Raw genomic sequence first — 56,095 nt, 5'->3', positions numbered from 1 at the left:
TCTGCGTCGGCCATGTCGGCCCCGAGGCCGCGCATTGCGGCCCGATCGCCCTGATAAACACCGGCGACGTGATCACCATCGACGCGATCAAGGGCGAGCTGTCGGTCGATCTGTCCGATGACGAGCTGGCCCGCCGCAAGGCAGCGTGGCCCGGCCCACCCGAGACGCGCTACGCCTCGGGCGCGCTGTGGAAATACGCCCGGCTTGTCGGCGAGACCTACAAGGGCGCCGTCACCCATCCCGGCGCGCAGGCCGAGCGGCATGTCTACATGGACCTGTGACATGACACCGGCCCGAAGCGGCATCGCCCGTCGGGCCTTGGCCCTTGTCGCCTGCCTGCCATTGGCCGCCTGCCTCGAGCCGCCGCCAAGCGCGCCCGTGGCGCAAGAGGCCCTGCGCGCCGTATCCTTTTATGGCGGGACGATCACCGTGGCCGGCCCGCGCGGCTATTGCATCGACCGCTCCAGCATCAAGAGCGACGGGGGCGGGCGCTTCGCGATCCTCGCCAGTTGCGAAAGCCTGACGGGTCGGGCGGGTATCGCCGTGGACCCGGCGATGATGACGGTGGCGGTGCTGCCGCGCGCCGGTACCATCGCGCCGCCAGATGCGGCCGCGATGGCGGGCGTGCTCGGGGCGGATGCCGTGCGAAGTGTCGAGGAGCGCGACGACATCACCCTGGTGCAGGTCGCGGAAGGCGGCGAGGCCGTCCTGCCCGGCGGCGACCCGGTGCATTGGCGCGCGAGCATGGTAATCAACGGTCACATGCTGGGTCTCGCCGCCTATGGCCCGAAGGGCGGGGCGATCGCCGGCCCGCGCGGTCGCGAGGTTCTGGGAGAACTCGCCGCGGCGCTGCGCGCGGCGAGCGTGGCGTCCAACGGCAGCTGACGCGCAGGTTGCGCATGCGCCGGTCTTGCCCGACGCGGCGTTTCGACGGTAATGGCGTTTCCTCCGCGAGCCGTTCGGCTTTTCCGCGGCAGAAATCCGCGCCTGATCACGATTTGACAACGTTTCTGCGGTTCAATCACGAAGGACACGACAAGGGTGCGGTCAGAATGGATATCCTTCATGACGCACGGTACTGGCGCAGCTTGCGCACCTGTCGCAAGGCCCTGCGCGCCGTGACCCGTGGCAACACGGCACAGCCTGCGGCAGGGGCCGGCGGCCCGGCCCTGTGCCGCGCCCTGCCCCACGGCACCGACTGGGCCTGGCGCCCGGAGGTCTGGACCACGCCGCTGACAGAGCCCGCGACGACCTCGGTCGCGTCGCACTTCATGCTGGGCCGCGAGGTGACCGTCTTTCACGATTGTCCCCGGGCACAGATCGATCTGTGCCAGGCGCGCAACCCCGACCCCGCCGACCGCGCGGCGCTCGGGTTGCACATCGACGTGTCGGGATTCGACGGGTCGTTCCTGTCGCTGGTGCTGGATCTGCCGCGCCCGGCGCTGGCCGGTCTGACCCGGCAGCATCTCGTGCGGCTCGACGCGATCGTCGCGCCTGAAACACCGCTCAGGATCTTCGCGCGGCTGAACGTCCAACACGGTCCGAACACCGAGCAGATCACGCGCGAACTGCCGCTCGACGCGCCGGCCGCAGCGGTCGAGTTCGATCTCGCCTATTCGAAGCTCAACGAGAACCGGCTGCAGCGCGCGTGGATCGACCTGATCCTCGAAACCCCGCAGACGACCCAAGTGGCGCTGCGCGACATCATGTTCAGCCGTCGATTGCGGGCCAGCCTGTAAGCGGCGGCGCGACCGTGCCCGATCCGACGCCGATCCCGAGCCGGCGTTTCGGGCCGGGTGCGAAACGCCGCAAGGCATCAGGCGATCCGTTACGGTCACCGGCCTCGGCGGGCTGCCCCGAAAGATACTTGCGCGCGCGCGACTTCGCCGCGGGGCAAGTGGTTGCCAAGGTCTGGCAAGGGATTGAAATCATTCCTTCAAATCGATCCGAATAGTCACCCGTGCTCTTCCTTCGAGATCGCGGTCAGCGCCCGGTTATAGGCCTTCAGCGCATCGACATGGAACAGCGCGCCCAGCAGTTCGGGCGGCTGGTCGTCGCCTTTCAGCGTCACCACCGGGATGAACGGCACCAGCGTGCGCTCGAAGACCGGCATCGCGGCCTCCAGCGTGGTCGTGGCATCCAGGTAGATGCCCTGCTCGATCAGCGACCAGCAGCGATCGGCACCCGCGGCGCGCGCGTGGTCCGGCCCGCGCATCAGGTTGCGCACCTGGAACATCGCCAGCAGGTAATCCTGCGGCCCCGCGGCAAGCTGCACCCCGCGCCGCACAAGCTGCGACATGAAGAACGACCGCTGCACCAGCCGCGATCCCAGGGCGGTGGACATCGACACAGCCACCATCACCGCCAGCCCCGTCTGCCAGTCGCCGGTCAGTTCGAACACGATCAGCGTGGTCGAGACCGGCGCGCCGAGGACCGCGGCGGCGACCGCGCCCATCCCGGCCAGCGCGTACAGCGTCTGCGCCCCCGACACCTCGGGAAAGATCGCCGTTGCCGCATAGCCGAAGGTCAGCCCGGTCAGCGCCCCCACCATCAACGAGGGCGAGAACACCCCGCCGCCCATGCGCCCGCCGATGGTGATCGCCACCGCCGCCACCTTGATGACGGCATAGACCAGCGCCTCGTGCCACAGAAGCTGCCCGGTCAGCGCGGCCGACGTGGTCTCGTATCCCACGCCGATGACGTGCGGAAACCAGATCGCGATCGCCCCGAGCATCAGCCCCGCCGCCGCCGGTCGCAGCCAGCGCGGCAGGTGCAGCTGCATCTGGACATGCGCCGCCACGTCCTCGGCCAGGAAGATCCCCCGGCTCAGCGCCGCGCCCACCACGCCGCAAAGCAGCCCGAGGATCAGGAAGGCCGGCAGTTCGACATAGAAGGCAAGCGCGCTGGAGCGGTCGAGGACGAACTCGGTCACGTCACCGAATTCCAGCCGGTTGATGACCGTACCCGCCACGCTGGCGATCACGATGGGCGCGAAGGCGTGCACCGCGAAATGCCGCAGCACCACCTCCAGCGCGAAAAGCGCCCCGGCAATGGGCGCGTTGAACGACGCCGACACGGCCGCGGCCACCGCACAGCCCAGCAGGTCGCGCCCGGTGATGCCGTTGGCGTTGATCCGGTCGCTCACCCATGTCGAGATCACCCCGGCGAGATGCACCACCGGCCCCTCGCGCCCCGACGAGCCACCGGTGCCCAGCGTGATCAGCGACGCCGCGGCCGAGGCCAGACCCTCGCGGGTCTCGACGCGGCCCTTGTACATGGCGGCGCCCTCGATCACGTCGGCGACCGACCGGACGCGCCCGTCGGGGGTGAACCAGTGCAGGATCAGGCCCACCACCAGCCCCCCGGCCGCCGGCAGCAGCAGGATCCAGTACCACGGCAGCGTCTCGGCCAGGCTGTGGATGCGCGCGACATCCTCGGACCCGTAGGCAAGGTATTGCAGCTCGGCGATTCCCTTGCGGAAAAGCAGCGCGGCAAAACCCGCCGCGATCCCGATCAGCAGCGCGATCAGCCAGAACTGGAACTGGCTGGGACCGCGCAGACGCAGCACCGTCCAGCCATTGCGCAGCCCTTCGCCCGCACCGCGGCGCAATTCGCGCAAGAAGGAATTCGTCCGGGCCTGCATCACCCCACCTCTCGGTCGCCCGGCCCGCGCTTTCGCATCGCTGTCGCTTCGCCTAGTCTGTGCCCGTGCTCACGAAGGAACGACACGTCATGGACATCCGAAACGCATTCGCCGAACTTCAAACCTGTCTAGGCCAACGGGTTACGCGGTCCAAGTCCGATCTTGACCTGCACGCGCGCAGCGAATCGTATTTTGCCGACGCGTCCCCCGATGCCGTGGCCTATCCCGAGGATACCGCCGAGGTGGCCGAGATCGTGCGGATCTGCGCGCGCCACCGCGTGCCGGTGATCGGCTGGGGCACCGGCACCTCGCTGGAAGGGCAGGCGCAGGCGTTCTCGGGCGGCGTGGCGGTGGATTTCAGCCACATGGACCGCATCCTCGACATCGCGCCAGAGGACATGCTGGTCCGGGTGCAGCCCGGCGTCACGCGACAGGCGCTCAACGAGGCGCTGCGCGCCACGGGGTTGTTCTTTCCGGTCGATCCCGGCGCCAACGCCTCGCTTGGCGGGATGGCCGCGACGCGCGCCAGCGGCACCACAGCGGTGCGCTACGGCACGATGCGCCACAACGTGCTGGCGCTCGAGGTGGTCACGGCGACGGGCGAGGTGATCCGCACCGGCAGCGGCGCGCGCAAGTCGTCCTCGGGCTACGACCTGACCGGGCTCTTTGTCGGCGCCGAGGGCACGCTGGGACTGATGACCGAACTCACTCTGCGGCTTTACGGCCAGCCAGAGGCGATTTCGTCGGCCGTCTGCGCGTTCGAGACCGTGGACGCCGCCGTCGAGACGGTGATCGAGACCATCCAGTGCGGCCTGCCCATGGCCCGGATCGAACTGATGGATACCGAAAGCGTGCGCGCGGTGAACGCCTATTCGAAGATGGACCTGCCGGAAAAACCGCACCTTCTTCTGGAATTCCACGGCAGCGACAGTGGCGTGGCCGAGCAGGCGGAAGCCTTCGGCAGCATTGCCGCCGACCACGGCGGGTCGGCCTTCGACTGGGCCACCAGGACAGAGGCGCGCACGGCCCTCTGGACGATGCGCCACAATGCCTATTACGCGCTGCTGGCGCTGCGGCCCGGCGCGCGCGCCATCGTCACCGATATCTGCGTGCCGATCTCGAAACTCGCCGAGGCGATCGAGGACACCCGCGCCGATCTCGCCGAGGCGGGTGTGACGGGCCCGATCGTCGGCCATGTGGGCGACGGCAATTTCCACGCGACCCTGCTGGTCGACATGGATAACGCCGATGAGGTCGCCCGCGCCAAGGCCGCTGCCGCGCGCATGGTCGAGCGCAGCCTCCGCCTGGGCGGCACCTCGACCGGCGAACACGGCATCGGCGTGGGCAAGCGCGACTACATGCAATCCGAACATGGGGGTAGCTGGGCGATGATGGGGGCGATCAAGACGGCGCTTGATCCGGACAACATCATGAATCCCGGCAAGCTGGTCCCGCCGCGCAACTGAGGAGCGGGCCATGCCGTGTTGCGCCATGGGCACGGCCCCTCTATATCGCGGGGCATGTTGGACAAAGCCCATAACCGCCCCGATCTGCCCGCCGAGATCGCCCGCCGGCGCACCTTCGCGATCATCTCGCATCCCGATGCCGGCAAGACGACGCTGACCGAGAAATTCCTGCTTTACGGCGGGGCGATCCAGATGGCCGGACAGGTCCGCGCCAAGGGCGAGGCGCGGCGCACGCGATCCGATTACATGCAGATGGAAAAGGATCGCGGCATTTCCGTGTCGGCCTCGGCGATGTCGTTCGATTTCAAGGAGTTCCGCTTCAACCTCGTGGACACGCCGGGGCACTCGGACTTCTCCGAGGATACCTACCGCACGCTGACGGCGGTCGACGCCGCGGTGATGGTGATCGACGGCGCCAAGGGGGTGGAGAGCCAGACCCGCAAGCTCTTCGAGGTGTGCCGCCTGCGCGACCTGCCGATCCTGACCTTCTGCAACAAGATGGACCGCGAAAGCCGCGACACCTTCGACATCATCGACGAGATCCAGGAAAACCTCGCCATCGACGTGACCCCGGCCTCGTGGCCGATCGGCATGGGGCGCGATTTCGTGGGCTGCTACGACATGCTCCACAACCGGCTGGAACTGATGGACCGCGCCGACCGCAACAAGGTCGCCGAATCGATCCGCATCGACGGGCTGGACGACCCCAAGCTCGACGAACACGTGCCTGCCGATCTCGTCGCCAAGCTGCGCGAAGAGGTTGAGATGGCGCGCGAATTGCTGCCGGTGCTCGACCCGCAGGCGGTGCTCGAAGGGCACATGTCGCCGATCTGGTTCGGCTCGGCGATCAACTCCTTCGGGGTGCGCGAACTGATGGACGGGCTGGGAAGCTTCGGCCCCGTGCCGCAGGTGCAAAAGGCCACCCCGCGCGAGATCGCCCCCGAGGAGGACACCGTCGCCGGTTTCGTGTTCAAGGTGCAAGCCAACATGGACCCCAAGCACCGCGACCGCGTGGCCTTCGTGCGCCTCGCCTCGGGGCATTTCAAGCGTGGCATGAAGCTGACGCATGTGCGCTCGAAAAAGCAGATGACGGTCTCGGCGCCGGTGCTGTTCCTCGCCTCCGACCGGGAACTGGCCGAAGAAGCCTGGGCGGGCGACATCATCGGCATCCCCAACCACGGGCAGCTGCGCATCGGCGACACCCTGACCGAGGGCGAGTCGATCCGCGTCGCCGGCATCCCGTCCTTCGCACCCGAACTGCTGCAACAGGCCCGCGCGGGCGATCCGATGAAGGCCAAGCATCTTGAAAAGGCGCTGATGCAATTCGCCGAGGAAGGCGCTGCCAAGGTGTTCAAGCCCGCCTTCGGGTCGGGCTATATCGTCGGCGTCGTGGGTGCGCTGCAATTCGAGGTGCTGGCCAGCCGGATCGAACAGGAATACGGGCTGCCCGTGAGGTTCGAGGCGTCGCAATTCACCTCGGCGCGCTGGATCGCTGGCGACAAGCAGGCGATGGAGGCCTTCACCAACGCCAACAAGCAGCACATCGCCTACGATCACGACGGCGACGCGGTCTACCTGACGCGGATGCAGTGGGACATCGACCGCGTGGCCCGCGACCACCCCGACATCACCCTGACGGCGGTCAAGGAAATGATGGTGTAAGCGGCACCGTTGGAAAACCGCTCTGGCAGAATCGTATGGGTTCATGCTAAGTATTGCGGCATGAACACGCCGACACCCAATATAAGCGCCGCACAGCCGCTCATCCGCCAGCTTGACGAGGCGGCGGTCAACCGTATCGCCGCCGGCGAGGTGGTCGAGCGCCCGGCCTCGGCGGTCAAGGAATTGATGGAGAACGCGCTTGACGCCGACGCGCGCCGGGTCGAGGTGGCCTATGCGGATGGCGGCAAGACCCTGATCCGCGTGACCGACGATGGCTGCGGCATGGCGCCCGATCAATTGCCGCTGGCGCTCGCGCGGCACGCCACCTCGAAGATCGACGGCAGCGATTTGCTCAACATCCATTCCTTCGGCTTCCGCGGCGAGGCGCTACCATCTTTGGGGGCCGTGGGGCGGCTGCGCATCATCTCGCGTGCCGACGGCCATGACGCGGCCGAGATCGCCGTCACGGGCGGACAGATCGGCGCGGTGAAGCCCGCCGCGCTCAATGCCGGCACGGTGGTGGAACTGCGTGACCTCTTCCACGCCACGCCCGCGCGGCTGAAATTCATGCGCACCGACCGGGTCGAGACCCAGGCGATCGCCGACACCGTGAAACGCCTCGCCATGGCAGAACCCCGTGTCGGGTTCACCCTGCGCGACGTCTCGGATGGCGGCGAGGGCCGCGTGGCGTTCCGCGCAGAGGCCGAGACCGGCGATCTCTTCGACGCGCTGCACGGGCGGCTGCGGCGCATCCTCGGCGCGGACTTCGCCGATAACGCGCTGCGCATCGACGCCACCCGCGACGGGCTGCGGATGACCGGCTTTGCAGCGCTGCCGACCTATTCGCGCGGCTCGGCGGTGGCGCAATACCTTTTCGTGAAGGGCCGCCCGGTACGCGACCGGATGCTCTACGGCGCGCTGCGCGCCGCCTATCAGGACGTGCTGGCCCGCGACCGCCACCCGGCCGCGGCGCTTTTCGTCGACTGTGACCCCGTGCTGGTGGACGTCAACGTGCACCCCGCCAAGGCAGAGGTGCGGTTTCGCGATCCGGGCATCGCGCGCGGCCTCATCGTGTCGGGCCTGCGCCACGCATTGGCCGAGGCCGGGCACCGCGCCTCCTCGACCGTGGCCACGGCCGCCCTCGGCGCGTTCCGGACGGAACCCTCGGGCGGGCGCGTCTACCAGATGGACCGCCCCTCGGCGCAGGCCCGCAGCGCCGCCTACCAGGCGCAGGCGCCGGGGTTTTCGGACATGCCCCAGGCATGGAGCGCGCGGGTCGAGGACACCGCGCCAACGCCCGAGGATGCCGACGCCGCCGCCCTGCCGCTCGGCGCCGCGCGCGCGCAGATCCACGAGAACTACATCGTTGCCCAGACGGAAACCGGCCTGGTGATCGTCGATCAGCACGCCGCCCATGAACGGCTGGTCTACGAACGCCTGAAACGCCAGATGGCCGAGACCGGGATCGCCGCGCAGGCGCTGCTGATCCCCGAGATCGTCGAACTGTCCGAGACCGACTGCGCCCTGCTGCACGCCCACGCCGCCGACCTCGCCACGCTTGGGCTGAGCATCGAGCCCTTTGGCCCCGCCACCATCGCCGTGCGCGAGACCCCCGCGATCCTCGGCACGGTCAACGCCGCCGCCCTGCTGTGCGACATCCTCGACGAATTGCACGACGCGGGCGACAGCTTCACGGTCGAGGCCCGGATCGACGCGATCCTCAGCCGCGTGGCCTGTCATGGCTCGGTCCGCTCGGGCCGCCGGATGTCCGCCGACGAGATGAACGCCCTTCTGCGCGAGATGGAGCGCACGCCGCAATCGGGCCAGTGCAATCACGGCCGGCCGACCTATGTGGAACTGCCGCTTGCCGACATAGACCGCCTGTTCGGCCGCACATGATCCGGATCGGCGATCAGACTTATGCGCTCGACGAGCCCGCCACGCTGGCTGCCCTGATCGGCGGCGGCGTGCTGCTGCTGATTCTCGTGCTTCTGGTGGTCGCGGTGCGCGCCGCCACGCGGTCCGCTCGGATGACCGAGCCGCTGACCCGGCAGGTCGGCCAGCTTGGCCAGCGGGTGCAGGGTCTTTCGGACGGGCAGCAGCAGCTCGCCGGCGGGCTGACCCATGTCTCCGAGGCGCAATCGGCAGCGCAATCGCACATGCTGCAACTTATGGAAAAGCGCCTCAGCCAGGTGACCGAGCGGATGAACGAGAACCTGCAAGGTTCCGCGCGGCGTACAGCCCAAAGCCTTGGCGATCTGCAACAGCGGCTGCAGGCGATCGACAAGGCGCAGGACAACATCACCAAGCTGTCGGGCGATGTGCTGTCGCTGCAGGATATCCTCAGCAACAAGCAGACGCGTGGCGCGTTCGGCGAAATCCAGCTGCACGACATCGTGACCAAGGCGCTGCCCTCGGACAGCTATGCGCTGCAGGCAACGTTATCCAATGGCAAGCGTGCCGATTGCCTGATCCACCTGCCCAACCCGCCGGGCCCGATCTGCGTCGACAGCAAGTTCCCGCTGGAAGCCTACGAGGCGCTGCGCCGCGCCACCACCGACGCGGAACTGACCGAGGCCGCGCGGTTCCTGCGGACCTCTGTGCGCAAGCATATCAAGGATATCTCCGAGAAATACATCCTCGACGGCGAGACCGCCGATGGCGCGCTGATGTTTCTTCCGTCCGAGGCGGTCTATGCCGAATTGCACGCCAACTTCCCCGAGGTGGTGCGCGACGGGTTCGCGGCAAAGGTCTGGATCGTGTCGCCGACCACCTGCATGGCCACGCTCAACACCATGCGCGCGATCCTGAAGGATGCCCGCATGCGCGAACAGGCCGGCGCGATCCGCCGCGAACTGGGGCTGCTGTTTTCGGATGTGGACCGGCTGGGCACCCGCGTGGAAAATCTCGACCGGCATTTCAACCAGGCGTCCAAGGACATCTCCGACATCAAGATTTCCGCCGACAAGGCCGGACGCCGCGCCCGTCGTCTCGACAATTTCGATTTCGAGGAGCTGGCGCCGGAAACCGAACCTGCCCTCGCCTTGCAGGACGGCACTCACGGCACGGACTGATCGCCGATCTCTTGCCCCGCCCACACGCCGCGCCGGATCAGATCACGCCCTCGTCAGGCGCCTCCGCGGGCGCGGGGCCCCGCGCATTGCGCCGCACGGGTTGCACCGCGCCGCGCGCGCTCTCGTGCAGGCGCTCTGACGGATCCCGCCCCACGACACGGCGGCGGCGACGCAGCAACAGCTTGCCCCACCCCGCCCATGTGCCGATCGACGGCGCAGTGACGTCCTGCACGAACCCTGCGCGCCAGCCCTCGGGCAGCGGCAGCGCACAGGATTCGGCGCGCTCCAGCATCCAGACCAACGAGATGTTCGCCAGGGGCCGCGCCGCGTGCCGCCCGCAAAGCTGCCCCCCGACATCCGAATGACAGCCGCGGAACCAGACCTGTTCGACATGCCGGTCGAACTCCGGCGGGGATTCCCAAAGGATCGGGGTGTAGACGGTGCGCGTCTCGTCGAGGGCGAGCGCGTGAAAGCCGTGCCGCGTGGTGCGCCCCAGGTGAGGGTTGTGGAACGCGTGCGGATCGTGCCGGAACCGCCACAGCAGCGGGATGCGCAGCCCGAGCGCCTTGACCGTGTCCCAGATCCCGACCATTTCCACGTGGCACACGGCGTGGCAGTGCGCGCGCGAAAACGCCGCCGCGGCCCGGCTTTGCGGGTCCCCGCGGTAGTGGCGGAACGCCTGGCGGACGTTCCGCTCGGTCGCCATGTCGGCGCGCAACAGGCCGATCCGGTCGATCACCCCGGCAAGCGAGCGCACCGCGTAGGCCCCGCGCGAATAACCCATCAGGAAGATCCGGTCGCCGGGGCGGTAGCGGCTGGCAAGATAGCCATAGGCGCGCCGGATCTGCCGGTTGATCCCGCGCCCCGTGACGATGTCACCGGTGGCGCGCCAGTCCCGCCACTGGATCCCGGCCTCGTAATACAGCGACAGGTCCGGTCCGGCCCGCCTGCGCAAAAGCTTGTAGGTCAGCCCGGCATTGGTCTCGAACCCGTCGGCAAGGCTCGACATCGTGCCGTCGAGGATGAGCACATGCGCGACCGCCCCACGCCTGTGGGCAAAGACCGTTTGTGCCGCCCGCGATCCTGGAAAGATCCGGCCATGGACGGTCTTGATCCAGTCACGCCATGCCATGATTCACCGCCGCCTCCTGCAACTCTGTCCACGCTGTCAACGTAGGCAGAGTGTGCAGGCAAAGCATTGACGCCAGATAAAACTTCGCGTGATTTCGCGGTCAAAGCCGGGCGACCGTCACCACGTCGCGCAGGCCGTAGCCGTTGAACGCGGTGCTGACGCTGCGCGTATAGGCCCCCATGCCCGCGATCAGGATGTGATCGCCATCGGCCAGGTCGCCGGGCAGCGGCAGCGGGTCGGGCAGCCGGTCGATGCTGTCGCAGGTCGGCCCGTAGACGATGCGCGCGCGCGGCGCCCCGCTACGCTGCGTGCCGTCGGGGGCGATCACCGCGATCCGGTCGGGCGCGCCGATGTCGCGGATCTCGGTCAGGCCGCCATAGACCCCGTCATTGAGGAAGATCGCCCCGGTATCGCGCACCGCCTTGACGCGCAGCCCCAGGGTGAACGCCTCGGCGACCATCGCGCGCCCCGGCTCGCAGACAAGCTGCGGCGCGGCGGGCCCGAACTGCGTGGCCACCTCCGCGCGGATGCGCTCGAAGATCGCCGGCAGATCCGGCGCGGCCCCGGTGCGATGCGCGGCAAAGCCACCGCCGACGTTCAGCCGGTTCAGGCGCACGCCCGCCGCGCGTGCGATCTCGGCGGCGGCGGCGATGTAGCTTGCCCAGGCCTGCGGGTCGGCGCATTGCGTGCCGGGATGGAAGGCGATCGACGGGGTGAACCCGCAGGCCGCCACCGCGCGCAGCAGCTTCGCCGCGCTTCCGGGATCGGTGCCGAACTTGTCGCCGAAGTGATAGGCGGCCCCCGGAACCGGCAGCGCGAGGCGCACGCTGACCTCCGACGTTTGTGAAACTTTGCCGCTCAATTTGTACAACTCGGACAGGCAATCGACCGAGAAGGACCGCACGTCGAGGGCCGCCGCCGTCGCCACCTCGGCGGGCGACCGCACCGGGTTGTTGTAATGCAGCACCGCCTTCGGCGCCACGGCGCGCACCGCGCGCATTTCCTCGGGGCTGGCCACGTCGAACGCGCCGATCCCGGCCCGGACGAGGTTCGCAAGCACTTCCTCGCCCGGGTTGGCCTTGACCGCATAGGTCACAAGCCCCGGAAATCCTTCGATGAATTCACGCGCGGTCGCCTGCAGCCGCGCCGGGCTGAAATACAGAACCGGCGCGTCCGGGGCGTGACGCAGAAGATGGGCGCGGGGATCGGTCATCTCCGGGCGGTTGCGCATGTCTGATGGATCCTTCGCTCTGGAACGGCTTTCTTTTGTCCATTGATACATCAGAATTGCATCGATTCATCGCGTCATTCTGTCTATATTGGCAGTTGAACCGTGCCAAATGACGGGGTGGTCATGCAGATCGACGAAACGGATCGCGAACTGATCGCGCTTTTGCAGGACAACGCTCGGCTGCCGGTGGCCACCCTCGCGCGGCGTCTCGGGCTGGCGCGGACGACCGTGCAGGCGCGGCTCGACCGGCTGGAAAGCTCGGGCGTGATCCTCGGCTACGCCCCGAAACTGGGCCAGGTCGCCCGCCCCGCCCTGCGCGCCACCGCCCTTCTCAGCATCGAGCCGCGCGCCGGCCCCGCCGTGCTGGCCCGGCTGAAATCGCTGCCCGCGGTGCAGCGTGTGCACACCACGTCGGGACGGTTCGACCTGATCGTCACGATTGAGGCCGACACCACCGAGGCGCTGGACGAAACCCTCGACCGGATCGGCGAGGCGCGGGGCGTGAAGGGCTCGGAAAGCCTTATCCACCTGGCCACGAAGCTCGACCGTGGGGCGTGATCCAGTCCGTTGATTCCGAGAGGTTTTACCAAGAGGAAAAAGCCGCGCGATCCGGCATCCGGCTTTTTCGCGGGGCTTCGGCTTTTCCTTCGGGTGTACATTCGTTAAAGCAGCCCCAAATTCCCGTGATCTTGCAGGACCGTGACGCCATGACGATGGACAAGACATTCAACGCCGCCGAGGCCGAAGAGCGGCTCTACCGCGCCTGGGAAGAGGCCGGCGCGTTCGAGGCCGGGGCCAATGCAAGGGATGGCGCCGAAAGCTTCAGCATCATGATCCCGCCGCCCAACGTGACGGGATCGCTGCATATGGGGCATGCCTTCAACAACACGCTGCAGGATATCCTCGTCCGCTGGCACCGGATGCGCGGGCATGACACGCTCTGGCAGCCCGGGCAGGACCATGCGGGCATCGCCACGCAGATGGTCGTGGAACGCCAGCTCGCCGAAAAGGGCAAGCGCCGCACGGATTTCTCGCGCGAGGAGTTCCTGAAGAAAGTCTGGGCGTGGAAGACCCAGTCCGGCGGCACCATCATCAACCAGCTCAAGCGGTTGGGTGCCTCGTGTGACTGGTCGCGCAACGCCTTCACCATGTCCGGCGCGCCCGGCGCCCCCGCGGGCGAGGACGGCAATTTCCACGATGCGGTGATCAAGGTCTTCGTCGAGATGTACCACAAGGGACAGATCTATCGCGGCAAGCGGCTGGTGAACTGGGACCCGCATTTCGAGACCGCGATCTCTGATCTCGAGGTCGAGAATGTCGAGGTGCCGGGCCACATGTGGCACTTCAAGTATCCGTTGGCGGGCGGCGAGACCTACACTTACGTCGAGCGCGACGAGGACGGCGCCGTCGTGCTGGAGGAAGAGCGCGACTATATCTCGATCGCCACCACCCGCCCCGAGACCATGCTCGGCGATGGTGCTGTCGCCGTCTCGCACGAGGACGCGCGCTACGCGCCGCTTGTCGGCAAGCTGTGCGAGATCCCGGTGGGCCCCAAGGCGCATCGCCGCCTGATCCCGATCATAACCGACGACTACCCCGATCCCGATTTCGGCTCGGGCGCGGTGAAGATCACCGGCGCGCATGATTTCAACGACTACGAAGTCGCCAAGCGCGGCAACATCCCCATGTACCGGCTGATGGACACGCGCGCGCAGATGCGCTCCGACGGGGCGCCCTATGCCGAGGCCGCAGCCCGCGCGCAAGAGATCGCCGAAGGCGCGGACTTCACCATCGAGGAGGTCGACAGCCTCAACCTTATCCCCGATCACCTGCGCGGTCTGGACCGGTTCGCGGCGCGCGAGCAGGTCGTCGCCGAGATCACGGCGGAAGGGCTGGCAATGATGACGCGCCCCGACGATCCGCGCCTCGGCAGCGCCGCGCAGAAGTCAGCCGCGCCCGAAGAGGGCGGCGAGGTCATTGTCGAGGATCTCGTGCCGCTGATCGAGGCGAAACCCCTGATGCAGCCCTTCGGCGACCGTTCGAAGGTGGTAATCGAGCCGATGCTGACCGACCAGTGGTTCGTCGACACGTCGCAGATCGTCCAGCCCGCGCTGGACGCCGTGCGCACGGGCGAGGTGACGATTCTGCCCGAGGCCGACCGCAAGGTCTATTTCCATTGGCTGGAGAATATCGAGCCGTGGTGCATCTCGCGGCAGCTTTGGTGGGGGCATCAGATCCCGGTTTGGTACGACGAGGACGGCACACAGTATTGCGCGACTTCGGAAGCCGAGGCACGGGCGCTGGCCGGTGACAAGACACTCACCCGCGACCCGGACGTGCTCGACACCTGGTTCTCGTCCGGCCTGTGGCCCATCGGCACGCTCGGCTGGCCCGAGGACACCGAGGACCTGCGGCGCTATTTCCCGACATCGGTCCTGATCACCGGCTTCGACATCATCTTCTTCTGGGTTGCCCGGATGATGATGATGCAATACGCCATCGTAGGGCAAAAGCCGTTCAGCCATGTCTATGTCCATGCCCTCGTCCGCGACGAGAAGGGCAAGAAGATGTCGAAATCCTTGGGCAACGTGCTCGATCCTCTGGACCTGATCGACGAGTATGGCGCGGACGCGGTGCGCTTCACGCTGACGGCGATGGCCGCCATGGGGCGTGACCTGAAGCTGTCGAAGGACCGCATCGCGGGCTATCGCAATTTTACCACGAAACTGTGGAACGCCGCGCGCTTTGCCGAAATGAACGAGGCCGTGGGCAGCACCCGGGCGATCCCTACGCCCGACGCCACGGTCAACAAGTGGATCATCGGCGAAACCGCCAAGACACGGGTGGACGTCGACGCCGCACTCGAGAACTTCCGCTTCAACGATGCGGCGAACACGCTTTACAGTTTCGTGTGGGGCACGGTATGCGACTGGTATGTCGAGTTTTCCAAGCCGCTGCTGATGGATGGCGACGATGCCACCAAGGCCGAGACGCAGGCCACGATGGCCTGGGTCATCGACCAGTGCCTGATCCTGCTGCACCCGATCATGCCGTTCGTCACCGAGGAGTTGTGGGGCACCTTGGCAGACCGGCAAAAGATGATCGTGCACGCCGACTGGCCCGACTACGGCACGCAGATGATCGACGCGGACGCCGACCGCGAGATGAACTGGGTGATCGCGCTGATCGACCAGATCCGGTCGGCGCGCGCGCAGATGCATGTCCCCGCGGGCCTTCACGTGCCGCTTCTGGTGACCGATCTCGGCCCGGCGGGCCGCACCACGTTTGCGAACAACGAGGCGATGATCAGGCGGCTCGCGCGGATCGAGGGATTGACGCAGGTCGACGGCTTTCCCAAGGGCTGCGTGACGGTCACCGTAGAGGGCGGCAGCTTCGGCCTTCCGCTGGCGGGCATCATCGACGTGGACGAGGAAAAGGCGCGGCTGGAAAAGACGCTTGGCAAGCTGGAAAAGGAGCTTGGCGGCCTGCGCGGGCGGCTCAACAACCCGAAATTCGTGGAAAGCGCGCCAGAGGATGTCGTGGAAGATACCCGCGAGAACCTCGCGTTGCGCGAAGAGGAAGAAAAAAAGCTGCGCGCGGCGCTTCAGCGGCTGGCCGAGCTCGGCTGACAGGACACCTCCGGCGGGAGTATTTGGAGAAAGATGAATTCCTGACGCAGTTTCATCTTTCCAAAAATACTCAAATCCCGCCAGGCTGTCGGCATCAGAACGGCACATCCTCGGCGCCCGTTATGAACCGAGCGACCACCTTCTTGACGCCGGCCTTGTCGAACTCGACTTCGAGCTTGTCGCCCTCGATCCCGAGGATGGCGCCATAGCCGAACTTCTGGTGAAACACGCGCTCGCCCACAGTATGGGCGCTGACGGCCTGCGCGTCGATGACCGGTGATTTTGACTCGCGCGGCTGGCTGAGCGGGCGTTCGCCGCTGCGCGATTGCAACCGCCGCCAGCCCGGGGAATTGTAGACATTGGCCTCGGCCGCGCGCGTCTCGATCCCCGAGGCCGTCGCGCCGAAACCGCCGCCGTAAAGCCCGGGCGGCGTGAGCACCTCGACATGTGCCTCGGGCAATTCGTCGATGAAGCGCGACGGCATTTGTGATTGCCATTGGCCATAGACGCGACGATTGCCGGCAAACGAGATCGTGCAGACCTCTTCGGCGCGGGTTATGCCGACATAGGCGAGCCGCCGCTCTTCCTCCAATCCCCTTGTGCCGCTTTCGTCCATCGAGCGTTGCGAGGGGAACAGCCCGTCCTCCCAGCCCGGCAGGAAGATGGCCGGGAATTCCAGCCCCTTGGCGGCGTGCAAGGTCATCAGCGTGACCTTCTCTTCCGCCTCGTCGCTTTCGTTATCCATGATCAGGCTGACATGTTCGAGAAAGCCCTGCAGGTTCTCGAAGCCTTCCAGCGCCTTCACGAGTTCCTTGAGGTTTTCCAGACGCCCCGGCGCCTCGGGGGTCTTGTCGTTCTGCCACATCTCCGTGTAGCCGCTCTCGTCGAGGATCATCTCGGCCAGTTCGATATGGCTGACATCGTCGTCGCCGACCATGCGGCCCCAACGGGCGAGGCCGTCTAGCAGCTTCGCGAGTTCGGCCGCGCCCTTGCCGGTCAGGCCCTTCTGATCCAGCAGCATCCGCGCGCCGTCGATCAGCGATAGGCCGTTCTGGCGCGCCGTCACCTGGATCTTCTGTTGTGCCTTGTCGCCGAGGCCGCGTTTGGGGGTGTTGACGATCCGCTCGAACGCCAGATCGTCGGCGGGCGAGGTGACGAGGCGGAAATAGGCCATGGCATCGCGGATCTCGAGACGCTCGTAAAAGCGCGGACCGCCGATCACGCGGTAGGGCATGCCGATGGTTAGGAAGCGGTCCTCAAAGGCGCGCATCTGGTGAGAGGCCCGCACGAGGATCGCCATCTCGTCAAGCGACATTGCGCGCACCCCCCGGGTGCCCCGCTGCATCGACTCGATCTCCTCGCCGATCCAGCGCGCCTCTTCCTCCCCGTCCCAGTGACCGATGAGGCGCACCTTCTCGCCGATCTCGGCTTGGGTCCACAATTCCTTGCCCAAACGGCTGCTATTGGCGGAGATCACGCCCCCCGCGGCGGCGAGGATATGCGGGGTGGAACGATAGTTTTGTTCCAGCCGGATGACGGCGGCGCCGGGAAAGTCGCTCTCGAAGCGCAGGATGTTGCCCACCTCGGCCCCCCGCCAGCCGTAGATCGACTGGTCGTCGTCGCCCACGCAACAGATGTTGCGGTGCCCGCCCGCCAAGAGCCGCAGCCAGAGATATTGCGCGACATTGGTATCCTGATACTCATCGACGAGAATATATTTGAACCAGCGTTGATATTGCGCCAGCACATCCGGCTGGTTCTGAAAGATCGTGACGACATGCAGCAGCAGATCGCCGAAATCGACCGCGTTCAGCTCGCGCAGCCGGCTCTGGTACTGGCGGTAGAGCGCCGGGCCCTTGCCGTCATACATGCTTGCCTCGGACGCCGGCAGGTTTTCCGGCGTCAGCGCGCGGTTCTTCCAGCCGTCGATGATGCCCGCCAGCATCCGCGCCGGCCAGCGTTTGTCGTCGATATTCTCGGCCTGCACGAGTTGCTTGAGCAGGCGTAGCTGATCGTCCTTGTCGAGGATCGTGAAATTCGACGTGAGACCCGCCAGTTCCGCATGCCTGCGTAGCAGCTTGACGCAGATCGCGTGGAAGGTACCCAGCCAGGGCATGCCCTCGACCGTCTGACCCATAAGTTGCGAGACGCGGGTCTTCATCTCGCGCGCGGCCTTGTTGGTGAAGGTCACCGCGAGGATCTCGTTCGGTCGGCCGCGCCCGGTATTGAGCAGGTGCACGATCCGCGTGGTCAGCGCCTTGGTCTTGCCGGTGCCCGCCCCCGCCAGCATCAGCACCGGCCCGTCGAGCGTTTCGGCGGCGCGGCGCTGTTCGGGGTTGAGATCGTCGAGATAGGGCGCCTGTCGCGCGGCCATGGCGCGGGCGGCGAGGCCCGGCCCCTCGAAGGCGTCGGTTTCGTCGAATATGCTCATGATTGGGATAATAGCGCGGCGGGTCTCGGAAATAAAGCCGTGTTCAGGGATTGTTCCTCGTGTTTCTTGCCGCTTCCCTCGCGTGCTGCGGTTCATGACAGGGTGCGCAGATGGTCCAGCAACGCGCTGCCCGTCAGGCCGAATTGCGCCTCTGCCGCCGCGACCGCCGCCCGGGTGCGCGGACCGTCCAGACCGTCGATCGGCCCCGGATCGAAACCGGCGCGCAAAAGCAGCGATTGCCATTCGGCCACCGAGGCCTCGCCGGTCAGGGCCTGCCATGCCAGCCCGGTCATGAACTCGCGATCCTGCAACCCGTGCGTGCCGCCGTTGATCCCCTTGGTCACCATCAACGTGTCCGGCACATCCGCCCATTGCAACAGGACCCGGTTGTTGCGGCGCGTGCGTGCCATGTATTGCGCGGCGATCAGCCAGCACATCTCGGGCTCTGCCGCGCGCGTCGGATCCGAGACGAGGTCGACCCCCAGAAGATCGCCGTAGATACGGTAATTGGTCCGTCCCGTCAGCTGGATGTAGCCGCGCCCGCGAAAGCGCCAGCCGTCGCCGGAGGCGGCATTGCCATTGCCCATCCGGTCCGAGTAGACGCGGTTCGCAATGCGTTCCGGATCGCGATGAAAACCTTGCGCCTCGGCGCGGGAGGCGAAATGCCGACCACCAAAGACGCGCCACAAGGCGTCGCCGGAATAATTGAGATTCTCGAACCTGGTCTGAAACCGCATGGCTTCATGCGCGCATTGCCCGATCAGCGCCGCGCGCCGCCGGTCATTCTCGATCCCCATGGTTTCCAGCCGGGAGGCGTTCCCCTGCCAAGCCGCGATCGCGGTCCGCGCCGTGGTGGCGGAAGCAGCACAGGCCGCGATGGCATTTTCGAATGACATGTTGATCTCCGAGGATCGCTGCCGTCTAGGTTAAGGTCAAGTTACGAAGCCAGTCAAAAGAAATCCGTCGCCGCGATCCCGCAAGCCGCCCGCGCTGCCCGTCCCGGACAGACCTCACCCCGAAAGAGGACGCCGAACCGCAATGGATCTGCACGCCCGGTATCCCGCCCTCTCGGATCTGCGCGACAGTGCCCGGGCCCGCATCCCGCGGTTCGTGTGGGAATATCTCGACAGCGGCACCGGGGCCGAGGCCACCAAGGCACGCAATCGCACGATGCTGGACCGGGTGCGGCTGTCGCCGTCGATCCTGCATGGCGAGTTCACGCCGGACATCACGGCGACACTGTTCGGACAGACCCACGCCCTGCCGGTGGGGATCGCGCCGGTGGGCATGTCGGGGTTGATCTGGCCGGATGCCGAACGGCACTTGGCGCGCGCGGCCACCGCGGCGTGGATCCCTTACGCGCTGTCGACCGTGGCCAGCCGCACGCCCGAGGAGGTGGCGCCACATCTGGACGGGCAGGGCTGGTTCCAGATGTACCCCCCGCGCGATCCCGAAATTCGCACCGACATGCTCCGCCGGGCCCGCGAGGCGGGGTTCGGGGTGCTGGTGCTGACCGTCGACGTGCCGGTGGGCAGCCGCCGCGAGCGTCAGGTGCGCTCGGGGCTGACGCAACCACCGCGCCTGACCCCGCGGCTGATGGGGCAGGTGGCGCGATGCCCGGCCTGGGCCACGGGCATGGCCCGGCTTGGGATGCCGCGGATGCGGATGATCGAGGACTATACCGGCAAGACCAGTGGTCTGCCGTCGAACAAGCATGCGGGCTACCTGTTGCGCACCTCGCCGGATCGGGACTACCTGCGCTGGCTGCGCGACGCGTGGGACGGGCACCTGGTGGTCAAGGGCGTGCTGCGCGGCGACGACGCGGCTATGCTCGAGGCTGAGGGCGTCGATGCGATCTGGGTGTCGAACCATGCCGGGCGGCAGTTCGACGCGGCGCCCGCCACCATCGAGGCGCTGCCCGAGGTGCGCGACGCCACAAGCCTGCCGGTGATCATGGATGGCGGGGTCGAAGGCGGGCTCGACATCCTGCGCGCCATCGGCCTTGGTGCGGATTTCGTGATGATGGGGCGCGGCTGGCATTTCGCGCTTGGCGCGCTCGGGGCGCGGGGTCCCGCGCATCTGGCCGATATCCTCGCCGAGGATCTGCGCGCCAACATGGGGCAGCTTGGCACCCACCGGCTGACCGATGTGCGCATCCGCCTTGTGCCGGGCAGCCCGATCCCGACCGGGTAGGGCGCCCCACCCGTCATGGCAGCAAATTCCCCCGGCGGGCGAATACCGGGAATGCCGGATTGCGCAAAGGGCGTGCAAATCCTAGAAAGGAGGTTGTGCGGCAGTGCAGCAATCGCCGTCGCAGCGACCAAAACCGACCACCCGGGGGACAGGCATGGCCGAGTTCAAGAAGATCCTGATCGCCAATCGCGGCGAGATCGCCATCCGCGTGATGCGCGCCGCCAACGAGCTGGGCAAGCGCACCGTCGCCGTCTTCGCCGAAGAGGACAAGCTGAGCCTGCACCGGTTCAAGGCCGACGAGGCCTACCGCATCGGCGAGGGGATGGGGCCGGTCGCGGCCTATCTGTCGATCGACGAGATCATCCGCGTGGCCCGGGAAAGCGGCGCGGACGCGATCCATCCGGGCTACGGCCTGCTGAGCGAGAATCCCGATTTCGTCGATGCCTGCGACGCGGCGGGGATCACCTTCATCGGCCCGCGCGCCGACACGATGCGCGCGCTTGGCGACAAGGCCAGTGCGCGGCGCGTGGCGGTCGCCGCAGGGGTGCCGGTCATCCCCGCGACCGAGGTTCTGGGCGAGGACATGGACGCCATTCGCCGCGAGGCCGGCGAGATCGGTTACCCGTTGATGCTCAAGGCGTCGTGGGGCGGCGGCGGACGCGGCATGCGCCCGATCAACACCGAGGAAGAACTCGAGGAAAAGGTGCTGGAGGGTCGCCGCGAGGCCGAGAGCGCCTTCGGCAACGGCGAGGGCTATCTCGAAAAGATGATCCTGCGCGCCCGCCATGTCGAGGTTCAGATCCTCGGCGACAAGCACGGCAACATGTATCACCTCTTCGAGCGCGACTGCTCGGTGCAGCGCCGCAACCAGAAGGTCGTGGAACGCGCGCCCGCGCCGTATCTGTCGGATGCGCAGCGCGAGGATCTGTGCAACCTCGGCTATCGCATCTGCAAGCACGTGAATTACGAATGCGCCGGTACCGTCGAGTTCCTGATGGACATGGACACCGGCGATTTCTTCTTCATCGAGGTCAATCCGCGCGTGCAGGTCGAACATACCGTGACCGAAGAGGTCACCGGCATCGACATCGTGCAGGCGCAGATCAGGATCGCCGAGGGCAGCACGCTGGTCGACGCGACCGGCAAGGCGACCCAGTTCGACATCACGCTCAACGGGCATGCGCTGCAGACGCGGATCACCACCGAGGATCCTCTCAACAACTTCATCCCCGATTACGGCCGCATCACCGCCTACCGCTCGGCGACCGGCATGGGCATCCGCCTCGATGGCGGGACGGCCTATGCGGGGGGCATCATCACCCGCTACTATGACAGCCTGCTGACCAAGGTCACCGCGTGGGCCCCCACCCCAGAGGCCGCGATCGCCCGGATGGACCGGGCCCTGCGAGAGTTCCGGATCCGCGGCGTCAGCACCAACATCGCCTTCGTCGAGAACCTGCTGAAGCACCCGACATTCCTCAACAACGAATACACCACCAAGTTCATCGACACCACGCCCGAGCTTTTCAAGTTCACAAAGCGGCGCGACCGCGGCACCAAGGTGCTGACCTATCTCGCCGACATCACCGTGAACGGCCACCCCGAGACCACCGGGCGCGTCAAGCCCGCGGACCTGAAGCTGCCGCGCCCACCGGCGCTGCGGGCAGACCCGGCCCCCGGCACCAGGACCCTGCTGGACGAGAAGGGGCCCAAGGCCGTGGCCGACTGGATGCTGGCGCAGGACAAGCTGCTGCTGACCGACACCACGATGCGCGACGCGCATCAGTCGCTGCTCGCCACGCGGATGCGGTCGATCGACATGGTGCGCGCGGCGCCGGCCTATGCCGCCAACCTGCCCGATCTCTTCAGCGTGGAATGCTGGGGCGGCGCGACCTTCGACGTCGCCTACCGGTTCCTGCAGGAATGCCCGTGGCAGCGCCTGCGCGATCTGCGGTCGCGCATGCCGAACGTGCTGACGCAGATGCTGCTGCGCGCGTCGAACGGCGTGGGTTACACCAACTATCCCGACAACGTCGTGCGGGAATTCGTGCGCCAGGCCGCCGAGACCGGCGTCGACGTGTTTCGCGTCTTCGACAGCCTCAACTGGGTCGAGAACATGCGCGTCGCGATGGATGCCGTGCTCGAGACCGGCAAGGTCTGCGAGGGGTCGATCTGCTATACCGGCGATATCCTCGACCCCGACCGCGCCAAGTACGACCTGAAATACTATGTCGGCATGGCGCGCCAATTGCAGGATGCCGGCGCGCATGTGCTGGGCCTCAAGGACATGGCGGGCCTGTTGAAGCCGGCCTCGGCCAGCGTGCTGGTCAAGGCGCTCAAGGACGAGATCGACATCCCCGTGCATTTCCATACGCATGACACCTCCGGCATCGCGGGGGCGTCGATCCTTGCGGCGACCGAGGCCGGCGTCGACGCGGTGGATGCGGCGATGGACGCGTTCTCGGGCGGCACCTCGCAGCCCTGCCTCGGCTCGATCGTCACGGCGCTGCAGAACACCCCCCGCGACACCCGCCTGCCGATCGAGCGGATCCGCGAATTGTCCAACTACTGGGAACAGGTGCGCGCGCAATACGTGGCCTTCGAGGCCGGGCTGCAGACCCCGGCATCCGAGGTCTACCTGCACGAGATGCCCGGCGGCCAGTTCACCAACCTCAAGGCGCAGGCGCGCAGTCTGGGCCTCGAGGAAAAGTGGCCCGAGATCGCCCGCACCTATGCCGACGTGAACCAGATGTTCGGCGACATCGTGAAGGTCACGCCAAGCTCGAAGGTGGTGGGCGACATGGCGCTGATGATGGTCAGCCAGGGCCTGACCCGCGCCGAGGTGGAAGACCCCGAGACCGACATGTCGTTCCCCGATTCGGTGATCGACATGATGCGTGGCAATCTCGGCCAGCCGCCGGGCGGCTTTCCCGAGGGCATCGTGCGCAAGGTCCTCAAGGACGAGACCCCCAATACCGAGCGCCCGGGCAAGCATCTGGAGCCCGTCGATATCGAGGCGACCCGCAAGGCGCTCGTCGAGCAGGTCGAGGGCGCGTCGATCGACCGCGAGGATCTCAACAGCTACCTGATGTATCCCAAGGTCTTTCTCGACTACATGGGGCGCCACCGCAATTACGGCCCGGTACGCACCCTGCCGACGCGGTGTTTCTTCTACGGGATGGAGCCCGGCGAGGAGATCAGCGTCGAGATCGACCCCGGCAAGATCCTCGAGATCCGGCTGCAGGCTGTGGGCGAGACCAACGACGAGGGCGACGTCAAGGTCTTCTTCGAACTGAACGGCCAGCCGCGCGTGATCCGCGTGCCCAACCGCCTGGTGAAATCCAAGACCGCCGCGCGCCCCAAGGCCGAGTCCGGCAATCCCGACCATATCGGCGCGCCGATGCCGGGCGTGGTGGCGAGCGTCGCCGTGCAGGCCGGTCAGAAGGTCCGAAAGGACGACTTGCTGCTGACCATCGAGTCGATGAAGATGGAGACCGGGATTTACACCGAACGCGACGCGGTGGTGAAGGCCGTGCATGTCCAGCCCGGCGGCCAGATCGACGCAAAGGACCTGCTGATCGAGCTGGAATAGGCGCGACGCACCCGATCGACGCCGGAGAGTCGCTCGCGCTTCCCAAGCGTGACGAAACGCGCAATACTTCCCCACGAGCCAGCGCCGGGGGGAGGGCGTCATGCGCAAAGTCCTTGTCTTCACCGACATTCACCTCGTGCCCGAGGGCGAGACGATCATCGGCCTCGACCCGTACGCGCGATTCGCCCGGGGGCTGGCACACGCGCTTGACAGCCACCCGGATGCCGCGCGCATCGTGCTGTGCGGCGATCTCACGCATAACGCTGCGCCCGCGGAATTTGCCCGCCTTCGCCACGCACTCGACACCTGCCCCCTGCCGGTCAGCCTGATGCTGGGCAATCACGACCGGCGTGCGCCCTTCCTCGCGGCGTTCTCCGAGGCGCCGCGCATGGAGAGCGGGCATGTCCAGCACCACGCCGATATCGGCGACTACCGCCTCGTCTGCCTCGATACGCTGGACGAGGACGCGCCGGATCTTCATTCCGGGTATCTCTGCGCCGCGCGGCTCGACTGGCTGGATCGCGCGATACGCGGCGCGGGGGCGAAGCGGGTGGTGGTTTTCACCCATCACCCGCCGATCATGACGGGTTTCGGTGGGATGGACCGGATCGGCCTGCGCAATCGCGACCAGCTCGCAGCGCGGCTTGCCGCCAGCGGCAAGGTGGTGCAGATCGTCTCGGGCCATGTCCACCGGTCCATCCAGGGTGCGGCGGGCGGTATCCCCGTCAGCATCCTCAAAAGCCCCTGCCACCAGATGCCCATGGCCTTCGGCGACCAGGACCCCAGCCTTTCCATCGACGAGCCCGGGGCCTACGGGCTGCTGCTTCTGGGCGATGAGGGGGTGGTCGTGCACAGCGAGGATTTCAGCCTGCCGCCGACCCAAGCGGCGATCTACCCCGACGCCGTCACAGGCTTTCCCGGGTGAGAAATATGGGCCATACTCTAGGATCACCCAAGGCCAGCGGGGGCGACCCCGCGCCTTGGTCAAGGGAGGAACGACCATGTGCCGAATTTTCGCCGGGCAAAGCCCGGACCGCTACATGCTCGAGACGCGCCGGATGCGTCTCAACGGGCAAAGCACCAGCATCCGGCTGGAAAACGCCTTCTGGGACATTCTCGACGAGATCGCCGCGGGCGAGGGCCTGTCCATCCCCGCCTTCGTGTCGAGACTTCACGCCGAGGTGCTGGAACTGCATGGCGAGCCCAAGAACTTCACCTCGCTTCTGCGCTGCACCTGCCTTCTGCACCGCGAGACAGCCGGCGACAGCGCGCGCCGCCACATCGCGGCTGAGTGACGAAATCGCGGCGTAGTATCCCCTTACTACCCGGGTGCGGCGCGCGGCGATACCCTGACCGGACCCGTTGCAACGATCCGGAGGGGCCGATGGCCAAGGCGATACACAGCATGATCCGCGTTCTCAACGAAACGCGGTCGATCGAATTCTACAAACGCGCATTCGGGCTCGAGATCGCCGACCGGCTCGATTTCGAAAACTTCACGCTGGTTTACCTGTCGAACGACGAAAGCCCGTTCGAGGTCGAACTGACCGTGAACAAGGGCCGGACCGAGCCCTATGATCTGGGCGACGGCTACGGCCACCTCGCCGTTCTCGTCGAGGATCTGGCCAGCGAACATGCCCGGTTCACCGCCGAGGGCCTGAACCCAAGAAAGATCGTGGAATTCGCGCCAGACGGGAAGCTCGTCGGCAAGTTCTTCTTCGTGGCCGATCCCGATGGCTACGAGATCGAGGTGCTGGAGCGCGGAGGGCGCTTCAAGTGACCACATGGGCGCGGCCGGGGAGGGCCGCGCCCGTTTTCATCAGGGAGGACGGAAGATGACGACAACCAGCCAGCAAAGGGGCCTGACCCGGCGCGAGCTTCTCTCGCGTACCATGGCCGCGGGGGCCAGCTTCGTCGTGGGCAGCGGGTTCGTGGCAGCAAACGACGCGGCCTGGGCCACCGAGATGAACGCGCTCAAGCCCGACAGTTTCGCGACCCTCGTGCAGATGGCGCGCGATATCTATCCGCACGATCATGTCGCCGATGAATATTACGTGATCGCGGTCAAGGGCTATGACACGCCCGACTCGGTGGACGACACCGAGGCCGGAATCGAGATGCTGAACGCGGCGGCGCGCGGCAAGGGCTTCGCGCGGTATCTCGACGTCGGATGGGAGCGTGACCGCGTGGACATGTTGCGCGGCATCGAGGACAGCGCATTCTTTCAAAAGATCCGCGGCGGGCTGGTGACCGGCCTCTACAACCAGAAAGAGGTCTGGCCGCTCTTCGGCTACGAAGGCGAGTCGTATTCCAAGGGCGGCTACATCAACCGTGGCTTCGACGACATCACCTGGCTCTGAGCCATAGCCATCAAGGGAGGACCGACTATGGCTGCACCTTTTGAACACAGCGATGACACCGTGATCGTCGTCATCGGCACCGGCGCGGGCGGCGGCGTTCTGGCCAACGAACTGGCGCAACGCGGCGTATCCGTCGTCGCGCTCGAGGCGGGCGGGCGCTACCTGCCCGAGGATTATGTGAATGACGAGTGGGAAAGCTTCGGCCAGCTGGCCTGGCTCGACCCGCGCACCACGTCCGGCGACTGGCGCGTGTCGCGCGATTTCGCCAATCTGCCCTCGTGGATCGTCAAGGCCGTCGGCGGCACCACCACACACTGGGCGGGCGCGTCCCTGCGGTTCCAGGATCACGAATGGAAGGCCGCCACGAATTACGGCCCTGTGCAGGGGGCCAACCTTCTCGACTGGCCCATCGACGGCGCGGAGATGGCGCCGTGGTACGACAAGGCCGAGAAGAAGCTCGGCGTGACCCAGACGGGCGGCATGCCCGCCCTGCCCGGCTGCAACAATTACAAGGTGTTCGAGGCAGGTGCGAAATCGCTCGGGTACCAGCAGGTGCATACCGGGCGCATGGCGATCAACAGCGAGGAATATGACGGGCGCATGGCCTGCCAACAGACCGGCTTCTGCTTCCAGGGCTGCAAATGGGGCGCGAAATGGTCGGCGGCCTACACCGATATTCCGCGCGGCGAGGCGACCGGCAACCTCGAGGTGCGTGAGAAGGCGCATGTCGCACGGATCCTGCACGACGACGCGGGCCGGGTCACCGGTGTGGAGTATTTCGACGAGGGCGGCAACCTGCAGATGCAGGCGGCGCGGGCGGTCTGCGTTGCCGGCAACTCGATCGAATCGCCGCGGATGCTGCTCAATTCGGCCTCGTCGATGTTCCCCGACGGGCTTGCCAATTCATCCGGCCAGGTGGGGCGCAACTACATGCGGCACCTGACGGGATCGGTCTACGGCGTGTTCGACAAGCCGGTCCGCATGTGGCGCGGCACCACGATGGCCGGTATCATCCAGGACGAGGCGCGGCACGATCCGGAACGCGGCTTCGTCGGCGGTTACGAACTGGAAACCCTGTCGCTCGGGCTGCCGTTCATGGCGGCGTTCCTTGATCCCGGCAGTTGGGGGCGCGAGTTCACCACCGCGCTGGATTCCTACGAAAACATGGCGGGGATGTGGATCGTCGGCGAGGACATGCCGCAGGAAACCAATCGCATCACGCTCAACCACGCGGTCAAGGACGCGTTCGGCCTGTCGGTGGCGGATGTGCATTACACCGATCACCCCAACGATGTCGCGATGCGCGACCACGCCTATGGGCGCGGCGCGGCCATCTACGAGGCCGTGGGCGCCACGCGCACCCTGCCGACACCGCCCTACCCGTCCACGCACAATCTCGGCACCAACCGGATGTCGGAAAACCCGCGCGACGGGGTCGTGAACAGGTGGGGCCGCGCGCATGACGTGCCCAATCTCTTCGTCTCGGACGGCTCGCAATTCACTACGGGGGCGGCGGAAAACCCGACGCTGACCATCGTGGCGCTTGCCATGCGGCAGGCAGAGCATATCGCCGGAGAACTGTCGCGCGGCACCCTCTGACGGGGCAAGGCCCCGCCTGACAGGCGCTATTCGGCCTGTGTCAGGGGGGCCGGCGCGCCGCGATACCGGCGCCGGCGCGTGCAGGCCAATCGCGTGACCAGAACGTTGGTCACCGCGAAGAGCAGGCCGAACACCACCAGCGCGCCCCATGCGGCGCGCGAATCGTGCGACAGGTACACACCCGCCACGACCGGCATCGCGACCATCGGCGCAAGGCACAGCGTCGCCAGCGGATTCGACAACTTGCGCCGCGTGCCCCCCAGCAGCACGATCTCGATGCAGCGGCGGATCTTCTGGTGCAGGTGCATGCGGTCCGGCTCGAAGACGGGCGCGCGGCGCAGCACGCGGCGGGTGATCGAGTGGAACGTGTCCGCAAACGGCCAGAACAGGATCAGCAGCAGGGCGGGCACCGCGATATCCGGCACGCGCCACGCCAGCAGGATCGCGATCCAGATCAGCACGTGCCCGATCCCGTAGGATCCCGCATCGCCCATGAAGACGGTCCCGAACGGCCAGTTCAGTACCAGGAACCCCGACATCGCCGCCGCCAGCAAACCCGCGAGCAGGGCGAGATCCGTGTCGTCGGCCCTGTGCGCCAGCAGCATCAGCCCGATCGCCGCCGACAGGATCACCGTCGTCGCCAGGCCGTTCATCCCGTCCACCAGATTGGTCGAGTGACAAAAGCCGCCCGACAGCGCGACGGTCAGCAGTACCGCCGGCGGGATGATCCCCATCACCAGGTCGAGCCCCGGCAGATCGGCCCGCGCCACCCAGGCCCCGAGCATGAGCACCGCAAGCAGCGCCGACACGCCTGCCGCGGCGAGCCGGCGCAGCGGCGAGACGCAGAACCCGAGATCCTCGAACAGCCCCGCCAGCAGCGCCGGCAGGGCCGACAGCATCAAAAGCGCGGACAAGGCCGCGTCCTGCCAGATCCCGAGGGCGACCCCGATCGCGAGGCCCGCGAAGATCGCCACCCCCCAAGTCTCAGCGGATCCCCGACATGCGACGCCTGGACGGCGCTTGCATCGTCGCGGTCGCGCATCACCCGCGACAGCGGCCGGCGACCGGCGATGATCAGCAGGCCGCATATCAGCGTGACCAGCGCGGACACCGCCATCAGCGTCCAGATCTCGTCGGACGGTCCGGACAGGCGCAGTATCAGAGGAGGTTGGGCAATCATGTTGTAAGGCTCTTGGATATGATTTCCGAAAAATCGATCCCGCAGGCGCAACAGGTATCATACAACCTTTACGTGTCTCGCATCGGCCTTGTAAAACGTTTTCTTCAACAGGTGCCGACCTGCGGCGGAACTGCCACGCTTTCCCGGCCGGCCTGAACAATCCGGGGGAATCGTACAAAGGCTTGGCCTGCGCGCCGCGCCGCAGTATAGAACGGCCGAAACCGAACGGAGGCCCGATGCGCAGCGCCAAGATAAACCGCACAACCGCCGAGACCGATATCACCGTGGATATCGCCCTCGATGGCAGCGGCGCCCATGACATCGCCACCGGCGTCGGCTTTTTCGATCACATGCTGGACCAGTTGGCGCGGCATTCACTGATCGACATGACTGTCCGCTGCAGCGGCGACACGCATATCGACGATCACCACACGGTCGAGGATGTCGGCATCGCCCTGGGCCAGGCCCTGCGCGAGGCGCTCGGCGACAAGCGCGGCATCCGCCGGTATGCCTCGTGCCTGCTGCCTATGGATGACGCGCTGGTGCGCGCAGCACTCGATCTTTCCGGCCGGCCCTACCTTGTCTGGGCGGCGGAGATGCCGACGGGGAAGATCGGCAGTTTCGATACCGAACTCGTGCGCGAATTCTTCCAAGCGTTTGCGAGCCATGGCGGCATCACGCTGCACGTGGACGGGTTGCGCGGCCTCAACAGCCACCACATCGCCGAGGCGGCGTTCAAGGCGGTGGCGCGCAGCTTGCGCGATGCGGTCGATCGCGACCCGCGCGCCGCGGATGCGATCCCATCGACCAAGGGCAGCTTGTAACCCATGACCACCGTCATCGTCGATTACGAGAGCGGCAACCTGCACTCGGCGGAAAAGGCGTTTCAGCGCATGGCGCAGGAAACCGGTGCGGGCGAGGTCCGCGTTACCTCCGATCCGGAGACGATCCGCCACGCCGCGCGCATCGTGCTGCCCGGCGACGGCGCCTTCCCCGCCTGCCGCACGGAACTTTACGACCATCGCGGCGTGTTCGAGGCCATGGAAGAGGCCGTGCTGCAGCACGGGCGCCCTTTCCTCGGGATCTGCATCGGGATGCAGATGCTGGCCACGCGCGGCATGGAATACGCCGAAACGCCCGGTTTCGACTGGATCGGCGGCACGGTGACTCGGATCACGCCCGCCGATCCCACGCTCAAGGTGCCGCATATGGGGTGGAACGATCTGGCGATCGACCATCCGCATCCGATCTTCGAAGGTGTCGAGACCGGCGATCACGCCTATTTCGTGCATTCTTACCACTTTCGCGTGGCCGATCCCGCGCATCTGCTGGCGCATGCCGAGTATGGCGAGGCGGTCACGGCGGTGGTGGGACGCGACAATATCGTCGGCACGCAGTTCCATCCCGAGAAAAGCCAGAAGACCGGGCTGCGGATGATCGCCAATTTCTTGGGCTGGACGCCCTGACCCCTCAGCGCGCCCAGAGCCGCGGCTCCGCCATCTCGATCGAGTTGTCCGCAGCGTCGCGAAAATAGATCGAACGCGCGCCGTTCGGCCAGTGGAAATCGGCCTCGATCCCGACACCTGCGGCGCGCAGCCGCGCGCACCAGTCATCAAGCGCCGAGGCGGCGACCGCGAAACAGAAATGCCCCGGCCCCCGCGCGCCATGCGGCGGCACCGGCAACCTGGGGTTGTTCGGTGGTTTGGACGTCTCTGATGGATTGAAGATCAGGAGAACACCGTCTCCCACGCGGTAGAACACGTGCCGCTCACCCACCCGCACGAGTCGTTCGAGACCCAGAAGATCGCCGTAGAACCGCTCGGCCGCATCCAGATCCTCGGCGTAGAGTGCCGCTTCGAGGATGGCGTCGGGCGGGACGGCGGTGGGCAGGTCGCTGGTTGTCATCGTCTGACTATACCGCAGCACGCGCCCTGAAAAAACCGGGCGTTTGCCTCGGGCCGGGCCGGATCACTCCACCCGCGCCCAAAGCTGGCTTTGACAGATCGGCCCGAGGCAGCCGCTGACCTTCAGCCGGTCCTTGCCCTTCAGATCCATCCGGGCGGCATATACCCTGTCATGCGCTGGTACCCAGGCCCGACCGCGATACTCCCCATCGCCGGTAGGCGTCACGTCCCAGAAGACGCGTTTCCCGACGTTTTCGGTCGTGATGCGGTCACCGTCGGAATCGTAAGTTCGCACGATCTCGCCACAAAGCGCCGCGTCGCATTTCGTGACCTGAACATGCGCGATCTGACCTTTCTTGTCGGGCTGTGTCTGCCAGGTTCCAATCGCCGGCTCGGCGCTGGCGAGGGTCCCAAGCCCGATGACTGTGGCGCTCAGCACCATCAAGGATGTCAAATGCATCGTTCCCCCTACTGACTTTGCTCTCTCTTGAATCACTAGATAGTGATTCTGGCGGGCATCACCATGTTCGATCCGCCGGGTCTGAGCGGATTTCAGCGCAAAACCGGACACGGTATATTCATCCCGAAGCCCCGCCGCGCGGCTTCCAGCAGCCCGACGGTGCCGCGTTGCATTTCAAGGGGGCACATGCCAAAGCGCAGTCATCGCAAATGCACAGGGGCACCGTGCCATGATCCTTTACCCCGCCATCGACCTCAAGGACGGCAAGGCCGTACGTCTCTTGCGGGGCGACATGGCGCGCGCGACGGTATTCAACGACGACCCCGCGGCGCAGGCGCGCGCCTTCGTGGATGCGGGCTGCGAGTGGCTGCACCTCGTGGATCTCAACGGCGCCTTCGCGGGCCAGCCGGTCAATGCAGCGCCGGTCGAGGCGATCCTGAAGGAATGCGACGTGCCCGCACAACTTGGGGGCGGCATCCGCGACATGGCGACCATCGAGACATGGATCTCGAAAGGCCTCGCCCGCGTGATCCTCGGCACCGTCGCGGTCGAGAACCCGACGCTCGTGCGCGAGGCCGCGCGCGCCTTTCCGGGGCAGATCGCCGTCGGAATCGACGCGCGCGCTGGCCTCGTGGCGACCAAGGGCTGGGCCGAGGCGACCGATGTGGACGCGACCGAGCTTGCGAAATCCTTCGAGGATGCCGGGGTTGCGGCGGTGATCTATACCGACATCAACCGCGACGGGGCGATGCAGGGGCCGAATGTCGAGGCAACGGCGGCACTTGCGCGCGCCGTGAGCATCCCGGTGATCGCCTCGGGGGGCGTGTCGTCACTCGACGATCTGATCGCGCTGCGCGACTGCGGCGCATCCCTGAACGGCGCGATATCGGGCCGCGCGCTTTACGACGGCGCGCTCGACCTGCGACAGGCTCTCGCCGCGCTCAAGGGCTGACCGCGGCCTGCGTCAGTCCCCGGCGGCCTTGGCCGTCAGCTTGCCAAGCGCGCCGGTCATCATCGCGATATACTCCGCGTCATGGTCGATATCGAGATTGTCGAACATCTCTTCGGGGTTCTGATAGGCCAGCCAAGCCTGCCCATCGCCGTCCTCGTAGACCAGCACCTTCATCGGCAGGAACAGCCCCGCGCGGGGATCGTCCTGCATCGCCTGCGTGCCGATCTTCGGGTTGCCGAAGATCAACACCTGCGTCGGGCCAAGATCCATGTCCACCGATGCCGCACCCGCTGCATGATCGACGCGGGCAAAGACGGTCGCCCCGGCCCCGGTGACCGCAGCCTCGAGACGGTCCATGGTGGTCGCCACATCGGCCGACGATTCGACCATCATCAGGTCGTCCTCGCTGGCAAGGGCGGGGATCGCCGACACAGAGATGGCCATGGCAGCAAGCAAACGCGTCATTTCGACCTCCTTGCGTTTCGGATGATATATTGCGCGCATCCTCTGGCATCCCGAACGATTTGCCCATAAACAATGACGTGAACGACACCCATCAGCGATAACATGCTCAAAACCCGCATCATTCCCTGTCTGGACGTCGCCGATGGCCGCGTGGTCAAGGGCGTGAATTTCGTCGATCTGCGCGACGCCGGCGATCCGGTGGACGCCGCGCGTGCCTATGACGCGGCGGGCGCGGACGAGCTGTGCTTTCTCGACATTCACGCCACGCACGAAAATCGCGGCACCATGTTCGACGTGGTCCGCCGCACGGCCGAGGCCTGCTACATCCCGCTGACCGTGGGCGGCGGCGTGCGGACCTCGGAAGACGTGCGCGCCCTGCTGCTGGCGGGCGCCGACAAGGTCAGCTTCAATTCCGCCGCCGTCGCCGATCCGGACGTGGTGGCGCGCGCCGCCGACCGCTTCGGCAGCCAGTGCATCGTTGTCGCCATAGACGCCAAGACCACCGCCACCGGCACGTGGGAGATCTTCACCCATGGCGGGCGCAAGCCGACGGGCATCGACGCGGTCGCCTTCGCGCGCCGCGTGGCCGACAAGGGCGCGGGCGAGATCCTGCTGACCTCGATGGATCGCGACGGGACAAAGGCCGGGTTCAACATCGCCCTGACCCGCGCCATCGCCGACGCGGTGGATGTGCCGGTGATCGCCTCGGGCGGTGTCGGCACGCTCGACCACCTCGTCGAAGGGGTGACCGAGGGGCACGCCTCGGCGGTGCTGGCCGCGTCGATCTTTCACTACGGCACCCATTCCATCCAGGAGGCCAAGCACCACATGGCCGCCGCAGGTATCCCAATGAGGCTTGTCGCATGACCCTCGACGATCTCGAACGCAGCATCCAGGCCCGCGCCGCCGCCGATCCATCCGAAAGCTGGACCGCCAAGCTGCTCGCCAAGGGCCCCGAGAAAGTGGCCGAGAAATTCGGCGAAGAGGCGGTCGAGGCGATCATCGAGGCGGTCAAGGGCGATCGCGCACGACTGACCTCGGAGGCGGCGGATGTGCTTTATCACCTGCTGGCGATGCTGCATTCGCGCAACGTGGCCCTGTCGGACGTGATGGCGGAACTGGCCGCGCGGCAGGCGAGATCGGGCCTGTCGGAAAAAGCGTCCCGTCCCAAAGAGTGACCCGATGATCCGCCATATCGTTTTCTTCTCCGCCGCCGAGCCGGAAGATGTCGAGCGCATCCGAGAGGGGCTGATGATGCTGGCCGAAATCCCGCATTCCAGCCATTTCGAGGTCGGCCGGAACCTGCAAAGCGACGCCATCGAAGGCGCACGCGTCGATCTGGTGGTCTACGGCGAGTTCGAAGACGAGGCGGCGCTCGCGGCCTACAAGGCACATCCGATCTATGCAGACTGCATCGCCCGCGTACGCCCCCTGCGAGAACTGCGCATCGCCGCCGATTTTGAATCCGGATGAGGCCAGGCCGGAAATTTCCAGAAAATTCCGGACAGGAAAAATTCCGGACAGGAAAATTTTCAATTTTCCGCCACCCCAGCCCCGAGCGCCTCTTCCGCCGCCTTTGCCACCCGTAACAGCCGTTCCTCTAGGAACGCCGCGCCGCACAGCATGAGCCCGCAACTGGGCGTGCCCGTGGGCAGCGTCACAGCACACAGCCCCATCAGGTTGGCGACCCGCGTGTTGCGCAGGGTCAGCAGGTTCTCGGTGACGTAATAGGCGTCATCCTCCATCAGGCGGTCGTGTTCGGGGGGCATGTTGGGGGCGGTGGGCATCAGCACCGCGTCATAGGCCGCAACCCGCGCCTGCCACTGCGCGCGCAGACCGTCCAGCTTGTGCCAGGCGGCCACGTAATCGGCCGCCGACACGGACTTTCCGCCGCGGAACCGCTCCAGGATCGGGACGAACATCTTCTCCGGCGCCGCCTCGATCACGTCGCGCCAGAGCCCGTAGGCCTCGCCGGTGAACAGCGTGGGCGACAGCGGCATCGCCTCGGCCACCTCGGGCGCGTCGATCTCCTCGACCACGGCCCCCGCCTCGCGCAACCGGGTGACGGCGGCGGCATAGCCCGCCTCGGGTTGCGGGCGGATATCGTCCATGACCACGGTGCGCAGGGCGGCAAATCGCAGCCCCGTCAGCGACGCGCCGCGCAGATCCGCCGCCCTGCCGCCCTCCAGCGCTGCGAGCATCAGCGCCGCGTCCTCGACGCATTTCGCAAGCGGTCCCACGGTGTCGAATCGCAGGCAAAGCGGCACGACACCCGACAGTGACACGCGCCCCGAGGTGGTCTTGAGACCCACAAGATCGTTCCAGGCGGCGGGAATGCGCACCGATCCGCCGGTATCGGAACCGATCCCGCACGCGGCCAGCCCGAACGCCATGCTGGCCGCGGCCCCCGAGGACGACCCGCCCGGCACCGCGTCCGGGTCGTTCACGCAAGGCGGCGTCGCCGTCACCGGGTTGAGGCCGATCCCGGAAAAGGCCAGCTCGCTCATATGCGTCTTGCCCAGGCACACCAGACCCGCCGCCGTCGCGTTTCGCAGCACTTCCGCATCCCGATCGGGCACCCGGCCCTTCAGCAGCGCCGAGCCCGCCTCTGTTGCCACGCCCGCGCTGTCATAAAGATCCTTCCAGCTGATCGGCACCCCGTCGAGCGGCCCGAGCCGCTGACCGGCCCGCGCGCGCTCGCCCGCCGCCGCGGCCTCGGCGCGGGCGCGATCCTCGGTCACCACGCTGTAGATGCGGTCGCGCAGGGGATGGGATGCTATCGCGGCGAGATAGGTGTCGCACAGCGCCTCGGGATCGATCTCGCCGCCGGCGATGCCACGCCCCAGATCGCCCGCCGTCATTCCCAACCAGTTCCGCATCGTGCCGCTCCTGTCATGCCCGTTCCTATTGCTAATGGCAGAGCGGCGCATGGACAATCCCGCACGGACTGACATATTCAAGGGCATGGAACATGACAGCGATATCCTGATCGTCGGGGGCGGTCTCAACGGCCCGCTTCTGGCCCTCGCCGCGGCGCGGTCCGGCCTGTCGAGCACGGTGATCGACGCCCTGCCCGCCGCCACGCGCACGCAGGACGGGTTCAACGGCAAATCCTACGCGCTCGCCCTCGCGTCGGTGCGGCTTCTGCGCAATCTCGGGATCTGGGACCGGGTCGCCGACAACGCGCAGCCGATGCTCGACATCAAGGTCTCGGACGGGCGCCCCGGCGAAGGCCCCGCGCCGTTCTTTTTGCATTTCGATCATGCCGAGATCGAGGAAGGGCCGATGGGGCACATGCTCGAGGATCGCTTCCTGCGCCGCGCGCTGATCGAGGCGATGGACGACGTGCCCCAGATCACGCAAGTCTCCGGCGACAGCGTGACCGCGCAAGACGTGGACAAGACCGGCGTCACCGTCACCCTCGCCTCGGAGCAGATCCTCCGCGGACGGCTTCTGGTTGGCGCCGACGGGCGCGGGTCCGGCACCGCGGCGCGTGCAGGGATCAGGCGCACCGGCTGGCGCTACGGGCAGACGGCGCTTGTCGCGGCGATCGAGCACGCATTGCCGCATCACGGGGTCGCACACCAGTTCTTCATGCCCTCGGGCCCGCTGGCGATCCTGCCGCTGCCGGGCAATGTCAGCTCCATCGTCTGGAGCGAGACGGACGCGACCGCCGCCCGGTTCGCCGCGCTGTCGGACGAGGATTTCCTCGAGGTGTTGCGCCCGCGTTTCGGCGATTTCCGCGGCGAGATCACGCTGCGCGGCGCGCGCTACACCTATCCGCTGAGCCTGAGCATCGCCAACAGCTTCGTGTCCGACCGCCTCGCGCTGATCGGCGATGCGGCCCACGGCGTGCATCCGATCGCGGGGCAGGGGCTGAATGCCGGGCTGCGCGACGTGGCGGCGCTGGCACAGGTGCTGCACGAGGCGGGGCATCGCGGCGAGGATATCGCGGCGGCGGATGTGCTCGAGCGGTACCAGCAGTGGCGGCGGTTCGACACGACGACGCTGGCCATGGCGACGGACATGACCAACCGCCTCTTTTCCAACGACAATCCGCTGTTGCGGGCGGCGCGCGACCTCGGCATGGGCGCGATCGGCCACATGCCCGCCCTGCGTCGCGGCTTCATCCGCGAGGCGGCGGGCCTGACCGGGGACCTGCCCGCGTTGATGCGGGCGTAGCACGCGGGCATGCCGGGCTACGGGGTGTAGCGCAGGAACCGGATCATGGTGTCGCCGTAGCGCCGCTCTTCTATCATATCCACGCTCTCGGGCGGCTGGATCCCGGCGCTTTCCTCCCACAGGATCAACGCGTCCGCGGCGATCCATCCTTTTGCGAGCATCGCCGCGAGCGCCTTTTCGCCAAGCCTCTTGCCGTAAGGCGGATCGAGAAAGACAAGATCATGCGGCCATTCCGGGCACATCCCCGGCCGGCGCGCATCCGAACCGATCAGGCGCACATGCGACTCTGCCCCGCATAGCGCGATGTTCCTGCGCAGGAGCGACAGCGCGGTGCGCCCATTCTCGACGAAGGTGACCGACGCCGCGCCGCGCGACAGCGCCTCGAGCCCGAGCGCGCCGGTGCCGGCGAAGACATCGAGAACCCGCGCGCCGCTGACCGGATCGTCATATGCCCCGGCCAGAACGTTGAACAGGCTTTCGCGCACGCGGTCCGAGGTGGGCCGCAGATGCGCCGCCGCGTCGCCCTTGCCCAGACCGGCAAGCGCGCGCCCGCGATGCGCGCCGCCGATGATCCTCATGACGTCAGTAGCGTTTTCAGATCGGTCGCCGGGTCCGCGACGATCCCCGGATCTGCGGTCTTCCCGGCCTCGATCAGGCGCTTGCCCACCATGTAGGCGCGCGGATCGTTCATCGCGTCGACGGCCAGCAACCGGTCGCCCTTGTAATACCAGACCGACATCGCCGTGCCGCCGCCGCGGGTGACCACCCGGTCGTAGCCGGCATTGAGCCCGGCGATCTGCAGTTTCACGTCGTACTGATCCGACCAGAACCACGGTTTCGGGACATAGGGCGTGCCGGCGCCCATGATGTTGCCTGCCACGCATTCCGCCATGTCGATGGCATTGGGCACGCTTTCGAGCCGCAGCCGCGCGCCGTCATGCGGGAAGGACGCACAATCGCCGACTGCCCAGATGGCCGGGTCCGACGTGCGCCCCTGCGCATCCACCGCGACGCCGTTGTCGATCTCGAGACCCGCCGCCTCGGCCAGGCGCGTGTCCGGAACGATGCCGATACCGACGATCACCATGTCGACGCCGATCTCGCTGCCATCGCCAAGCCTGGCCGTATGGACGCGGCCGTCGCCCGACAGCCGCTCCAGCCCGACGCCCTCGCGCAGGTCGACACCATGGCGGGTATGAAGGTCGCGGAAATAGTCCGCGGTCTCGGGGGCGGCGACCCGGCCGAGGATGCGCTCCGTCATCTCGACCAGCGTCACGGTCATACCGCGGGCCGCCGCCACCGCGGCGGCCTCCAGCCCGATATATCCGCCGCCCACGATGAGCACCCGCGCACCGGGGATGAAACCCGGGCGCATCGCGTCCACATCCGAAAGCGTGCGGACCTCGTGCACCCCGTCCAGATCGCCGCCGATCGCCGCTGGCAGCCGTCGCGGCACCGATCCCGTGGCCAGCACCAGATGCGCGTAGGGAAGGTCCTCGTCGCCGATCGTCACCGTCCGGGCCGCGCGATCGATCCCGGTGACGGGCGTACCGAGCCGCAGGTCGATCCCTGCCTCGGTATAATAGCGTTCTGGACGCAGGTAGAGCCGCTCTGCCGTCATTTCGCCCAGAAGGTATTTCTTGGACAGCGGCGGACGCTGATAAGGCGGGACCGGCTCGTCACCGACAAGCGTGATGCCGCCGTCATAGCCGGCATCACGCAACCGCGCCACCAGCGACGCGCCCGCCTGTCCCGCGCCTATCACCACAACAGCCGTCATGCCTCTCTCCCGATTTTATCGTGGTCACGCATCCCGCATGCGATTATACCCAAGCCCACGAACCGTCCACCTGATTGACAAGGAGCGACCATGACCCTTTCCACCGGCGACAAACTGCCCGAGGCCACCCTGCTGCGCCTTGGCGATAACGGCCCCGAGGAGGTCTCGTTGAGCGACAAGACCGCGGGCCGCAAGGTGGTGATCTTCGCCGTGCCCGGTGCGTTCACCCCGACCTGCCATTCCTCCCATGTCCCCAGCTTCGTGCGCACCAAGTCCGACTTCGACGCCAAGGGCATCGACGAGGTGATCTGCGTAGCCGTCAACGACCCGTTCGTGATCGGCGCCTGGGACGAGGCCACCGGCGCCGGCAAGGCGGGGCTGACCATGCTGGCTGATCCGCAAGGCGCGTTCACCAAGGCCATCGGCTTGGATTTCGATGCGCCGCCGGCTGGCCTGATCGGCCGCTCGAATCGCTACGCGATGATCGTCGACGACGGCACGGTGAAGGTGCTTCACGTCGAGGACAACCCCGGCGCCTGCGAAGTCTCCGCCGGCGAATCGCTGCTCGCGGAACTATGATACCGACGCAAGAGTGCGAGGGGCCGGACCCTCGCACTCCCCGGGATAATCAAGGCAGGAAGAAACCAAGCGGGCTTTCATCTTGCCAAAAATACCCGCCGCAACGATCGTCAGCCCGCAAGCCCGTCGAACTTGCGCGCAAGCTTGGCGTCGAGCGAGCTGAGACCACCGACATCATGGGTGCTGAGCGTCACGTCGACGCGGTTGTAGACGTTGAACCACTCGGGGTGGTGATTCCACTTCTCCGCCCAGATCGCGGCGCGGGTCATGAAGCCGAAGGCCTCGGTGAAATCCGCGAACTTGAACGATTTGTGGATCGCGTCGCGCCCCTCGACCATGCTCCAGCCGTTTTCGAGCAGCGGCTGAAGGGTCGTCTCTCGGGCTGTGTCGCTGAGTTTCTCGGTCATTGATGATCCTCCATCTGGGGTTTTCGGAACGGCCCGTAGCCCGTGAGGATTTCGATATCCTCGTTCACGGCCGCACGCTCTGCCTCGAGATATCGCGCGACCGCCTCGGCGAAGCCTGCGTCGCGCAGCCAGTGCAGCGAATGCGTGGGCACCGGCAGATACCCGCGGGCCAGCTTGTGCTCGCCCTGCGCGCCAGCCTCTACCCTGTCGAGGCCGTGATCAATGGCGAATTCCATCGCCTGATAATAACACAGCTCGAAATGCAGGCAGGGGTGATCCTCGATGCAGCCCCAGTAGCGGCCATACAAGGCCCGGGCGCCGATCATGTTCATCGCGCCGGCCACCGGGCGGCCATCGCGCAGGGCCAGGACCAGCAGGATGTCATCGCGCAGATGCGCATGCGCTTCTTCGAAGAAGGCGCGGGTCAGGTAGGGCGTGCCCCATTTGCGCGCCCCGGTGTCCTGGTAGAAGGTCCAGACCGCGTCCCAGTGCTCGGGGCGGATCGCGTCGCCGGTAAGCGCCACGATCTCGCCGCCGAACTCCTGCGCGCGGGCGCGTTCCTTGCGTATGGTCTTGCGCTTGCGTGACGACAGATCGGCAAGGAACGCATCGAAATCCGCGTAGCCCCGGTTATGCCAGTGATATTGCTGCGTGCGCCGCGGCAAGAGGCCAAGCGCGCTGCCGGCCTCGCATTCCGCCTCTGTGCAGAAGGTCAGGTGCAGCGACGAGATCCCGTTGCGCTCGGCCACCTCGGTGACACCCTGCACGAGGGCGGCGCGGCCGGCCTCCTCGAACCCCGGACGGGTGAGGAACCGCCGCCCGGTGACAGGCGTGAACGGCACGGCCACCTGGAATTTCGGGTAATACCGCCCGCCCGCGCGCTCATAGGCATGCGCCCAGTTATGGTCGAAGATGTACTCGCCCTGGCTGTGGGACTTGAGGTAGAGCGGCGCGCAGGCGATCACCTCGCCAGCTACTTCAGCGGTCATGTAATGCGGGTGCCAGCCGGTGCCGGTGCCGACAGACCGGCTGTCCTCAAGCGCCTTGAGGAAGCGATGCGTCGTGAACGGATCCTCGGGCCGGCCGCAGATGGCCTCCTCGGGGCAGGCGCAGGCGTCCCAGACCGGGGCCGGGACCTCGGTGATCCGTTCATGCAGGCTGATCTTGATCTCGTTACCATCCATCGCTTCGATCCCGGTCAACACCGTTTCACTTGGGCCATCCGCAGGCCGGATCAAGCCGGGATCTCGGGCAAATATCCCTCGAAGGTGATGTTGTCGGCCACCGCGCGGGCCGTCCTTTCATCCGCGGCAGAGCGTATGGTCCAGCACAGGATCGTCGCGCCCTCGGCGCGCAACGCGGCGATCCGGGGGCTGTGCAGGTCCTGGAACTGGTGGCTGACGAACTGCGCCCCGCTGGTCTCGAAATCCGGGATGCCCCGCAGTCGCGCCCGGGTCTCGGGCGTCAGATGCGGCCAGTGCTCGGCGCTGAAATCACAGGTCACGATCCCGCGCGGAACGTCCGGGGAAAGGCCCGCCATGCGCGTGACCATCGCGGGGTTGAACGACATCACAGCCACCGGCCCGACATAGCCGTCAAGCGTACGCGCGGTGGCCTCTTCGAGTGCGCCGCCGGCGTCGCCCATCTGCCCGTGCTGGTCCTTCAGCTCGACCAGCAGCGGCACGCGCCCCGCCACGAGCGCCAGGATCTCGGACAGGTCGGGAATGCCCTCGTCCCCGCCGGCAAGCGGGATCGTCGCAAGCTCTGCCGCGTCGCGGTGCCGGACGGGGCCTTCCTGCGCGGTCAGGCGGCCGAGGTCGTAGTCGTGAAACACCATCGGCCGACCATCCCGGCTGGGCTGCAGATCGATCTCGATCCCGTAGCCGGCCGCGATCGCCGCGCGCAGCCCGGCGCGCGCGTTTTCCGGGCGCCCGTCGGTGACATCATGCAGGCCGCGATGCGCAAGCGGCACGCGGCGGAACCCCTCGGACAGCCGGGTCATCTGATCTGGAACACTCCGTCGATCTCGACCGCGACGCCAAAGGGCAGCGACGCGGCGGACACAGCGGCGCGGGCATGCTTGCCCGCCTCGCCAAGTGCCTCACCAAGGAAATCCGACGCGCCGTTGATGACCTGCGGCTGCTGGGTGAAATCCGGCGTCGAATTGACGAACCCGGTCAGTTTCACCACCCGCACCAGCCGGTCGAGATCGCCGCCGCAGGCCGCCTTGACCTGTGCCAGAAGCGCGATCGCACAGGCCTTCGCCGCCGCGGCGCCGGCAGCGACATCCATGTCGTCCCCCAGCTTGCCGACCAGCAGCGTGTCGCCATCCTTGGCGACCTGGCCGGACACGTAGAGCATGTCCCCGGCCCGCACATAGGGCACGTAATTGGCGGCCGGGGCCGGGGCGTCGGGCAGGGTGACCCCCATGGTTGCGAGTGTCGTCTCGAACTGGCTCATCTCGGCCCCTCTCATGGTTCAATCTGGCGGGATGCTATCGGCTGGCGCAGGCGAAGGAAATCGAAAACCGTCCGGATCCGGCACCGCGCCGTGACCGGTTCCAAGGCACCCCGCACCGCTGGCGCGGGCTTGTCGCCATTGTGCCACAGGATCGTGATGGCCTTCGTCATTGTGCTGGGTTTCAACGTCTGATCGTGTATGTGGAAATTGACACTTCCGGAAACAGGGATGCTTCAGGTGCTGCAAGCGATGACCCCCCTCCCTCGACGTATCATGCAGGTCTGCGCGGTTCTCGGCGTCGTGGTCCTTTCGGCCTGCGCCGGCCAGCAGCCGGATGCGCAGACATCCCGCGGCACGTTCGACCCCTATGAAGAGCAGAACCGGCAGGTGCACGCGTTCAACAAGGACCTTGACCGCAAGCTGGTACGCCCCGTGGCGAAAGGCTACGACGCCGCGGTTCCCGACGACATAGAGACGGTCATCCTGCGGTTTTCGGACAACACGTCGCTGCCGGGCGCGATCGTCAACAACATCCTGCAACTGAACATGCGTGCCGCGATCCAGGATACCGCGCGGCTTGTCGTGAACACTACCGTGGGCCTTGGCGGGTTCTTCGATCCGGCCACCGAGATGGGCATGCCGGCCGCCAGCGACGCCGATTTCGGCCAGACCCTGCATGTCTGGGGAGCCGGCGAGGGGGCATATATCGAATTGCCGGTGCTTGGCCCGTCGACGCAGCGCGACACGTTCGGCACCGTCGTCGACGTCTTCATCGATCCGCTGACCTACGTGCTGGGAGACCCGGAAGCGGGCATCAACCGCGGCGCGAGCGTCGCCGGAGGCCTGACCCGCCGCAGCAGGTTCTCGGGCACGATCGACCAGATCCTCTACGAAAGCGCGGACAGTTACGCGCAGTCACGCTCATTTTACCTGCAAAGCCGCCGGTTCGAACTGGGCGGGACGGCAAGCGAGACCTACACTGATCCTTATGGTAGCGACGCCGCAACCGCCGGCATGGAGGATCCCTATGATGAGTGACATGTCCCGCCGTCAATTCGCGTTCGCCGCGTTCGCGACGGCCGGAACGACCCTTATTCCCTTGCCCGCCCTCGCCCTGACCGAGGCGCGGGCGCGCGCCCTCGTCGACCGGGTGGTCGCCGACATCAACGGGGCGATCGACTCGGCCGGGTCGCAATCGGCGATGATCCGCCAGTTCGAGCGTATCTTCAATCGCTACGCCGATGTCCGGATCATCGCGCGCTCCACGCTCGGGGCGGATGCGCGGCGCGTGTCGGGCGCACAGATGCGCGCCTATACGGACGCGTTTCGCGGCTATGTCGCCCGCAAGTACGGCAAACGCTTCGACGAGTTCCGCGGCGGGCGGATCGAGGTCAACAGCGTGCGCGAGGTGAAATCCTGGCATGAGGTACGCTCCACGGTCTATCTGCCCGGCCAGTCGCCTTTCGAGGTCAGGTTCCTCGTCTCCGACCGATCCGGTCAGGACAAGTTCTTCGACATGGTGATCGAAGGCATCAGCCTGCGCCTGAGCGAGCGCGAAGAGATCGGCGCGATGCTGGACCGGCGCAACGGCAACATCGATGCGCTGATCCAGGATCTTCGAAACGCGGGCTGAGCCTGAACACTCCCGGCGTCTCAGTTGCCAAAGATACTGCGCAGGATGGTCTCGACCGGGTTGTTCGTCCTGACCGATCCGGGATGCCGGGGCACACCGGCCTGCGGCCGGGTGTCGGCGCGCGGCGCGGCGCGCGGTGTCGGGCGCGTCATCGGCAGCGGTTTCGCCTCCATGCCCTCGTGCACGCGGCGCATCGTCTCTTGCCAGATCTCGGCGGGCAGCCCGCCGCCGGTCACACCGGTCAGCGGCGTGTTGTCGTCATATCCCATCCAGACACCGGCCACGTAATCTGCGGTGAAGCCCAGGAACCACGCATCGCGGGCCTCCTGCGTGGTGCCGGTCTTGCCGGCGGCCTCGCGGTCGGGCATCCGGGCGCGCCCGCCGGTACCCTCGGCGATCACCCGGCTCATCATGTAGGTCAGCTCGCGCGCGGCGCTTTCGCGGATCACCCGCTCGCCGATACCGCCGCCGACGCCCATCATCGGCTCGGACTCGCCCAGCAGTTTCAGTTCCGTCAGACCGTAGGGCGTCACCGACGAGCCGCCGTTCAGGATGCCGGCATAGGCGCCGGTCATCTCCAGCAGGGTGCTTTCTGACGCGCCGAGCGCCAGCGCCGGACCGGCGGCCAGGTCGCTTTCGATGCCGAAATCGCTGGCCACCTTGCGCACCAGATCGCGCCCGACGCTTTCGGACACCTTCACCGCCGGCACGTTGATCGATTCCGCCAGGGCCTGCGTCAGGGTCACGCGCCCCTTGTGGTCGCGGGTGTAATTCTTCGGGCACCAGCGCCCCGATCCCGGCACGTCGATGCAGTAGGGCTCGTCGACGACCACCGAGTCGGGGCCGTAGCCGAGATCCAGCGCGGTGGCGTATACGAAGGGTTTGAAGGCCGATCCGGTCTGGCGATTGGCCTGGGTGGCGCGGTTGAAGGCGCCGATCACGGTGCTGTCGCGGCCGCCGACCATGGCGCGCACCGCGCCGTCGGCGCTCATCACCACGATGGCCGCCTGCGCCTTGGATCCGTCGCGCACCTTCTCGTCGAAGACGGTTTTCAGCGCGTCTTCCGCGGCGCGTTGCAACCGCTGGTCAAGGGTCGTGCGGATGATCACGTCCTCTGTCGTGTCGCGGGTGAAGAATTCCGGCCCCGAGGCCATGATCCAGTCGGCGAAATAGCCCCCGGCCTGACGCGCCGCGGCCTCGGACAGCACGGCTGGATCGGCCAGCGCGATGGCCGCTTCCTGATCGTTCAGATAGCCCTGCCGCCGCATCAGCGCGACCACCACCGAGGCCCGGTTCTGCGACCGCTCCAGGTTGGCGGTCGGGGCCAGCGTCGAGGGCGCGGTCAGAAGCCCGGCGATCATCGCCCCCTCGGCGGGGTTCAGGTTGGCCGCCGACTTGCCGAAATAGCGCTGCGCCGCGGCCTCGGCGCCGTAGGCCCCGCCACCCAGATAGGCGCGGTTGAGATAGACCGACAGGATCTGGTCCTTGGTGTACTTGGCCTCCATCGCCATCGCATAGACCGCCTCCTTGACCTTGCGCCACAGCGAGGTGCGGCGGCAATCGGCGACATAGGCGGCTTCGCTGTCCCATTGGCTGTCGTCATAGGCGACACCGAAACACAGAAGCTTCGCGGTCTGTTGCGTGATGGTCGAGCCGCCATTGCCGGAAAACGGCCCGCGCCCCTCGCTCAGGTTGATGCGGATGGCGCTGGCGATGCCGATGGGATCGACGCCGGGATGCATGTAGAAGCGGCGATCCTCTGTGGCGATGACGGCATTCCGGAGATGCGGACTGACCGTGTCGGCGGTCACCACGCCGCCGAACTGGTCGCCGCGCCATGCGAAGACATCACCCTCGCGGTCCAGCAGCGTGACCGACCCGCGCGCCCGCCCGTCCATCAGTGCCTGATATTCAGGCAGCGTCGTGTAGACATAGGCCACGGCAGAGCCCAAGACGAGGACCAGCACCGCCGTCATCCGCCAGCCGACCGCCCAGAGGATGCGCAGCGCCCAGCCGATCACCGCCCGGAAAAGGCGCATGATGGGATTGCCCGACCGTGCCCGCGTCCGGCGCCGCGTCGTGGCCTTGCTCGGGCTTCGCCGTGTGGTCTTGCCCGTGCCGGCCCTCGTGCGCCGCTTGGGTGCGGTCAATGGCGGTTTCCTGCGTCCTGAATTGCTCATGCTCGCCCTGCTCTGCCGTCGTGCTCCCGTGACCTTTTACAGGTTGAAGACCGCGATGTAGAGACCCGCCCGCCCCGCATATCGACGTTTTCATTCTGCATACTTGTTGATCACATCATTTTAAATGCACAATCTTTGGGCAATCACGCTGTCCACCATGTGTGGATTTCCCTCTTCTCCCTTTCGAACGGCGCATCCAGCGCTTTTGCTGGCGGGGCGAAGCTTGCGCCGCGACACACGCAAATCGAAAGGGGTCACCGTGAAACTCATCATTGCAACGATCAAGCCGTTCAAGCTCGAGGAGGTCCGCGAAGCGCTGACCAATATCGGCGTGCGCGGCATGATGGTCACCGAAATCAAGGGCTTCGGCTCTCAATCGGGCCATACCGAAATCTACCGCGGCGCCGAATACGCCGTGAACTTCGTGCCCAAGATCAAGCTGGAGATCGCCGTGTCCTCGGCAATGGCCGACCAGGTCGTCGACGCCATCACCAAGGCCGCACGGACCGGCAAGATCGGCGACGGCAAGATCTTCGTGGTCGACCTTCAGCAAGCCATGCGTGTCCGCACGGGCGAAACCAACGACGATGCGCTTTGACGCGCGCAGGAAAAGGAACATGGACATGAAACGCTTCACTCGGACCGGCCTGGTGGCCGGGGCACTGATCGCGATGCCGTCTCTGGCGCTCGCGCAGGAGGCGGCAGCGACCGCCGCACCGGGCTTCGACGAGGTCGGCCCCTACATCATGACGACGCTGCTGTTCTGCATGGCGGGCTTCCTCGTCTTCTTCATGGCGGCCGGGTTCGCGATGCTCGAAGGGGGGCTCGTGCGCTCGAAGAACGTCACGATGCAGATGACCAAGAATATCGGTCTCTATTCCTTCGCGGCGATCATGTACTGGCTGATCGGCTTCAATCTGATGTATCCCGGCGACGGCTGGACGGTCGCCGGCTGGGTCGGCCCGTTCTTCTCTCAAACCGTGCTGGATCCCGTCGGCGTCGCCGCGGCGGATGCCGATCTCGGCTATGCCTCGGTCGGGTCGGATTTCTTCTTCCAGCTGGTCTTCGTCGCCGCCACGGCCTCGATCGTGTCGGGCGCACTGGCCGAACGGATCAAGCTCTGGCCGTTCCTGATCTTCGTGATCGTGCTGACCGGCGTGATGTACCCGATCTCGGGCTCCTGGCAGTGGGGCGGCGGCTGGCTGTCCGAGGCCGGTTTCTCGGACTTCGCCGGCTCGACCGTGGTGCATTCGGTCGGTGGCTGGGCGGCGCTCGCCGGCGCCATCGTGCTGGGGCCGCGCCTTGGCAAGTACGGCAAGGACGGCAAGGTGAACCCGATCCCCGGCTCGAACCTGGCACTGGCCACGCTTGGCACGTTCATCCTGTGGCTGGGCTGGTTCGGCTTCAACGGCGGCTCGCAGCTGGCCATGGGGACGGTCGGGGACGTGTCGGACGTGTCGCGGATCTTCGCCAACACCAACATGTCAGCCGCAGCCGGCGCGGTGACCGCGCTGATCCTCACGCAGCTGATGTATAAAAAGCCCGACCTCACGATGGTCCTCAACGGCGCGCTTGCGGGCCTCGTGTCGATCACCGCGGAACCGCTGGCGCCCACCCTCTTCGGGGCCCTCTGGATCGGCGCGATCGGCGGCGTGATCGTGGTGCTGACCGTGCCTCTGCTGGACAAGTTCAAGATCGACGACGTGGTCGGCGCGATCCCGGTGCACCTGCTTGCGGGGATCTGGGGCACGCTCGCCGTGATCTTCTACGGTGACGCGAATATCGTCACGCAGCTGACGGGGATCGCCGCCTACGGCGTCTTCACCTTCGTGGGCAGCCTGATACTCTGGATGATCATCAAGGCGGTCATGGGCCTGCGGGTCGATGAGGAGTCGGAGATCAGCGGCCTCGACATGACCGAGATGGGCATGGAAGCCTACCCGGAGTTCTCCAAGACCTGAGGGACCGCTTCATACAGGACCACGACCCCGGGCGTCCGCGCCCGGGGTTTTTTCATGTCGCAGGTCTGGCGCGGGGGGCCGCATCCGCCGCGGTCTCATGCTTCGCTGGTCCGCGCTCGTCCATGACGGGGCATAGCCGGCGCAGGCGCAGCGCGTTCGAGACGACGAAGACCGACGACAGCGCCATCGCCCCCGCCGCCAGCATCGGCGACAGTAGCATCCCGAACGCCGGATAAAGCACCCCCGCCGCGACCGGAATCAGCGCGGTATTGTAGCCGAACGCCCAGAACAGGTTCTGCCGGATGTTGCGCATGGTCTGGCGCGACACCTCATGCGCGTTCACCACACCGCGCAGATCGCCGGACATCAGGACCACATCGGCGCTTTCGATGGCGACATCGGTGCCGGTGCCGATCGCGATGCCGACATCCGCATGGGCCAGCGCCGGCGCGTCGTTGATGCCGTCCCCGACAAAGGCCAGACGCCCGCCGCCCTTGCGCAGATCGTCAAGCGCCGCGACCTTGCCGTCGGGCAGCACGCCCGCGATCACCTCGTCGATGCCGGTCTCGCGCGCGATGGCCTGGGCCGTATCACGCTTGTCGCCGGTGATCATCGCCACGCGCAACCCCTTGGCCTGCAGCGCCGCGATGGCTGACGCGCTCGACGCCTTGACGGGGTCCGCGACGGCGATGACGGCCGCGACCCGCCCGTCGATGGCGGCATAAAGCACGGTGCGCCCGGCATCGGCGAGATCGGCCTCGGTCCCGGCCAGCGGGCCGGTGTTGACACCCTCGCGCGTCATCAGCCGGTCGGCGCCGACGAGAACCTCGCGGCCCGCCACGCGCGCAGCAACGCCGTGCCCGGTGATCGAGCGAAAGCTGTCCGCCTCGGCCAAAGGTGCGCCCTCGGCCGTCGCGCCGCGGGTGATCGCCTCGGCGATGGGATGCTCGGACTGCGCCTCGACCGCCGCCACCAGCGACAGGACCTCGGCGCGCTCGAACCCGCCTGCGACCACGAGGTCGGTCAGCTCGGGGCGGCCCTCGGTCACCGTGCCCGTCTTGTCGAGCGCCACGATACCCACCGAGGCCAGCCGCTGCAGCGCGTCGCCCTTGCGGAAAAGCACGCCCATCTCGGCCGCGCGCCCGGTGCCGACCATGATCGAGGTCGGCGTCGCCAGCCCCATGGCACAGGGGCACGCGATGATGAGAACCGACACCCCGGCGACCAGTGCCAGCGTCAGCGCAGGATCGGGCCCGACCGCCAGCCACACCGCGACCGTCAGCACCGCCACCGCCATGACCGCCGGGACGAACCACAGCGTGACGCGGTCCACCAGCCCCTGGATGGGCAGTTTCGCACCCTGCGCCGCCTCGACCATGCGGATGATCTGCGCCAGCGTGGTGTCCGCGCCCACGCGCGTGGCCCGGAATTGCAGGCTGCCGGTGCCGTTGACCGTGCCGCCGGTCACCGTGTCGCCCTCGGCCTTTGCGACCGGCACGGGCTCGCCGGTGATCATGCTTTCATTGACGCGGGTCTCGCCCGAGGTGACCTCGCCATCCACGGCGATCCGCTCGCCAGGGCGGACCAGCAGGGTGTCGCCGATCGCGATCTCGTCGATCGAGACATCTCTTCGCTCACCATCGCGGATCACCCGCGCGGTGCGGGCCTGAAGTCCGATCAGGCGCTGGATCGCGGCCCCGGTGCGGCCCTTGGCGCGCGCCTCCAAAAACCGGCCGACGAGGATCAGCACGACGATCACCGCGGCCGCCTCGAAATAGACGGCGCGCACGGCCTCGGGCAGAAGGCCTGGCAGAAAGGTCGCCACCACCGAATAAAGATACGCGGCCCCCGTCCCGACCGCGACGAGGCTGTTCATGTCCGGCGCACCGCGCAGCAGCGCCGACACGCCCTTGGCGTAGAACATCCGCCCCGGCCCGGCGAGAACCAGCGTCGTCAGTGCGAACTGCACCAGCCAGCTTGCCTGCTGCCCGATGGTGTCGTGGATCAGCGCCTGCAGGCCGGGGATCAGGTGACCGCCCATCTCGATCACGAAGACGGGCAGGGCAAGCACCGCGGCGACGGCGGTCTTGCGCAGGATCTCGCGCGCCTCGTCGGCCTTGCGCTCGGCGGTGCTCGCGCCGTGCGAGGCGTCGTCGATCTGCGCGGGATAGCCCGCCTCGCGCGCCGCCGCGATCAGGTCACCGATGCGCGTCACCCCCTCGGCAAACCGCACGGTGGCGCTTTCCGAGGCAAGGTTGACATCGGCCTCCAGAACCCCCGGCACGGCCTCCAGCGCAGCCTGCACCCGCCCCACGCAGGACGCGCAGGACATCGCGGGGATGGTCAGCCGCACCGTCTGCTCGCGCAAGCCGTATCCGGCCCGCTCCAGCGCCGCCGCGATCTCGCCCGGATCGATCTCGCCCGAGACCTCCAGCTGCATCGATTCCGCGGCGAGGTTGCCCGAGACGCCCGCGACCCCGTCCACCGCCTGCAGGGCCGCCTCGACCCGCCCGACGCAGGACCCGCAATGCATGCCATCCACGAAGATTGTCAGTTGTCGCTGCGCGGTCATGAACGACCCTCCGGCTTTGTTTCACACATGGTGATAAGGCGCTCGCCGAACATGGGGTCAAGGGGTGCTGCACCTGATGGACGCGGATTTCTTCGCCTGCACGGCTTGGGAAACAGGCGGTTACCGCGCGCGTCGTCAGTCGGACGACACCGGCGCCAGCGCGATATCGGCCAGCGTCGAGCGGTCGAGGTCTTGCAGGAATCGCGCTTCGGCCGCGCGCAGGCGTGACTTCAGGCGGCACTGGCCGTCGATCGAACAACTGCCGCCATCAGCCCTGAAACATTCGACAAGCGGATATCCCTCCTCCAGCACCCTGACAAGGGCACCGAGGTGGATCTCTTCGGCCGGTCGCGCCAGCATGGCCCCACCGCCGCCGCCGCGACGGGTGACGACGATCCCCCCGCTTGACAGCTTTTGCATGATCTTGGCCAGATGGTTGCGCGACAGCCCGAATTCCGCGGCCAGTTCGGCGCTCGAATAAGCGCGATCCGCATCGCTCGCCATGCGCATCAGCATGCGCAGCCCGTAATCTGTGAAGGATGTCAGACGCATCGCGATGTGATCTCTCAATGAATTGGTATTTATAATACTCTTTAACGCTCCTACCGTGAAATTCAATAAGGAAACCATGTGATGTCAATGACGCAGTCTGATCCGTCTTGGACCGTCGCCGCTGTGGGGACGCGGGACATGCCACCGAGGACAGAGACCGATTTCGCCATTCGCGTCGCGCGGGTCCATGACGATCTTGCCGAGTTTCCCGGCGCGCGCCTTCTGGTCGATCGCATCTGGCCGCGGGGTGTGCGTCGGGACGTGTTGCAGCCCGATGACTGGATCCGCGAGGTCGCGCCGTCGACCGCGCTGCGCACTTGGTTCGGCCATGATCGGGACAGGTGGGACGCGTTTCGAACCCGGTACCTGGCCGAGCTTGGCGACAACCCCGATTCGGTCGAGCGCTGCCTTGCGTGGTGCCGGGCGGGGCCGGTTGTCCTGCTCTTTGCCGCGAAGGACCGCGATCACAACCAGGCGGTGGTGCTGCGCGACCACCTTCGCGAAAGACTGACTCGAGAGGACGCGACATGACCGCCGATGACGACCGCCGCTTCGCCTCGCCGCCCTGCATGGCGGCGGACATCGCGCCGGAATATTTCGATCAGCAACAGCCGAACGACGTCGCGCGCTGGCGCCGGGCCGAGCGGGCGCGGCTGCACGCCGCCCGGCAAGCGATGCGCGTCGAGGACCGTCGCGCCGCGGGCGAGGCATTGGCCGGGCATCTGCGCGATCTTCTTGCGGCCCGGTTCGGCGAAATGCGGGATCGCGTCGTCTCGGCCTACTGGCCGATCAACGGAGAGCCCGACCTGCGCCCCCTGATGGCAGATCTGCATGCCGCGGGCGCGACGGTCGCGCTGCCGCTGGTCGAGGTGAAGAGATCACCGCTGGTCTTCCGCCACTGGTCGCCCGCGACGCGCATGGTGCGCGGCGACTGGAACATTCCCGTCCCGCCGGACACCGCCGCGGCAGTGACCCCCGAAATCACTCTCGCGCCGCTGATGGGCTGGGATCCGGCGGGGTACAGGCTGGGCTACGGGGGCGGGTATTTCGACCGCACGCTGGCGGCGCTGTCGCCGCGTTCCGTCACCATCGGTGTCGGGTTCCAGGCGGCAAGGCTCGACACCATCCATCCGCAACCGCATGACATCGCGCTGGATTTCATCGTCACCGAGGCCGGTCTGCAGGTCGACAGGGACGCCCCGTGAGCAGCACCGCCGCGCAGATCCGCGCCTGGCACGGGCCGGCGATCCTGAGCTACGGGTTCCGGCCGTTCTTTCTCGGGGCCGCGCTCTGGGCCATGTTGTCGATGGCGCTGTGGGTGCCGATGCTGGCCGGGCGGATGATCCTGCCCACGGCGTTCGATCCCGTCAGCTGGCACGCGCATGAGTTCCTCTTCGGCTATCTCGGGGCGGTGATCGCGGGGTTCCTGCTGACCGCGGTGCCCAATTGGACCGGGCGTCTGCCGATCGTCGGCTGGCCGCTTGGCGGGCTGGTGGCCTTGTGGATCGCCGGCCGCGTCGCGGTGGCGGTGTCGCAGACCCTGCCGGCGGTCGCGGTCGCCGTGGCCGACATGTCTCTGCCGGTCGTGCTGGGTGCGGTGCTCGCGCGCGAGATCGTGGCGGGGCGCAACTGGCGCAACCTGATCGTTCTGGGGATGCTCGCCGTCTTCGCCGCCGGCAATGCGCTGTTTCATTGGGAGGCGGCCCGCGGCGGCTATGCCGCGCAAGGCCATGGCCTGCGCCTCGGGCTCGGGGCGGCGATCATGATGATCGCGGTGATCGGCGGTAGGGTCGTGCCCTCCTTCACCCGCAACTGGCTGGTCAAACGGCAGAGCGTACTCCGTCCGAGCCCGCCGATGCAGCGGTTCGACAAGGCGGCGCTGGTCGTGTTGCTCGCAGCGCTTGTCCAGTGGGTGATCTGGCCGCTGCACGTCGCCACGGGCGCGGCGCTGCTGCTGGCGGGCGCGCTGCACCTGGGGCGCCTCGCCCGCTGGTCGGGGCACCGCACCTGGCCCGAGCCGCTGGTCGCCGTGCTGCATGCGGGCTATGCCTTCGTGCCGCTCGGCGCGCTGGCAGTGGCGGCCGAGATCCTGATGCCGGGCAGCCTGGGGATGGCCGGCGCACAGCATCTCTGGATGGCCGGGGCGATCGGGCTGATGACGCTGGCGGTGATGACCCGCGCCACCTTGGGTCATACCGGGCAGGCGCTGACCGCCGGGCCGGGCACGGTGGCGATCTATGCGGCCCTTTTGGTGACGGTGCTGTTGCGACTTGCCGCCGGTCTCTGGCCCGGGATCGCCGGGGCGCTGCACATCGGCGCAGGGCTGGCCTGGATCGGCGCCTTCGGCGGGTTCGCCCTGATCTACGGCGGACCGTTGCTGCGTCTGCCCGCCGGAACGCGCATCTGAGGCGGCCCGCCGATGGGATGGACCGAATTCGCGGCGGCCTACACGGTGTTTTTCCTGTCGCATTCGATCCCGGTGCGCTCGCCGGTACGGGCCCGGCTGCAATCGCGGCTCGGGCAGGCCGGATTCACCGCTGCATATTCCGCGCTGTCACTGGGCGTGCTCGCCTGGCTGATCGGCGCGGCGGGGCGCGCGCCCTACTTGCCGCTCTGGGGCTGGGCGCCGTGGCAGAATCACGTCGTCCTCGCGGCGATGTTGCCGGTCTGCGTGATCCTCGCGCTGAGTATCGCGCGGCCCAACCCGTTCTCCTTCGGCGGCACGCGCAACGCCCGGTTCGACCCGAGGCGGCCCGGCATCGTCCGCTGGACGCGCCACCCGCTGCTGGTCGCGCTGGCGCTCTGGGCCGGGGCGCATGTCGTGCCGAACGGGGATCTCGCGCATGTCATCCTGTTCGGCACCTTCGCGGCATTCGCCGGCCTTGGCGGACGCCTGATCGACCGGCGCAAGCGGCGCGATATGGGCGCGGACTGGGATCGGCTGCGCGCCGCCGTGGCGGCCGCCCCCATGCACATCGCGGCGCCACATCGCACCACCCTCCTGCGCCTGTCGGCCGGGCTTCTGCTTTACGGCGCCCTCATCTGGCTGCATCCGCTGCTTTTCGGGGTCAGCCCTCTGCCGTGACACCCCCGGCCGCGACGCGCGTATTCAGCTATGCGGGTCGTCGATCAGCGGGCTGGGTCTTGCGAAATTCTCCAGGTCGGCGCGGTCGTGGATGGTGACCTTGGCGCCCTCGATCCCCACCCCGTAATTCTGCAGCGACTTGAAGGCGCGGCTGAGGTTTTCCGGCGTCATCCCGAGAAACGAGGCGAGGCGGCGCTTGTCGAAGGGCAGATCGAAGCGTGCCTCGCCGCCGGCGCGCCGTTGCTGGCGCAACAGGAAATTCGCCAGCCGTTCGAGCGAGCTGCGCAGCTTGAGGTCCTTCTGCGCCTTGATGACATAGCGGTAGCACTGGGCCAGCTCGCGCACCACGGCGCGGGCGAACTCGCCATCCGCGTCGAAGGCCGCGCGCACATCCTCGCTGGGGATCAGGACGATGCGGCTTTTCTCCAGCGTGCGCGCCGACATCAGGTACGGCGCGTCGCGGATCGTCGCGGCGAGGATGAAGGTCGAGATCGGGCGCACGGTCGCCATGCTGGTCTCGCGCCCGTTCCAGCCGGCATAAAGATCGACGCAGCCCGACACCACGACATGGAGGAAATCCGACGGATCGCCCTCGGTGATGAGATCGACCTGCGGCGGGAAGCCCTGCAGATAGGCCGCCTGGACGAGGGTGTGAAAGCTGTCCTCGGACATCGAACGGAAGAGGTCGAGGTCGCGAATCGCGGGAATGTCATCGGATCTCATCGCCTCGTTTCCTTCTGTCCGGACCGTCCCTCGATCCTGAATTGATAAATGTCAATCTTCCGCCGCGCCAGTGCTCTCGCGCTGCACCACGTTTATCAACTCGCCACCGGACATGGTTTGCGCCCGGATTTATTTGGCGCACCGCCCCTGCGCCATTTGATCCAGGTCAAAAAAGGCGCGGGTCTCGCCGTGTTTCGTCGACCGCGAACGTCACCCAGGATCAATCTCAGGAGACCCTCATGCCAACGCTCGACGGCGTCACACGCACGGACCAGTACCGTGCCTTGGGACTGAGCACCTTTGCCTTCACGGTCTGTTTCGCGGTCTGGACGATCTTCTCGATCATCGGCGTGCAGATCAAGGAGGACCTCGGGCTCAACGACACGCAATTCGGCCTGCTGGTGGCAACGCCGGTGCTGACCGGATCGGTCAGCCGCATTTTCCTCGGTGTCTGGACCNGGCAACGCCGGTGCTGACCGGATCGGTCAGCCGCATTTTCCTCGGTGTCTGGACCGAGCAGTTCGGCGGGCGGGTCATGTTCCCGCTGCAGATGCTGGTCACGGCGGTCGCCGTCTGGCTGCTGACCAGTGTCCAGACCTACGAGATCTTCCTGCTCGCCGCGCTCGGTCTCGGGCTGGCCGGGGGATCGTTCATCGTGGGTGTCGCCTATACATCGCGCTGGTTCGAGAAGGAGCGTCAGGGCACCGCCCTCGGCATCTTCGGCGCCGGCAACGTGGGCGCCGCGGTGACGAACTTTGCCGCGCCGTTTCTTGTGGTCGCGCTTGGCTGGGAAGGCACGGCGCGCGTCTATGCCGTGGTCCTCGCGGTGACGGCGGTGCTGTTCTTCGTGCTCGCCAGGACCGATCCCGTGCATGCAGAGCGCAAGCGCACCGGCGGCGGCCCTGTGTCGACCGCCGATCAACTGGCGCCGTTGAAGAACATCCAGGTCTGGCGCTTTGCCACCTATTACTTCTTCGTCTTCGGCGCGTTCGTGGCGCTGGCCAGCTT

At 66.9% G+C, this 56,095-nt stretch carries 54 protein-coding genes (1 of these 54 cut by a window edge); 34 read left to right on the top strand and 20 right to left on the bottom strand.

Annotation, left to right across the window (positions count from 1 at the left end; translation table 11 throughout):
* The 3 genes from ilvD to V8324_RS05555 all read left to right on the top strand — a co-directional run.
* A protein-coding gene (ilvD, locus tag V8324_RS05565) for a dihydroxy-acid dehydratase (protein WP_336418935.1) crosses the window boundary here: on the top strand, positions 1–281 show its 3' portion. The gene continues 1,477 nt to the left of window position 1, outside the view; 281 of the gene's 1,758 nt are visible here — the last part of the coding sequence; its start codon lies beyond the left edge, outside the window; its stop codon occupies positions 279–281.
* 1 nt (position 282) lies between these two features.
* The gene (locus V8324_RS05560) at positions 283–885 is read left to right on the top strand and encodes a hypothetical protein (protein ID WP_336418934.1); all 603 of its coding nucleotides are present in this window, start codon (positions 283–285) and stop codon (positions 883–885) included.
* A gap of 167 nt (positions 886–1,052) precedes the next feature.
* The gene (locus tag V8324_RS05555) at positions 1,053–1,739 is read left to right on the top strand and encodes a DUF6478 family protein (protein ID WP_336418933.1); all 687 of its coding nucleotides are present in this window, start codon (positions 1,053–1,055) and stop codon (positions 1,737–1,739) included.
* Between the two features lie 215 nt (positions 1,740–1,954).
* Here the strand turns inward: V8324_RS05555 and V8324_RS05550 are convergent, their stop codons facing one another.
* Positions 1,955–3,643 (bottom strand): chloride channel protein, encoded by a 1,689-nt coding sequence (locus V8324_RS05550; RefSeq protein ID WP_336418932.1) that lies wholly within the window; start codon positions 3,641–3,643, stop codon positions 1,955–1,957.
* Between the two features lie 89 nt (positions 3,644–3,732).
* On the opposite strand from V8324_RS05550, the gene V8324_RS05545 reads away from it, so the two are divergent.
* Genes V8324_RS05545 through V8324_RS05530 form a run of 4 tightly spaced genes read left to right on the top strand, consistent with a single transcriptional unit; the run spans position 3,733 to position 9,845 of the window.
* Positions 3,733–5,109 (top strand): FAD-binding oxidoreductase, encoded by a 1,377-nt coding sequence (locus tag V8324_RS05545; protein ID WP_336418931.1) that lies wholly within the window; start codon positions 3,733–3,735, stop codon positions 5,107–5,109.
* A gap of 54 nt (positions 5,110–5,163) precedes the next feature.
* Entirely contained in the window at positions 5,164–6,771 is a 1,608-nt protein-coding gene (locus tag V8324_RS05540) for a peptide chain release factor 3 (RefSeq protein ID WP_336418930.1), read from the top strand.
* A gap of 60 nt (positions 6,772–6,831) precedes the next feature.
* Positions 6,832–8,670, top strand: coding sequence for a DNA mismatch repair endonuclease MutL (gene mutL / locus V8324_RS05535; protein WP_336418929.1), 1,839 nt, complete (start codon positions 6,832–6,834; stop codon positions 8,668–8,670).
* Complete coding sequence (locus V8324_RS05530) at positions 8,667–9,845, top strand: DNA recombination protein RmuC (protein ID WP_336418928.1); 1,179 nt, start codon at positions 8,667–8,669, stop codon at positions 9,843–9,845. Before mutL ends, V8324_RS05530 begins: the two co-directional genes overlap by 4 nt.
* Before the next feature lie 37 nt (positions 9,846–9,882).
* Here V8324_RS05530 and V8324_RS05525 read toward each other — a convergent pair whose 3' ends face one another.
* Both V8324_RS05525 and V8324_RS05520 read right to left on the bottom strand, forming a co-directional pair.
* On the bottom strand, positions 9,883–10,977 hold the full coding sequence (locus tag V8324_RS05525) for a DUF2235 domain-containing protein (RefSeq protein ID WP_336418927.1): 1,095 nt from the start codon (positions 10,975–10,977) through the stop codon (positions 9,883–9,885).
* Between the two features lie 100 nt (positions 10,978–11,077).
* Entirely contained in the window at positions 11,078–12,208 is a 1,131-nt protein-coding gene (locus V8324_RS05520) for a type III PLP-dependent enzyme (RefSeq protein WP_336418926.1), read from the bottom strand.
* Between the two features lie 123 nt (positions 12,209–12,331).
* Here V8324_RS05520 and V8324_RS05515 point away from each other — a divergent pair, with 123 nt between their 5' ends.
* The gene (locus V8324_RS05515) at positions 12,332–12,766 is read left to right on the top strand and encodes an Lrp/AsnC family transcriptional regulator (RefSeq protein WP_336418925.1); all 435 of its coding nucleotides are present in this window, start codon (positions 12,332–12,334) and stop codon (positions 12,764–12,766) included.
* Positions 12,767–12,915: 149 nt separating this feature from the next.
* Positions 12,916–15,837 (top strand): valine--tRNA ligase, encoded by a 2,922-nt coding sequence (locus V8324_RS05510; protein WP_336418924.1) that lies wholly within the window; start codon positions 12,916–12,918, stop codon positions 15,835–15,837.
* A gap of 94 nt (positions 15,838–15,931) precedes the next feature.
* On the opposite strand, the gene V8324_RS05505 is transcribed toward V8324_RS05510, so the two are convergent.
* Together V8324_RS05505 and V8324_RS05500 are read right to left on the bottom strand one after the other, a co-directional pair.
* Positions 15,932–18,268, bottom strand: a complete 2,337-nt coding sequence (locus tag V8324_RS05505; protein WP_336418923.1) for an ATP-dependent helicase — start codon at positions 18,266–18,268, stop codon at positions 15,932–15,934.
* A 92-nt stretch (positions 18,269–18,360) separates the two neighbouring features.
* Positions 18,361–19,164 carry a peptidoglycan-binding protein gene (locus tag V8324_RS05500; protein WP_336418922.1) on the bottom strand — a complete coding sequence of 268 codons (804 nt, stop codon included), beginning with the start codon at positions 19,162–19,164 and terminating at the stop codon, positions 18,361–18,363.
* 142 nt (positions 19,165–19,306) lie between these two features.
* Between V8324_RS05500 and V8324_RS05495 the strand changes: the two genes are divergently transcribed.
* The 7 genes from V8324_RS05495 (at position 19,307) to V8324_RS05465 (ending at position 28,012) form a co-directional block, all read left to right on the top strand.
* Complete coding sequence (locus V8324_RS05495) at positions 19,307–20,461, top strand: alpha-hydroxy acid oxidase (RefSeq protein WP_336418921.1); 1,155 nt, start codon at positions 19,307–19,309, stop codon at positions 20,459–20,461.
* 154 nt (positions 20,462–20,615) lie between these two features.
* Positions 20,616–24,053 carry a pyruvate carboxylase gene (locus V8324_RS05490; RefSeq protein WP_336418920.1) on the top strand — a complete coding sequence of 1,146 codons (3,438 nt, stop codon included), beginning with the start codon at positions 20,616–20,618 and terminating at the stop codon, positions 24,051–24,053.
* Positions 24,054–24,153: 100 nt separating this feature from the next.
* Positions 24,154–24,978, top strand: coding sequence for a phosphodiesterase (locus tag V8324_RS05485; RefSeq protein ID WP_336418919.1), 825 nt, complete (start codon positions 24,154–24,156; stop codon positions 24,976–24,978).
* 76 nt (positions 24,979–25,054) lie between these two features.
* Positions 25,055–25,348 carry a ribbon-helix-helix domain-containing protein gene (locus V8324_RS05480; RefSeq protein ID WP_336418918.1) on the top strand — a complete coding sequence of 98 codons (294 nt, stop codon included), beginning with the start codon at positions 25,055–25,057 and terminating at the stop codon, positions 25,346–25,348.
* A gap of 89 nt (positions 25,349–25,437) precedes the next feature.
* On the top strand, positions 25,438–25,833 hold the full coding sequence (locus V8324_RS05475) for a VOC family protein (RefSeq protein WP_336418917.1): 396 nt from the start codon (positions 25,438–25,440) through the stop codon (positions 25,831–25,833).
* Positions 25,834–25,888: 55 nt separating this feature from the next.
* A complete protein-coding gene (locus tag V8324_RS05470) occupies positions 25,889–26,413 on the top strand; it encodes a Twin-arginine translocation pathway signal (protein WP_336418916.1) in 525 nt (174 codons plus the stop codon).
* A gap of 27 nt (positions 26,414–26,440) precedes the next feature.
* Entirely contained in the window at positions 26,441–28,012 is a 1,572-nt protein-coding gene (locus V8324_RS05465; protein ID WP_336418915.1) for a GMC family oxidoreductase, read from the top strand.
* A gap of 26 nt (positions 28,013–28,038) precedes the next feature.
* Here the strand turns inward: V8324_RS05465 and V8324_RS05460 are convergent, their stop codons facing one another.
* Positions 28,039–28,986, bottom strand: coding sequence for a UDP-phosphate N-acetylglucosaminyl 1-phosphate transferase (locus V8324_RS05460; protein ID WP_336418914.1), 948 nt, complete (start codon positions 28,984–28,986; stop codon positions 28,039–28,041).
* Positions 28,987–29,012: 26 nt separating this feature from the next.
* On the opposite strand from V8324_RS05460, the gene V8324_RS05455 reads away from it, so the two are divergent.
* From V8324_RS05455 to hisH, 3 genes are all read left to right on the top strand, one after another.
* The gene (locus V8324_RS05455; RefSeq protein ID WP_336418913.1) at positions 29,013–29,348 is read left to right on the top strand and encodes a hypothetical protein; all 336 of its coding nucleotides are present in this window, start codon (positions 29,013–29,015) and stop codon (positions 29,346–29,348) included.
* 80 nt (positions 29,349–29,428) lie between these two features.
* The gene (gene hisB / locus V8324_RS05450; RefSeq protein ID WP_336418912.1) at positions 29,429–30,016 is read left to right on the top strand and encodes an imidazoleglycerol-phosphate dehydratase HisB; all 588 of its coding nucleotides are present in this window, start codon (positions 29,429–29,431) and stop codon (positions 30,014–30,016) included.
* Between the two features lie 3 nt (positions 30,017–30,019).
* Positions 30,020–30,658 (top strand): imidazole glycerol phosphate synthase subunit HisH, encoded by a 639-nt coding sequence (hisH, locus tag V8324_RS05445; protein WP_336418911.1) that lies wholly within the window; start codon positions 30,020–30,022, stop codon positions 30,656–30,658.
* Between the two features lie 4 nt (positions 30,659–30,662).
* Here hisH and V8324_RS05440 read toward each other — a convergent pair whose 3' ends face one another.
* Positions 30,663–31,097: a VOC family protein gene (locus V8324_RS05440; protein WP_336418910.1), complete on the bottom strand. Its 435-nt coding sequence runs from the start codon at positions 31,095–31,097 to the stop codon at positions 30,663–30,665.
* Between the two features lie 63 nt (positions 31,098–31,160).
* Positions 31,161–31,556, bottom strand: coding sequence for a DUF2147 domain-containing protein (locus V8324_RS05435; RefSeq protein WP_336418909.1), 396 nt, complete (start codon positions 31,554–31,556; stop codon positions 31,161–31,163).
* A 229-nt stretch (positions 31,557–31,785) separates the two neighbouring features.
* On the opposite strand from V8324_RS05435, the gene hisA reads away from it, so the two are divergent.
* On the top strand, positions 31,786–32,508 hold the full coding sequence (hisA, locus tag V8324_RS05430) for a 1-(5-phosphoribosyl)-5-[(5-phosphoribosylamino)methylideneamino]imidazole-4-carboxamide isomerase (protein WP_336418908.1): 723 nt from the start codon (positions 31,786–31,788) through the stop codon (positions 32,506–32,508).
* Between the two features lie 12 nt (positions 32,509–32,520).
* On the opposite strand, the gene V8324_RS05425 is transcribed toward hisA, so the two are convergent.
* A complete protein-coding gene (locus tag V8324_RS05425) occupies positions 32,521–32,973 on the bottom strand; it encodes a DUF302 domain-containing protein (protein WP_336418907.1) in 453 nt (150 codons plus the stop codon).
* A 102-nt stretch (positions 32,974–33,075) separates the two neighbouring features.
* On the opposite strand from V8324_RS05425, the gene hisF reads away from it, so the two are divergent.
* The 3 genes from hisF to V8324_RS05410 are packed head-to-tail and all read left to right on the top strand — an operon-like array spanning position 33,076 to position 34,446.
* Positions 33,076–33,840, top strand: coding sequence for an imidazole glycerol phosphate synthase subunit HisF (gene hisF, locus V8324_RS05420; protein WP_336418906.1), 765 nt, complete (start codon positions 33,076–33,078; stop codon positions 33,838–33,840).
* The gene (locus tag V8324_RS05415; RefSeq protein ID WP_336418905.1) at positions 33,837–34,151 is read left to right on the top strand and encodes a phosphoribosyl-ATP diphosphatase; all 315 of its coding nucleotides are present in this window, start codon (positions 33,837–33,839) and stop codon (positions 34,149–34,151) included. The genes hisF and V8324_RS05415 overlap by 4 nt, the downstream gene beginning before the upstream one ends.
* A gap of 4 nt (positions 34,152–34,155) precedes the next feature.
* Complete coding sequence (locus V8324_RS05410; RefSeq protein WP_336418904.1) at positions 34,156–34,446, top strand: Dabb family protein; 291 nt, start codon at positions 34,156–34,158, stop codon at positions 34,444–34,446.
* 59 nt (positions 34,447–34,505) lie between these two features.
* On the opposite strand, the gene V8324_RS05405 is transcribed toward V8324_RS05410, so the two are convergent.
* Positions 34,506–35,852 carry an amidase gene (locus V8324_RS05405; protein WP_336418903.1) on the bottom strand — a complete coding sequence of 449 codons (1,347 nt, stop codon included), beginning with the start codon at positions 35,850–35,852 and terminating at the stop codon, positions 34,506–34,508.
* Positions 35,853–35,901: 49 nt separating this feature from the next.
* On the opposite strand from V8324_RS05405, the gene V8324_RS05400 reads away from it, so the two are divergent.
* On the top strand, positions 35,902–37,155 hold the full coding sequence (locus tag V8324_RS05400; RefSeq protein ID WP_336418902.1) for a UbiH/UbiF/VisC/COQ6 family ubiquinone biosynthesis hydroxylase: 1,254 nt from the start codon (positions 35,902–35,904) through the stop codon (positions 37,153–37,155).
* 17 nt (positions 37,156–37,172) lie between these two features.
* Here the strand turns inward: V8324_RS05400 and rsmD are convergent, their stop codons facing one another.
* Positions 37,173–37,733, bottom strand: a complete 561-nt coding sequence (gene rsmD / locus V8324_RS05395) for a 16S rRNA (guanine(966)-N(2))-methyltransferase RsmD (protein WP_336418901.1) — start codon at positions 37,731–37,733, stop codon at positions 37,173–37,175.
* Positions 37,730–38,935 carry an NAD(P)/FAD-dependent oxidoreductase gene (locus tag V8324_RS05390; protein ID WP_336418900.1) on the bottom strand — a complete coding sequence of 402 codons (1,206 nt, stop codon included), beginning with the start codon at positions 38,933–38,935 and terminating at the stop codon, positions 37,730–37,732. The genes rsmD and V8324_RS05390 overlap by 4 nt, the downstream gene beginning before the upstream one ends.
* Before the next feature lie 90 nt (positions 38,936–39,025).
* Between V8324_RS05390 and V8324_RS05385 the strand changes: the two genes are divergently transcribed.
* Entirely contained in the window at positions 39,026–39,514 is a 489-nt protein-coding gene (locus V8324_RS05385) for a peroxiredoxin (RefSeq protein ID WP_336418899.1), read from the top strand.
* 110 nt (positions 39,515–39,624) lie between these two features.
* Here V8324_RS05385 and V8324_RS05380 read toward each other — a convergent pair whose 3' ends face one another.
* The 4 genes from V8324_RS05380 to V8324_RS05365 are packed head-to-tail and all read right to left on the bottom strand — an operon-like array spanning position 39,625 to position 42,381.
* Entirely contained in the window at positions 39,625–39,921 is a 297-nt protein-coding gene (locus V8324_RS05380; protein ID WP_336418898.1) for a 4a-hydroxytetrahydrobiopterin dehydratase, read from the bottom strand.
* On the bottom strand, positions 39,918–41,105 hold the full coding sequence (locus V8324_RS05375; protein WP_336418987.1) for a GNAT family N-acetyltransferase: 1,188 nt from the start codon (positions 41,103–41,105) through the stop codon (positions 39,918–39,920). The genes V8324_RS05380 and V8324_RS05375 overlap by 4 nt, the downstream gene beginning before the upstream one ends.
* 50 nt (positions 41,106–41,155) lie before the next feature.
* Positions 41,156–41,923, bottom strand: a complete 768-nt coding sequence (locus tag V8324_RS05370) for a glycerophosphodiester phosphodiesterase family protein (protein ID WP_336418897.1) — start codon at positions 41,921–41,923, stop codon at positions 41,156–41,158.
* Positions 41,920–42,381: a RidA family protein gene (locus tag V8324_RS05365; protein ID WP_336418986.1), complete on the bottom strand. Its 462-nt coding sequence runs from the start codon at positions 42,379–42,381 to the stop codon at positions 41,920–41,922. The genes V8324_RS05370 and V8324_RS05365 overlap by 4 nt, the downstream gene beginning before the upstream one ends.
* Positions 42,382–42,630: 249 nt before the next feature.
* Here V8324_RS05365 and V8324_RS05360 point away from each other — a divergent pair, with 249 nt between their 5' ends.
* Both V8324_RS05360 and V8324_RS05355 read left to right on the top strand, forming a co-directional pair.
* Positions 42,631–43,419, top strand: a complete 789-nt coding sequence (locus V8324_RS05360; RefSeq protein ID WP_336418896.1) for an MlaA family lipoprotein — start codon at positions 42,631–42,633, stop codon at positions 43,417–43,419.
* Positions 43,409–44,014, top strand: coding sequence for an MlaC/ttg2D family ABC transporter substrate-binding protein (locus tag V8324_RS05355; RefSeq protein WP_336418895.1), 606 nt, complete (start codon positions 43,409–43,411; stop codon positions 44,012–44,014). Before V8324_RS05360 ends, V8324_RS05355 begins: the two co-directional genes overlap by 11 nt.
* Before the next feature lie 20 nt (positions 44,015–44,034).
* Here the strand turns inward: V8324_RS05355 and V8324_RS05350 are convergent, their stop codons facing one another.
* Complete coding sequence (locus tag V8324_RS05350; protein ID WP_336418894.1) at positions 44,035–46,194, bottom strand: transglycosylase domain-containing protein; 2,160 nt, start codon at positions 46,192–46,194, stop codon at positions 44,035–44,037.
* A 259-nt stretch (positions 46,195–46,453) separates the two neighbouring features.
* On the opposite strand from V8324_RS05350, the gene V8324_RS05345 reads away from it, so the two are divergent.
* Together V8324_RS05345 and V8324_RS05340 are read left to right on the top strand one after the other, a co-directional pair.
* Positions 46,454–46,792: a P-II family nitrogen regulator gene (locus V8324_RS05345; RefSeq protein ID WP_336418893.1), complete on the top strand. Its 339-nt coding sequence runs from the start codon at positions 46,454–46,456 to the stop codon at positions 46,790–46,792.
* A gap of 19 nt (positions 46,793–46,811) precedes the next feature.
* The gene (locus V8324_RS05340) at positions 46,812–48,155 is read left to right on the top strand and encodes an ammonium transporter (protein ID WP_336418892.1); all 1,344 of its coding nucleotides are present in this window, start codon (positions 46,812–46,814) and stop codon (positions 48,153–48,155) included.
* A 52-nt stretch (positions 48,156–48,207) separates the two neighbouring features.
* On the opposite strand, the gene V8324_RS05335 is transcribed toward V8324_RS05340, so the two are convergent.
* Together V8324_RS05335 and V8324_RS05330 are read right to left on the bottom strand one after the other, a co-directional pair.
* A complete protein-coding gene (locus tag V8324_RS05335) occupies positions 48,208–50,727 on the bottom strand; it encodes a heavy metal translocating P-type ATPase (protein WP_336418891.1) in 2,520 nt (839 codons plus the stop codon).
* Between the two features lie 135 nt (positions 50,728–50,862).
* Positions 50,863–51,279: an RrF2 family transcriptional regulator gene (locus tag V8324_RS05330; protein ID WP_336418890.1), complete on the bottom strand. Its 417-nt coding sequence runs from the start codon at positions 51,277–51,279 to the stop codon at positions 50,863–50,865.
* 138 nt (positions 51,280–51,417) lie between these two features.
* Here V8324_RS05330 and V8324_RS05325 point away from each other — a divergent pair, with 138 nt between their 5' ends.
* The 4 genes from V8324_RS05325 to V8324_RS05310 are packed head-to-tail and all read left to right on the top strand — an operon-like array spanning position 51,418 to position 54,364.
* On the top strand, positions 51,418–51,810 hold the full coding sequence (locus V8324_RS05325) for a DUF488 domain-containing protein (RefSeq protein ID WP_336418889.1): 393 nt from the start codon (positions 51,418–51,420) through the stop codon (positions 51,808–51,810).
* Positions 51,807–52,484 carry a 5-formyltetrahydrofolate cyclo-ligase gene (locus tag V8324_RS05320; RefSeq protein ID WP_336418888.1) on the top strand — a complete coding sequence of 226 codons (678 nt, stop codon included), beginning with the start codon at positions 51,807–51,809 and terminating at the stop codon, positions 52,482–52,484. The genes V8324_RS05325 and V8324_RS05320 overlap by 4 nt, the downstream gene beginning before the upstream one ends.
* A complete protein-coding gene (locus V8324_RS05315; RefSeq protein ID WP_336418887.1) occupies positions 52,481–53,686 on the top strand; it encodes an NnrS family protein in 1,206 nt (401 codons plus the stop codon). The genes V8324_RS05320 and V8324_RS05315 overlap by 4 nt, the downstream gene beginning before the upstream one ends.
* 12 nt (positions 53,687–53,698) lie before the next feature.
* Entirely contained in the window at positions 53,699–54,364 is a 666-nt protein-coding gene (locus V8324_RS05310; protein ID WP_336418886.1) for an NnrU family protein, read from the top strand.
* A gap of 24 nt (positions 54,365–54,388) precedes the next feature.
* Here V8324_RS05310 and V8324_RS05305 read toward each other — a convergent pair whose 3' ends face one another.
* Complete coding sequence (locus V8324_RS05305; protein WP_336418885.1) at positions 54,389–55,087, bottom strand: helix-turn-helix domain-containing protein; 699 nt, start codon at positions 55,085–55,087, stop codon at positions 54,389–54,391.
* Between the two features lie 469 nt (positions 55,088–55,556).
* Here V8324_RS05305 and V8324_RS05300 point away from each other — a divergent pair.
* Positions 55,557–56,095 (top strand): MFS transporter (locus V8324_RS05300; protein ID WP_336418884.1); only part of this gene is annotated, 539 nt, incomplete at its 3' end.

This window comes from Roseovarius sp. D22-M7, from assembly GCF_037083785.1.
Classification (GTDB): Bacteria; Pseudomonadota; Alphaproteobacteria; order Rhodobacterales; family Rhodobacteraceae; genus Roseovarius.
The sequence above is the reverse complement of the archived record's forward strand: the minus strand, read 5'-3'. Positions and strand labels throughout refer to the sequence as shown.

Excerpts from the sequence above, each read along its gene's own strand:
- V8324_RS05560 (WP_336418934.1), top strand. The coding sequence starts at position 283 with ATGACACCGGCCCGAAGCGGCATCGCCCGTCGGGCCTTGGCCCTTGTC.
- V8324_RS05555 (WP_336418933.1), top strand. The coding sequence starts at position 1,053 with ATGGATATCCTTCATGACGCACGGTACTGGCGCAGCTTGCGCACCTGT.
- V8324_RS05550 (WP_336418932.1), bottom strand. The coding sequence starts at position 3,643 with ATGCAGGCCCGGACGAATTCCTTCTTGCGCGAATTGCGCCGCGGTGCG.
- V8324_RS05545 (WP_336418931.1), top strand. The coding sequence starts at position 3,733 with ATGGACATCCGAAACGCATTCGCCGAACTTCAAACCTGTCTAGGCCAA.
- V8324_RS05540 (WP_336418930.1), top strand. The coding sequence starts at position 5,164 with ATGTTGGACAAAGCCCATAACCGCCCCGATCTGCCCGCCGAGATCGCC.
- mutL (WP_336418929.1), top strand. The coding sequence starts at position 6,832 with ATGAACACGCCGACACCCAATATAAGCGCCGCACAGCCGCTCATCCGC.
- V8324_RS05530 (WP_336418928.1), top strand. The coding sequence starts at position 8,667 with ATGATCCGGATCGGCGATCAGACTTATGCGCTCGACGAGCCCGCCACG.
- V8324_RS05525 (WP_336418927.1), bottom strand. The coding sequence starts at position 10,977 with ATGGCATGGCGTGACTGGATCAAGACCGTCCATGGCCGGATCTTTCCA.
- V8324_RS05520 (WP_336418926.1), bottom strand. The coding sequence starts at position 12,208 with ATGCGCAACCGCCCGGAGATGACCGATCCCCGCGCCCATCTTCTGCGT.
- V8324_RS05515 (WP_336418925.1), top strand. The coding sequence starts at position 12,332 with ATGCAGATCGACGAAACGGATCGCGAACTGATCGCGCTTTTGCAGGAC.
- V8324_RS05510 (WP_336418924.1), top strand. The coding sequence starts at position 12,916 with ATGACGATGGACAAGACATTCAACGCCGCCGAGGCCGAAGAGCGGCTC.
- V8324_RS05505 (WP_336418923.1), bottom strand. The coding sequence starts at position 18,268 with ATGAGCATATTCGACGAAACCGACGCCTTCGAGGGGCCGGGCCTCGCC.
- V8324_RS05500 (WP_336418922.1), bottom strand. The coding sequence starts at position 19,164 with ATGTCATTCGAAAATGCCATCGCGGCCTGTGCTGCTTCCGCCACCACG.
- V8324_RS05495 (WP_336418921.1), top strand. The coding sequence starts at position 19,307 with ATGGATCTGCACGCCCGGTATCCCGCCCTCTCGGATCTGCGCGACAGT.
- V8324_RS05490 (WP_336418920.1), top strand. The coding sequence starts at position 20,616 with ATGGCCGAGTTCAAGAAGATCCTGATCGCCAATCGCGGCGAGATCGCC.
- V8324_RS05485 (WP_336418919.1), top strand. The coding sequence starts at position 24,154 with ATGCGCAAAGTCCTTGTCTTCACCGACATTCACCTCGTGCCCGAGGGC.
- V8324_RS05480 (WP_336418918.1), top strand. The coding sequence starts at position 25,055 with ATGTGCCGAATTTTCGCCGGGCAAAGCCCGGACCGCTACATGCTCGAG.
- V8324_RS05475 (WP_336418917.1), top strand. The coding sequence starts at position 25,438 with ATGGCCAAGGCGATACACAGCATGATCCGCGTTCTCAACGAAACGCGG.
- V8324_RS05470 (WP_336418916.1), top strand. The coding sequence starts at position 25,889 with ATGACGACAACCAGCCAGCAAAGGGGCCTGACCCGGCGCGAGCTTCTC.
- V8324_RS05465 (WP_336418915.1), top strand. The coding sequence starts at position 26,441 with ATGGCTGCACCTTTTGAACACAGCGATGACACCGTGATCGTCGTCATC.
- V8324_RS05455 (WP_336418913.1), top strand. The coding sequence starts at position 29,013 with ATGCGACGCCTGGACGGCGCTTGCATCGTCGCGGTCGCGCATCACCCG.
- hisB (WP_336418912.1), top strand. The coding sequence starts at position 29,429 with ATGCGCAGCGCCAAGATAAACCGCACAACCGCCGAGACCGATATCACC.
- hisH (WP_336418911.1), top strand. The coding sequence starts at position 30,020 with ATGACCACCGTCATCGTCGATTACGAGAGCGGCAACCTGCACTCGGCG.
- V8324_RS05440 (WP_336418910.1), bottom strand. The coding sequence starts at position 31,097 with ATGACAACCAGCGACCTGCCCACCGCCGTCCCGCCCGACGCCATCCTC.
- V8324_RS05435 (WP_336418909.1), bottom strand. The coding sequence starts at position 31,556 with ATGCATTTGACATCCTTGATGGTGCTGAGCGCCACAGTCATCGGGCTT.
- hisA (WP_336418908.1), top strand. The coding sequence starts at position 31,786 with ATGATCCTTTACCCCGCCATCGACCTCAAGGACGGCAAGGCCGTACGT.
- V8324_RS05425 (WP_336418907.1), bottom strand. The coding sequence starts at position 32,973 with ATGACGCGTTTGCTTGCTGCCATGGCCATCTCTGTGTCGGCGATCCCC.
- hisF (WP_336418906.1), top strand. The coding sequence starts at position 33,076 with ATGCTCAAAACCCGCATCATTCCCTGTCTGGACGTCGCCGATGGCCGC.
- V8324_RS05415 (WP_336418905.1), top strand. The coding sequence starts at position 33,837 with ATGACCCTCGACGATCTCGAACGCAGCATCCAGGCCCGCGCCGCCGCC.
- V8324_RS05410 (WP_336418904.1), top strand. The coding sequence starts at position 34,156 with ATGATCCGCCATATCGTTTTCTTCTCCGCCGCCGAGCCGGAAGATGTC.
- V8324_RS05405 (WP_336418903.1), bottom strand. The coding sequence starts at position 35,852 with ATGCGGAACTGGTTGGGAATGACGGCGGGCGATCTGGGGCGTGGCATC.
- V8324_RS05400 (WP_336418902.1), top strand. The coding sequence starts at position 35,902 with ATGGACAATCCCGCACGGACTGACATATTCAAGGGCATGGAACATGAC.
- rsmD (WP_336418901.1), bottom strand. The coding sequence starts at position 37,733 with ATGAGGATCATCGGCGGCGCGCATCGCGGGCGCGCGCTTGCCGGTCTG.
- V8324_RS05390 (WP_336418900.1), bottom strand. The coding sequence starts at position 38,935 with ATGACGGCTGTTGTGGTGATAGGCGCGGGACAGGCGGGCGCGTCGCTG.
- V8324_RS05385 (WP_336418899.1), top strand. The coding sequence starts at position 39,026 with ATGACCCTTTCCACCGGCGACAAACTGCCCGAGGCCACCCTGCTGCGC.
- V8324_RS05380 (WP_336418898.1), bottom strand. The coding sequence starts at position 39,921 with ATGACCGAGAAACTCAGCGACACAGCCCGAGAGACGACCCTTCAGCCG.
- V8324_RS05375 (WP_336418987.1), bottom strand. The coding sequence starts at position 41,105 with ATGGATGGTAACGAGATCAAGATCAGCCTGCATGAACGGATCACCGAG.
- V8324_RS05370 (WP_336418897.1), bottom strand. The coding sequence starts at position 41,923 with ATGACCCGGCTGTCCGAGGGGTTCCGCCGCGTGCCGCTTGCGCATCGC.
- V8324_RS05365 (WP_336418986.1), bottom strand. The coding sequence starts at position 42,381 with ATGAGCCAGTTCGAGACGACACTCGCAACCATGGGGGTCACCCTGCCC.
- V8324_RS05360 (WP_336418896.1), top strand. The coding sequence starts at position 42,631 with ATGACCCCCCTCCCTCGACGTATCATGCAGGTCTGCGCGGTTCTCGGC.
- V8324_RS05355 (WP_336418895.1), top strand. The coding sequence starts at position 43,409 with ATGATGAGTGACATGTCCCGCCGTCAATTCGCGTTCGCCGCGTTCGCG.
- V8324_RS05350 (WP_336418894.1), bottom strand. The coding sequence starts at position 46,194 with ATGAGCAATTCAGGACGCAGGAAACCGCCATTGACCGCACCCAAGCGG.
- V8324_RS05340 (WP_336418892.1), top strand. The coding sequence starts at position 46,812 with ATGGACATGAAACGCTTCACTCGGACCGGCCTGGTGGCCGGGGCACTG.
- V8324_RS05335 (WP_336418891.1), bottom strand. The coding sequence starts at position 50,727 with ATGACCGCGCAGCGACAACTGACAATCTTCGTGGATGGCATGCATTGC.
- V8324_RS05330 (WP_336418890.1), bottom strand. The coding sequence starts at position 51,279 with ATGCGTCTGACATCCTTCACAGATTACGGGCTGCGCATGCTGATGCGC.
- V8324_RS05325 (WP_336418889.1), top strand. The coding sequence starts at position 51,418 with ATGCCACCGAGGACAGAGACCGATTTCGCCATTCGCGTCGCGCGGGTC.
- V8324_RS05320 (WP_336418888.1), top strand. The coding sequence starts at position 51,807 with ATGACCGCCGATGACGACCGCCGCTTCGCCTCGCCGCCCTGCATGGCG.
- V8324_RS05310 (WP_336418886.1), top strand. The coding sequence starts at position 53,699 with ATGGGATGGACCGAATTCGCGGCGGCCTACACGGTGTTTTTCCTGTCG.
- V8324_RS05305 (WP_336418885.1), bottom strand. The coding sequence starts at position 55,087 with ATGAGATCCGATGACATTCCCGCGATTCGCGACCTCGACCTCTTCCGT.